The sequence below is a fragment of the Enterovibrio nigricans DSM 22720 genome (genome assembly GCF_900167155.1).
GTDB lineage: Bacteria > Pseudomonadota > Gammaproteobacteria > Enterobacterales > Vibrionaceae > Enterovibrio > Enterovibrio nigricans.
Genome location: NZ_FUXU01000022.1, coordinates 1 through 57,671, shown reverse-complemented (window position 1 = coordinate 57,671; position 57,671 = coordinate 1). Strand labels below are relative to the sequence as shown.

The 57,671-nt window shown below is 47.6% G+C and carries 59 protein-coding genes (1 of these 59 running past the window's edge); 29 read left to right on the top strand and 30 right to left on the bottom strand.

Annotated elements, in window-relative coordinates:
- A protein-coding gene (gene ptsI / locus B5D35_RS10280) for a phosphoenolpyruvate-protein phosphotransferase PtsI (RefSeq protein WP_078752495.1) crosses the window boundary here: on the top strand, positions 1-1,419 show its 3' portion. It extends 309 nt beyond the left edge of the window; the window shows 1,419 of its 1,728 coding nt (coding positions 310-1,728); its start codon lies off the left edge, out of view; its stop codon occupies positions 1,417-1,419.
- A gap of 42 nt (positions 1,420-1,461) precedes the next feature.
- A complete protein-coding gene (crr, locus tag B5D35_RS10275) occupies positions 1,462-1,971 on the top strand; it encodes a PTS glucose transporter subunit IIA (protein WP_078752494.1) in 510 nt (169 codons plus the stop codon).
- A 97-nt stretch (positions 1,972-2,068) separates the two neighbouring features.
- Here the strand turns inward: crr and B5D35_RS10270 are convergent, their stop codons facing one another.
- Entirely contained in the window at positions 2,069-2,890 is an 822-nt protein-coding gene (locus B5D35_RS10270) for a helix-turn-helix transcriptional regulator (protein WP_078752493.1), read from the bottom strand.
- 233 nt (positions 2,891-3,123) lie between these two features.
- Between B5D35_RS10270 and B5D35_RS10265 the strand changes: the two genes are divergently transcribed.
- From B5D35_RS10265 to B5D35_RS10250, 4 genes are all read left to right on the top strand, one after another.
- Positions 3,124-4,650, top strand: coding sequence for a PTS fructose transporter subunit IIC (locus B5D35_RS10265; RefSeq protein WP_078752492.1), 1,527 nt, complete (start codon positions 3,124-3,126; stop codon positions 4,648-4,650).
- Positions 4,651-4,655: 5 nt separating this feature from the next.
- Entirely contained in the window at positions 4,656-5,102 is a 447-nt protein-coding gene (locus tag B5D35_RS10260) for a PTS sugar transporter subunit IIA (RefSeq protein WP_078752491.1), read from the top strand.
- An 18-nt stretch (positions 5,103-5,120) separates the two neighbouring features.
- A complete protein-coding gene (locus B5D35_RS10255) occupies positions 5,121-7,775 on the top strand; it encodes a glycoside hydrolase family 38 N-terminal domain-containing protein (RefSeq protein WP_078752490.1) in 2,655 nt (884 codons plus the stop codon).
- Positions 7,776-7,933: 158 nt separating this feature from the next.
- On the top strand, positions 7,934-8,728 hold the full coding sequence (locus B5D35_RS10250) for a MurR/RpiR family transcriptional regulator (RefSeq protein WP_244556554.1): 795 nt from the start codon (positions 7,934-7,936) through the stop codon (positions 8,726-8,728).
- 87 nt (positions 8,729-8,815) lie between these two features.
- Here B5D35_RS10250 and B5D35_RS10245 read toward each other — a convergent pair whose 3' ends face one another.
- From B5D35_RS10245 to B5D35_RS10185, 13 genes are all read right to left on the bottom strand, one after another.
- On the bottom strand, positions 8,816-9,742 hold the full coding sequence (locus B5D35_RS10245; protein WP_078752488.1) for a glycosylasparaginase: 927 nt from the start codon (positions 9,740-9,742) through the stop codon (positions 8,816-8,818).
- 18 nt (positions 9,743-9,760) lie between these two features.
- Positions 9,761-11,143, bottom strand: coding sequence for a M17 family metallopeptidase (locus B5D35_RS10240; protein WP_078752487.1), 1,383 nt, complete (start codon positions 11,141-11,143; stop codon positions 9,761-9,763).
- Between the two features lie 17 nt (positions 11,144-11,160).
- Positions 11,161-12,156 carry an ABC transporter ATP-binding protein gene (locus tag B5D35_RS10235; protein ID WP_078752486.1) on the bottom strand — a complete coding sequence of 332 codons (996 nt, stop codon included), beginning with the start codon at positions 12,154-12,156 and terminating at the stop codon, positions 11,161-11,163.
- A gap of 10 nt (positions 12,157-12,166) precedes the next feature.
- Positions 12,167-13,147, bottom strand: coding sequence for an ABC transporter ATP-binding protein (locus B5D35_RS10230; protein WP_078752485.1), 981 nt, complete (start codon positions 13,145-13,147; stop codon positions 12,167-12,169).
- On the bottom strand, positions 13,144-14,163 hold the full coding sequence (locus B5D35_RS10225; protein ID WP_078752502.1) for an ABC transporter permease: 1,020 nt from the start codon (positions 14,161-14,163) through the stop codon (positions 13,144-13,146). The genes B5D35_RS10230 and B5D35_RS10225 overlap by 4 nt, the downstream gene beginning before the upstream one ends.
- Positions 14,164-14,165: 2 nt before the next feature.
- Positions 14,166-15,152 carry an ABC transporter permease gene (locus B5D35_RS10220; protein WP_078752484.1) on the bottom strand — a complete coding sequence of 329 codons (987 nt, stop codon included), beginning with the start codon at positions 15,150-15,152 and terminating at the stop codon, positions 14,166-14,168.
- A gap of 127 nt (positions 15,153-15,279) precedes the next feature.
- On the bottom strand, positions 15,280-16,938 hold the full coding sequence (locus B5D35_RS10215; RefSeq protein ID WP_078752483.1) for an ABC transporter substrate-binding protein: 1,659 nt from the start codon (positions 16,936-16,938) through the stop codon (positions 15,280-15,282).
- 174 nt (positions 16,939-17,112) lie between these two features.
- Positions 17,113-19,569, bottom strand: a complete 2,457-nt coding sequence (locus B5D35_RS10210) for a beta-mannosidase (protein ID WP_078752482.1) — start codon at positions 19,567-19,569, stop codon at positions 17,113-17,115.
- A 2-nt stretch (positions 19,570-19,571) separates the two neighbouring features.
- Positions 19,572-19,871 (bottom strand): PTS fructose transporter subunit IIB, encoded by a 300-nt coding sequence (locus tag B5D35_RS10205; protein WP_078752481.1) that lies wholly within the window; start codon positions 19,869-19,871, stop codon positions 19,572-19,574.
- 245 nt (positions 19,872-20,116) lie between these two features.
- Entirely contained in the window at positions 20,117-21,016 is a 900-nt protein-coding gene (locus B5D35_RS10200) for a Dyp-type peroxidase (protein WP_078752480.1), read from the bottom strand.
- A 209-nt stretch (positions 21,017-21,225) separates the two neighbouring features.
- Positions 21,226-21,624: a hypothetical protein gene (locus tag B5D35_RS10195; protein WP_078752479.1), complete on the bottom strand. Its 399-nt coding sequence runs from the start codon at positions 21,622-21,624 to the stop codon at positions 21,226-21,228.
- A complete protein-coding gene (locus B5D35_RS10190; protein ID WP_078752478.1) occupies positions 21,621-22,097 on the bottom strand; it encodes a DUF2919 domain-containing protein in 477 nt (158 codons plus the stop codon). Before B5D35_RS10190 ends, B5D35_RS10195 begins: the two co-directional genes overlap by 4 nt.
- 153 nt (positions 22,098-22,250) lie before the next feature.
- Positions 22,251-22,568, bottom strand: coding sequence for a heavy metal-binding domain-containing protein (locus B5D35_RS10185; protein WP_078752477.1), 318 nt, complete (start codon positions 22,566-22,568; stop codon positions 22,251-22,253).
- A gap of 138 nt (positions 22,569-22,706) precedes the next feature.
- Between B5D35_RS10185 and B5D35_RS10180 the strand changes: the two genes are divergently transcribed.
- From B5D35_RS10180 to B5D35_RS10170, 3 genes are read left to right on the top strand one after another with little or no spacing between them, the layout of a single operon-like run.
- Positions 22,707-23,057 carry a DUF2956 domain-containing protein gene (locus B5D35_RS10180; RefSeq protein WP_078752476.1) on the top strand — a complete coding sequence of 117 codons (351 nt, stop codon included), beginning with the start codon at positions 22,707-22,709 and terminating at the stop codon, positions 23,055-23,057.
- 25 nt (positions 23,058-23,082) lie between these two features.
- Positions 23,083-23,523 carry a DUF1499 domain-containing protein gene (locus B5D35_RS10175; RefSeq protein ID WP_078752475.1) on the top strand — a complete coding sequence of 147 codons (441 nt, stop codon included), beginning with the start codon at positions 23,083-23,085 and terminating at the stop codon, positions 23,521-23,523.
- Positions 23,523-23,864 (top strand): MmcQ/YjbR family DNA-binding protein, encoded by a 342-nt coding sequence (locus B5D35_RS10170; RefSeq protein WP_078752474.1) that lies wholly within the window; start codon positions 23,523-23,525, stop codon positions 23,862-23,864. The genes B5D35_RS10175 and B5D35_RS10170 overlap by 1 nt, the downstream gene beginning before the upstream one ends.
- Positions 23,865-23,922: 58 nt before the next feature.
- Here B5D35_RS10170 and B5D35_RS10165 read toward each other — a convergent pair whose 3' ends face one another.
- Both B5D35_RS10165 and B5D35_RS10160 read right to left on the bottom strand, forming a co-directional pair.
- Positions 23,923-24,204 (bottom strand): winged helix-turn-helix domain-containing protein, encoded by a 282-nt coding sequence (locus B5D35_RS10165; RefSeq protein WP_078752473.1) that lies wholly within the window; start codon positions 24,202-24,204, stop codon positions 23,923-23,925.
- Positions 24,205-24,358: 154 nt separating this feature from the next.
- Entirely contained in the window at positions 24,359-24,673 is a 315-nt protein-coding gene (locus B5D35_RS10160) for an ArsR/SmtB family transcription factor (RefSeq protein WP_078752472.1), read from the bottom strand.
- Between the two features lie 202 nt (positions 24,674-24,875).
- Between B5D35_RS10160 and B5D35_RS10155 the strand changes: the two genes are divergently transcribed.
- The 5 genes from B5D35_RS10155 to B5D35_RS10135 all read left to right on the top strand — a co-directional run bounded on the left by B5D35_RS10155 (position 24,876) and on the right by B5D35_RS10135 (position 28,580).
- Positions 24,876-25,226 carry an ArsC family reductase gene (locus B5D35_RS10155; protein WP_078752471.1) on the top strand — a complete coding sequence of 117 codons (351 nt, stop codon included), beginning with the start codon at positions 24,876-24,878 and terminating at the stop codon, positions 25,224-25,226.
- Between the two features lie 34 nt (positions 25,227-25,260).
- Complete coding sequence (gene dapE, locus B5D35_RS10150; protein ID WP_078752470.1) at positions 25,261-26,397, top strand: succinyl-diaminopimelate desuccinylase; 1,137 nt, start codon at positions 25,261-25,263, stop codon at positions 26,395-26,397.
- Positions 26,394-27,065, top strand: a complete 672-nt coding sequence (locus B5D35_RS10145; protein WP_078752469.1) for a M15 family metallopeptidase — start codon at positions 26,394-26,396, stop codon at positions 27,063-27,065. The genes dapE and B5D35_RS10145 overlap by 4 nt, the downstream gene beginning before the upstream one ends.
- Positions 27,066-27,067: 2 nt before the next feature.
- Positions 27,068-27,271: a DUF2897 family protein gene (locus B5D35_RS10140; protein ID WP_078752468.1), complete on the top strand. Its 204-nt coding sequence runs from the start codon at positions 27,068-27,070 to the stop codon at positions 27,269-27,271.
- A gap of 205 nt (positions 27,272-27,476) precedes the next feature.
- Positions 27,477-28,580: a phosphoribosylaminoimidazolesuccinocarboxamide synthase gene (locus B5D35_RS10135; protein WP_078752467.1), complete on the top strand. Its 1,104-nt coding sequence runs from the start codon at positions 27,477-27,479 to the stop codon at positions 28,578-28,580.
- 77 nt (positions 28,581-28,657) lie between these two features.
- Here the strand turns inward: B5D35_RS10135 and bamC are convergent, their stop codons facing one another.
- Positions 28,658-29,683 carry an outer membrane protein assembly factor BamC gene (bamC, locus tag B5D35_RS10130; protein ID WP_078752466.1) on the bottom strand — a complete coding sequence of 342 codons (1,026 nt, stop codon included), beginning with the start codon at positions 29,681-29,683 and terminating at the stop codon, positions 28,658-28,660.
- 19 nt (positions 29,684-29,702) lie between these two features.
- On the bottom strand, positions 29,703-30,581 hold the full coding sequence (dapA, locus tag B5D35_RS10125; protein WP_078752501.1) for a 4-hydroxy-tetrahydrodipicolinate synthase: 879 nt from the start codon (positions 30,579-30,581) through the stop codon (positions 29,703-29,705).
- A 348-nt stretch (positions 30,582-30,929) separates the two neighbouring features.
- Between dapA and bcp the strand changes: the two genes are divergently transcribed.
- Complete coding sequence (gene bcp / locus B5D35_RS10120) at positions 30,930-31,400, top strand: thioredoxin-dependent thiol peroxidase (RefSeq protein WP_078752465.1); 471 nt, start codon at positions 30,930-30,932, stop codon at positions 31,398-31,400.
- Positions 31,401-31,444: 44 nt separating this feature from the next.
- Here bcp and B5D35_RS10115 read toward each other — a convergent pair whose 3' ends face one another.
- From B5D35_RS10115 to B5D35_RS10105, 3 genes are all read right to left on the bottom strand, one after another.
- Positions 31,445-32,893, bottom strand: coding sequence for an FAD-dependent oxidoreductase (locus B5D35_RS10115; RefSeq protein ID WP_078752464.1), 1,449 nt, complete (start codon positions 32,891-32,893; stop codon positions 31,445-31,447).
- 100 nt (positions 32,894-32,993) lie between these two features.
- Positions 32,994-34,076 carry an AI-2E family transporter gene (locus B5D35_RS10110; protein WP_078752463.1) on the bottom strand — a complete coding sequence of 361 codons (1,083 nt, stop codon included), beginning with the start codon at positions 34,074-34,076 and terminating at the stop codon, positions 32,994-32,996.
- 12 nt (positions 34,077-34,088) lie between these two features.
- Complete coding sequence (locus B5D35_RS10105; RefSeq protein ID WP_078752462.1) at positions 34,089-34,310, bottom strand: sulfurtransferase TusA family protein; 222 nt, start codon at positions 34,308-34,310, stop codon at positions 34,089-34,091.
- Between the two features lie 218 nt (positions 34,311-34,528).
- On the opposite strand from B5D35_RS10105, the gene bepA reads away from it, so the two are divergent.
- From bepA to B5D35_RS10085, 4 genes are read left to right on the top strand one after another with little or no spacing between them, the layout of a single operon-like run.
- Positions 34,529-35,986, top strand: coding sequence for a beta-barrel assembly-enhancing protease (bepA, locus tag B5D35_RS10100; RefSeq protein ID WP_078752461.1), 1,458 nt, complete (start codon positions 34,529-34,531; stop codon positions 35,984-35,986).
- 57 nt (positions 35,987-36,043) lie between these two features.
- A complete protein-coding gene (arsC, locus tag B5D35_RS10095) occupies positions 36,044-36,388 on the top strand; it encodes an arsenate reductase (glutaredoxin) (protein WP_078752460.1) in 345 nt (114 codons plus the stop codon).
- Positions 36,388-36,972: an NAD(P)H:quinone oxidoreductase gene (gene wrbA / locus B5D35_RS10090; RefSeq protein WP_078752459.1), complete on the top strand. Its 585-nt coding sequence runs from the start codon at positions 36,388-36,390 to the stop codon at positions 36,970-36,972. Before arsC ends, wrbA begins: the two co-directional genes overlap by 1 nt.
- A gap of 12 nt (positions 36,973-36,984) precedes the next feature.
- Positions 36,985-37,398 carry a DUF2069 domain-containing protein gene (locus B5D35_RS10085; RefSeq protein WP_078752458.1) on the top strand — a complete coding sequence of 138 codons (414 nt, stop codon included), beginning with the start codon at positions 36,985-36,987 and terminating at the stop codon, positions 37,396-37,398.
- A gap of 57 nt (positions 37,399-37,455) precedes the next feature.
- On the opposite strand, the gene B5D35_RS10080 is transcribed toward B5D35_RS10085, so the two are convergent.
- Positions 37,456-38,661, bottom strand: a complete 1,206-nt coding sequence (locus B5D35_RS10080) for a DUF2066 domain-containing protein (RefSeq protein ID WP_078752457.1) — start codon at positions 38,659-38,661, stop codon at positions 37,456-37,458.
- Between the two features lie 294 nt (positions 38,662-38,955).
- Here B5D35_RS10080 and B5D35_RS10075 point away from each other — a divergent pair, with 294 nt between their 5' ends.
- Positions 38,956-40,197, top strand: coding sequence for a uracil-xanthine permease family protein (locus tag B5D35_RS10075; RefSeq protein WP_078752456.1), 1,242 nt, complete (start codon positions 38,956-38,958; stop codon positions 40,195-40,197).
- 64 nt (positions 40,198-40,261) lie between these two features.
- On the opposite strand, the gene upp is transcribed toward B5D35_RS10075, so the two are convergent.
- Entirely contained in the window at positions 40,262-40,888 is a 627-nt protein-coding gene (gene upp / locus B5D35_RS10070) for a uracil phosphoribosyltransferase (RefSeq protein WP_078752455.1), read from the bottom strand.
- A gap of 179 nt (positions 40,889-41,067) precedes the next feature.
- On the opposite strand from upp, the gene purM reads away from it, so the two are divergent.
- Both purM and purN read left to right on the top strand, forming a co-directional pair.
- Positions 41,068-42,111 carry a phosphoribosylformylglycinamidine cyclo-ligase gene (gene purM, locus B5D35_RS10065; RefSeq protein ID WP_078752454.1) on the top strand — a complete coding sequence of 348 codons (1,044 nt, stop codon included), beginning with the start codon at positions 41,068-41,070 and terminating at the stop codon, positions 42,109-42,111.
- A gap of 2 nt (positions 42,112-42,113) precedes the next feature.
- On the top strand, positions 42,114-42,749 hold the full coding sequence (gene purN, locus B5D35_RS10060) for a phosphoribosylglycinamide formyltransferase (protein WP_078752453.1): 636 nt from the start codon (positions 42,114-42,116) through the stop codon (positions 42,747-42,749).
- Between the two features lie 80 nt (positions 42,750-42,829).
- Here purN and B5D35_RS10055 read toward each other — a convergent pair whose 3' ends face one another.
- Both B5D35_RS10055 and lpcA read right to left on the bottom strand, forming a co-directional pair.
- On the bottom strand, positions 42,830-43,630 hold the full coding sequence (locus B5D35_RS10055; RefSeq protein WP_078752452.1) for a class II glutamine amidotransferase: 801 nt from the start codon (positions 43,628-43,630) through the stop codon (positions 42,830-42,832).
- A 26-nt stretch (positions 43,631-43,656) separates the two neighbouring features.
- Positions 43,657-44,235: a D-sedoheptulose 7-phosphate isomerase gene (gene lpcA / locus B5D35_RS10050; RefSeq protein ID WP_078752451.1), complete on the bottom strand. Its 579-nt coding sequence runs from the start codon at positions 44,233-44,235 to the stop codon at positions 43,657-43,659.
- Positions 44,236-44,520: 285 nt separating this feature from the next.
- Between lpcA and fadE the strand changes: the two genes are divergently transcribed.
- Positions 44,521-46,971, top strand: a complete 2,451-nt coding sequence (gene fadE / locus B5D35_RS10045) for an acyl-CoA dehydrogenase FadE (RefSeq protein ID WP_078752450.1) — start codon at positions 44,521-44,523, stop codon at positions 46,969-46,971.
- Between the two features lie 68 nt (positions 46,972-47,039).
- Here the strand turns inward: fadE and B5D35_RS10040 are convergent, their stop codons facing one another.
- Both B5D35_RS10040 and dnaQ read right to left on the bottom strand, forming a co-directional pair.
- Positions 47,040-48,323: a TIGR03503 family protein gene (locus tag B5D35_RS10040; protein WP_078752449.1), complete on the bottom strand. Its 1,284-nt coding sequence runs from the start codon at positions 48,321-48,323 to the stop codon at positions 47,040-47,042.
- Positions 48,320-49,063, bottom strand: a complete 744-nt coding sequence (gene dnaQ, locus B5D35_RS10035) for a DNA polymerase III subunit epsilon (RefSeq protein WP_078752448.1) — start codon at positions 49,061-49,063, stop codon at positions 48,320-48,322. The genes B5D35_RS10040 and dnaQ overlap by 4 nt, the downstream gene beginning before the upstream one ends.
- A 51-nt stretch (positions 49,064-49,114) precedes the next feature.
- Between dnaQ and rnhA the strand changes: the two genes are divergently transcribed.
- Complete coding sequence (gene rnhA / locus B5D35_RS10030; RefSeq protein ID WP_078752447.1) at positions 49,115-49,582, top strand: ribonuclease HI; 468 nt, start codon at positions 49,115-49,117, stop codon at positions 49,580-49,582.
- A 5-nt stretch (positions 49,583-49,587) separates the two neighbouring features.
- On the opposite strand, the gene B5D35_RS10025 is transcribed toward rnhA, so the two are convergent.
- Entirely contained in the window at positions 49,588-50,313 is a 726-nt protein-coding gene (locus tag B5D35_RS10025; protein WP_170915165.1) for a methyltransferase domain-containing protein, read from the bottom strand.
- A 31-nt stretch (positions 50,314-50,344) separates the two neighbouring features.
- Here B5D35_RS10025 and gloB point away from each other — a divergent pair, with 31 nt between their 5' ends.
- Together gloB and B5D35_RS10015 are read left to right on the top strand one after the other, a co-directional pair.
- Positions 50,345-51,103: a hydroxyacylglutathione hydrolase gene (gene gloB / locus B5D35_RS10020; protein WP_078752446.1), complete on the top strand. Its 759-nt coding sequence runs from the start codon at positions 50,345-50,347 to the stop codon at positions 51,101-51,103.
- 71 nt (positions 51,104-51,174) lie between these two features.
- Positions 51,175-52,743 carry a LysM peptidoglycan-binding domain-containing protein gene (locus B5D35_RS10015; RefSeq protein ID WP_170915164.1) on the top strand — a complete coding sequence of 523 codons (1,569 nt, stop codon included), beginning with the start codon at positions 51,175-51,177 and terminating at the stop codon, positions 52,741-52,743.
- 67 nt (positions 52,744-52,810) lie between these two features.
- Here B5D35_RS10015 and B5D35_RS10010 read toward each other — a convergent pair whose 3' ends face one another.
- Positions 52,811-53,716, bottom strand: coding sequence for a LysR substrate-binding domain-containing protein (locus tag B5D35_RS10010; RefSeq protein WP_078752445.1), 906 nt, complete (start codon positions 53,714-53,716; stop codon positions 52,811-52,813).
- Between the two features lie 218 nt (positions 53,717-53,934).
- Between B5D35_RS10010 and focA the strand changes: the two genes are divergently transcribed.
- Positions 53,935-55,392 carry a formate transporter FocA gene (focA, locus tag B5D35_RS10005; RefSeq protein WP_078752444.1) on the top strand — a complete coding sequence of 486 codons (1,458 nt, stop codon included), beginning with the start codon at positions 53,935-53,937 and terminating at the stop codon, positions 55,390-55,392.
- 44 nt (positions 55,393-55,436) lie between these two features.
- Here the strand turns inward: focA and B5D35_RS10000 are convergent, their stop codons facing one another.
- The gene (locus B5D35_RS10000; RefSeq protein WP_078752443.1) at positions 55,437-56,273 is read right to left on the bottom strand and encodes an endonuclease/exonuclease/phosphatase family protein; all 837 of its coding nucleotides are present in this window, start codon (positions 56,271-56,273) and stop codon (positions 55,437-55,439) included.
- Positions 56,274-56,456: 183 nt separating this feature from the next.
- On the opposite strand from B5D35_RS10000, the gene B5D35_RS09995 reads away from it, so the two are divergent.
- Positions 56,457-56,984 (top strand): HPP family protein, encoded by a 528-nt coding sequence (locus B5D35_RS09995; protein ID WP_078752442.1) that lies wholly within the window; start codon positions 56,457-56,459, stop codon positions 56,982-56,984.
- Positions 56,985-56,986: 2 nt separating this feature from the next.
- Positions 56,987-57,403, top strand: a complete 417-nt coding sequence (locus B5D35_RS09990; RefSeq protein ID WP_078752441.1) for a universal stress protein — start codon at positions 56,987-56,989, stop codon at positions 57,401-57,403.
- The last annotated feature ends 268 nt before the right edge of the window (positions 57,404-57,671 follow it).

The window sequence follows — 57,671 nt, the reverse complement described above, 5'->3', positions numbered from 1 at the left end:
ATCTACAGCGTAATCGAAGAGCAAGCCGTTACTCTTGAATCATTGGACGACGAGTACCTAAAAGAACGTGCTACTGATATTCGTGACATCGGCTCACGCTTCATCAAGAACACGCTGGGTATCACCATCGTATCTTTGAGCGCAATTAACGAAGAAGTTATTTTGGTTGCAAACGACCTGACGCCTTCTGAAACTGCGCAAATCAACCTGGACTACGTTCTGGGCTTCATCACCGACATCGGTGGTCGTACTTCTCACACTTCTATCATGGCGCGTTCTCTTGAACTGCCAGCGATCGTGGGCACTAACGACATCACCAAGCGTGTGAGCAATGGCGACATGCTGGTTCTTGATGCAATCAACAACAAGATTGTTATCAACCCAAGCGAAGAAGAACTGACCAAATTCAAAGCGATCCGTGACGAGTTCATCGCAGAGAAAGAAGAGCTAGCAAAACTGAAAGACTTGCCTGCTGTGACTCTGGATGGCCACCAAGTGGAAGTGTGCGGCAACATCGGTACAGTAAAAGACTGTGACGGCGTTAACCGTAATGGCGGTGAAGGCGTTGGCTTGTACCGTACAGAATTCCTGTTCATGGATCGTGATTCGCTACCTACTGAAGAAGTTCAGTACAAAGCGTACAAAGAAGTTGCAGAAGCAATGCATGGCCACCCAGTGATCATCCGTACTATGGATATCGGTGGTGACAAAGATCTGCCATACATGGATCTGCCAAAAGAAATGAACCCATTCCTGGGTTGGCGTGCAGTTCGCATCAGCTTGGACCGTCGTGAAATCCTTCGCGACCAGTTGCGTGCAATCTTGCGTGCATCAGCGCACGGTAAACTACGCGTGATGTTCCCAATGATCATCTCTGTAGAAGAAATCCGTGAGCTTAAAAAAGCAATCGAAGAATACAAAGCGGAACTGCGTACTGAAGGTCTGGCGTTTGACGAAAACATCGAAATCGGTGCGATGGTTGAAACACCAGCTGCAGCAGCGATTGCGCACCACCTGGCAAAAGAAGTTGAATTCTTTAGCATTGGTACAAACGACTTAACCCAGTATACTCTGGCGGTTGACCGTGGTAATGAGTTGATCTCACACCTGTACAACCCACTGTCTCCAGCAGTACTAACCGTTATCAAGCAAGTTATTGACGCTTCTCACAAAGAAGGGAAATGGACTGGCATGTGTGGTGAGCTAGCTGGTGACGAGCGTGCAACCCTGCTTCTAATGGGTATGGGCTTGGATGAGTTCAGCATGAGTGCTATCTCTATCCCACGCATCAAGAAAATTATCCGTAATGCAAACTTTGCTGATGTTAAAGCAATGGCGGAAGAAGCACTAGCAATGCCTACAGCAGCAGAAATCGCTGAACACGTAGAAAAATTCATTGCTGAGAAAACTGTCTGCTAGAATACGGCAGCAAAGTACTGTTAACGCTTAGGAGCAAACACTATGGGTCTGTTTGACAAACTGAAGAAGCTGGTTTCTGACGACAGCAGCGACGCTGGCACAATTGAAATCATCGCACCGCTGTCTGGTGAAATCGTAAATATCGAAGACGTGCCAGACGTTGTTTTCGCTGAGAAAATCGTTGGTGACGGCATCGCGATCAAACCAGCTGGCGACAAAATGGTTGCACCAGTAAACGGTACCATTGGTAAGATTTTCGAAACCAATCACGCGTTCTCTATCGAATCTGAAGACGGCATCGAGCTGTTCGTTCACTTCGGTATTGACACCGTTGAACTGAAAGGTGAAGGCTTCAAGCGTATCGCTGAGGAAGGTCAAACTGTTAAAGTTGGCGATCCAATCATCGAATTCGATCTGGCGATGCTGGAAGAGAAAGCGAAGTCTACTCTGACTCCTGTAGTTATTTCTAACATGGACGAAATCAAAGAGCTGAACAAGCTTTCTGGTGCTGTTACTGTTGGTGAAACTCCAGTACTGCGCATCAAGAAGTAATTCTTAGATGCGAAAAAAGCGCAGCTTCGGCTGCGCTTTTTTGTATTCGCTAAACACCTCTGTGGTTTAAATCACCAAGGTTTAGATTCGCTTGGGTTTAAAACAATAAAGATTCGTGTCTGGTTCGATACTGACTCGGCGTCATGCCCGCCAACCGCTTAAACATTCTGCAAAAATAATCCGCATCGACGAAACCACTCTCCAGCGCCACTTGTTTAACCCGCAGCCCTTTTTCTAACAGCAAATGTCTCGCATGCGCAAACCGTTCACGATTAACGTATTCGTTGAAGCCAACCTCACCATATGTTTTAAAAAGATGAGAAAGATAACTTGGTGATATGCAAAACTCACGCGCAACCGAATCCCGGCAGATTTGCTCATTAAAATGGCAGCGAAGGTAGGTCAATATTTGCTGAAAGAGCACTTTTTGTTTAGAAACCGTCATTGCCTGCGCTTTGAGCGACGACGCAATATACGCCAACAGTCCATCAATTTCGCCCTTCCCTGCCGTTTGCAACATCGTTGGAACTTCAACCACCCACTTTGCCAAGCTGATGCAGCGACCATCTTGCCAGTGATTGTAACTCAGACCCAGTTTCCCGCCTTTAAAGCAAATGCTGAGCGTATTCGCCACCTGCGCATACGGTAAATTCCAGCCACAGGGAGACACAACCAACACATCGCCCGATTTCATCTGCTCAGACGCGCGTATGCCTGCCTCTTCACTGAATAGCATCTCAACGTTTCCATCTACCACTATCTCCAGTCGCTGGGTCGGTACACGCCAAGCCAAAAGAGGAGCGTCATCACATGGCACTGCCCACAAACAACGGCGATTTTGAACATGTTGAATACGCTGCACTAACTCGGCGATCACGAGGAAAGATAAGGGTTCAGCTTGAAATGAAACGTTTGGCATCGGGTTATTCACTCACCAATGGACGAAAATAAATTCACAAAACTCAATATTCGAACGCTTTACGGTGAAAAAATTTACAGTATTTGACCGTTTTTTCCATGAAATGGCGCACCATTTACTGTAAAAATTTACAATTTAATGGCTATTTTGCGCGGTGTCACAGTTCAAAACTGGAAAAATTTTCATTATCCCTCCGCCCTATACCCTCTATTCGGTCGTAGAAGGAGAACCTCATGACCAATAACGTTGTTGCGATAACAGCCTGTGCCGCAGGCATCGCGCATACCTACATGGCAGCAGAAGCCCTAGAGCAAGCTGGTAAAGAACATAATTTTTCAGTCAAAGTAGAAACACAAGGCTCCATAGGAGCTGAAAACATCCTGACTGAACAAGACATTGATAAAGCAGATTTGGTGATCATCGCTTCTGACATTGAAATTGATTTATCACGCTTTGCGGGTAAACGTGTTTATAAAACCCGTCCGAAAGCAGCGATCCGCGATGCGATGGCGTTGATTAAAGAAGCGGATGACAATGCGACCGTTTTTGGTGGCAAAGGTACGAAAGTTGGTAACGTCACCCTTGGTAAAACCACTGAGAACGGTTTTGTTCAACACATTATGAGTGGTATTTCCTACATGGTGCCCATGGTTATCGCGGCGGGTCTGTTGCTCGCGATTGCCAACATCTTTGCGTTCCAGAAAGACGACCTTGGTCGTATGGTCGCGTGGGGCTTTGATCAAGAAGATCCGCTCGGCTACTTTATGTTCCACCTGTTCAAAGTGGGTCAGATTGGTTTCACTCTGATGATCCCGCTATTTGCTGGCTTTGTCGCAAACTCCATTGCAGACCGCCCAGCTATCGCGCCAGCGATGCTAGGTGCATACATGGCAAATGATCCAAGCTTCCTCGGCACCAACGCTGGTGGTGGCTTCCTGTCCGCTATTCTGGTTGCCTTCCTCGTCGGTTATTTCGTGAAATACCTGAAAAAGGTCAAGTGGCCGAAAATTATCCAGCCTATCGTGCCAATCATGGTGATCCCGCTGATTGCGACGTTCTTCATCACTGTGGTCGTGCTTTACCTGATTGGACAACCGATTGCAGGTGCGATGAGCGCACTGTATGACGGCCTGAATTGGATGACGACCAACTATGCCTCTTCGACCTTCATCATCGGTGCGCTTATCGGTGCGATGATCGGCTTCGACTTCGGCGGCCCAGTAAACAAAACAGCTCTGATTTTCGGTACCGCGGTATGGACAGATACGGTCGCGAAATACGGTATTGAAGGCGCGAACTTTGTGCCGGGTACCGCAGCGCAAGCGGCAATCTCTGTTGCACCACTGGGTATCTTCCTCGCGTCAAAACTGTTTGCTAAACGCTTTAGTGCCACCGAGAAAATATCTGCGAACTCTGCGTTTGGTATGGGTATCGTGGGCGTAACGGAAGGCGCCATCCCATTTGCAGCGGCTAACCCAGTGCAAATTATCACAGCAAGTGTGGCAGGCTCTGCACTGGCAGGCGGTTTGGTTGGCTATCTAGATGTGAAATTCTACGGTGGTATCGGCTCTCCGCTTGGCACCTTTGTCGGTTACATCGAGCAGCCAATTCCGTTTGTGACCTGGATTGCTTGTACGTTTGCAGGCATTGCTACCACCGCGATGATCATTGGCTTCTGGCGTCGCCCTAAAGCAGTCGCTGCCGCTGAACCTACACCCGTGGAAACGGTCACGACTGAAACAGCAACAACCAACGGATAAGCAAGATGAACACAGTATTTTCACTTGAACATATTTTGACGGATACCCAATCAAACTCTCAGCAAGAAGCGTTTCGCTTCATCGCTGAAAATGCTTACCGTTTGGGCTTTGTTGACAGTATTGAGGGTTTTAAAGCGGGCTTGAAGGCGCGCGAAGACCACGACAGTACAGGTTTTATGGGTGGCATTGCCGTCCCTCACTGTAAATCTGAACATGTCACCAAGCCGGGTATTTTCGTGGTTCGTTTTACGCATCCGATTGAATGGGAAACCATGGATGACGCCCCTGTCACGACTGTCGTGTCTCTGGCGATCCCAGCGTCAGGTGCTGATGAAAGTCTGGTGATGTTAACCAAGCTTTCTCGCGCCATGATGAAACCTGACATTCGAAGCACCTTGCAAAGTGAAGACGCGCAAGCAGTGCTGGATACTATCCATCAAGTGATTGCGTAAAACTAAGCGGGCAGTGCTATGACGAAACAACTTCATGTGATTTCCCACACGCATTGGGATTTTGAGTGGTATTTCTCTACCCATGAGTCGCTCATCCAGCTTATCTACCATATGGAAGAAGTGATGGATGCCCTTGAGAAAGGGGACGTCGACAATTACTACCTGGATGGGCAATTGAGCATCGTTGAAGACTATCTCAATGCCTGCCCGCATCAAAAGCACCGTTTATCTGCCTTAGTAGAAAGCGGGAAGCTAAAAATTGGTCCTTGGTATACCCAAACCGACCAACTCATCATTGCGGGTGAATCTATCATCCGCAACCTACAACTTGGTATCAATCTCGGCAAAGCGTTAGGCGGTGTTGAGATGTTAGGTTATGTGCCAGACTCGTTCGGTCAGAGCATGGACATGCCGAAAATTTACCGTGGCGTTGGCATTGATAAAACCGTGTTCTGGCGTGGACTCTCGACCGATGTTTACCCCTATCGCGAAGGTCGCTGGCAAAGTGAAGATGGCAGTGACGTCATCTTCTACAACATCTGTGACGGCTACTACGTCGGCGGACAACTGATTTACAGCGAGGACGCTGCCTCTCTCGTCAATCAGGTTGGAAAAGGCTGCCTGAGCGAGGACATCGCCTTGCCACTCGGTGGCGACCAGCGCTATGTCGATCGCAATGTGAAATCTCGCATTGAGCTATTCAACCAACAGTTGGCGGAAGCCAATATCGACAGCCACCTTGTAGAAAGCAGTTATGAGGAATTGTTCGCTCGCCTAAAAGCACAAGATCTTCCAATGGACGTACTTAGCGGAGAGATGATCGACGGACAGGTGTCAAAGATCCACCGCTCTATCTACTCTTCTCGCGCCGATCACAAGCGTTTGAACGATATGCTTGAGCGTCGTATCACCCTTGAGCTCGAACCTTTGATGGTGCTGGCAACACGCTTCGGCCTCGGATATCAAAAAGAGCTTATCAATAACCTCTGGCGTATCATGACGCGAAATCACGCCCATGACAGCGCGGGGGGTTGCAATACAGACAAGACCAATAAGATCATTGTTGAGCGTTTTGAGCAGGTTGATCAGATGTCTTCTGCTGCACGAGACTACTTAGTACGTAAAGTCTCGGAATCACAACCTGCTTTGGAAAACGGTGCAAGATTGACTTTGTTCAATACACTGCCGTTTGCTCGTGAACACACGCAAACACTCACACTTTCAACCAAATCAGCAGGATTTACGCTCTCAACAGTGAGTGGTGAGCCCGTCGCGTTTGACGTGATTGCACAAAGCCAACATTACAACGGCAGCATCCAGCGCGACCCAAAAGACAACGATCCGAACGGTTACTACTACCAAACCGAGATTGCGCTTCGTCATAGCATACCTGCGCTAGGCTTTACATCGTTAGTGATTGAAGAAACTCGTGATGCACTAACACCGATTGAAGAAAAGGCCACTTACCACATCGAGAACAGCCGCTACCGCATCGAATACACCGGTGGCGGGCTGCACTTGATTGATAAACACTACGAGCGTCGTTGGGATTATTTCCTGACCGCACGCGATGGCGGTGATGATGGCGATACTTATGATTATTCGCCACCCGTACAAGACTGGGTTATTGACTTGTCGTTTAACCACGCAGAATGCACGACACAGAACGGCACCCTGCAACAGATCTTGAGGCTGAAAGGCCAATGGATGCTACCAGAGAACTTGGAAGCTCGCGCCCAACGTTTCGCTGATACTCAGTGTGACTATGTGCTGACATTGACCCTTCAAGACGGCTTGCCGCTCTCAATGGAATTCGATATCAACAACCACGTAGATGATCATCGTTTACAGTTGGTCGTAAACAGTCCGATTGAGACGAAAGAAAGCGTTGCGGATACACCGTTTGGTTTCGTCCGTCGACCGCATTATCAGCTACAAATGGCTGACTGGCGTGAGCGCGGCTGGAAAGAAGAGCCTTGTGGCATCTATCCAATGATCAACTTTGTCAATGTAAGTGATACCACGACGAGCTTGTCCATTTTGGCGCAAGGCATCAAAGAATACGAAGTGTTGCTTGAGTCGCCATCTCAACCAAGTGGCAAGGTAGCGCTTACCGTATTCCGAAGTGTGGGCTGGTTGGGCAAGCCAGATCTTATTCGTCGTCCGGGTATCGCATCAGGCCAGCAGTATAAGTACATTCCGACACCTGATAGCCAGATGAAAGGCCATCAAACCGCCAAGCTTGCATTGCTATTGGATGAGAAGTTTGATGCTGCCTCTGTCAACCACGCCTCCCAGCGCTGGAGCATAGAACAGCCTTACTACCAGGCGCAAACCTTGAATCAATTCACCAATACTCTGAAGTATTTTGTGATGCACCCGCTTTCAAATGCCATTGCCGAAGAGACATCGCTTTTTACGATTGACGCACCATCATTGGTTTGTAGCAGCATTCAATACGAGAACGACGCCGTGTTTGTGCGTGTGTACAACCCGTCAGAATATGCGATTGAAAACGCTGGCACCCTTCAATTTGCGCAAGATATTCAAGATGCATGGGAAACCAATCTACTGAACCAACCGCTGCATCTGTTAACCATCAGCCAAAATGCTATTCATTTCGGCAAGTTCCGCGCGAAACAAATTCGCACTTTCAAAATCGCGCTTGAATAAGAGGAGTGTTTCGCCTTCCCCTTTTGCTGAATGCGTGTAAGTGATGCTCTCCCCAGTACATAGACTGTGTGACTGGGGAGATAAAACGCTTGCGTTTAAGCTGCAACTTCCAGTGATGTGGGTATAGTAAGGCAAACTGACAATGGCCTATGGTACTGATGAACAAAGATATCGGACTGCTTTTTGAATATGCTCGGAGCAAATTCACGTCTACCGACAGCAAGATAGCGGAATACTTTCTTGCCCGAAAGCCAGTCAAAACCATTGAAGAACTTGCGGTAGACATCGGTGTTTCCACTGCGTCTATAACCCGCTTTTGTCAAAAGCTCGGGCTCAACAATTTCAAAGAATTTTTGTTTCTATACCAAGAGCAATTAGACAGCACCAAACCACCAGCAACCCGTGAACACGTTGGATTACACCAAGATTATTTTAATGTACTGCAGCAGTTGGATAATTGCATCGAAACAGAAGTCGTCGAACTTATTACGGCTGCTATCTCTCAACATAAGATCATTCACATTTTCGGCACAGGGTTCAGTGCACTGGCCGGTGGCGATTTCAAATTCCGCTTTGGCCGTTTAGGTAAGTTTGTTGAAGTGGTGCAGGACACCAACTCCATGGTGATGTACCAAGATATTTTAACCACAGAAAACTTAGTGATCGTATTGAGCCTCAATGGCCTGAACGAAGACATGGCGAAGGTTGTTAAAAACCTCACTTCACGCGGTATTTCGACGTTTTTGATTACCTCAAACCCTAAGTCCAAACTGGCTAAAAATGCCACGGCGACCTTGTTAACGGCCTCGTTACATGGCGAAGAACGCACGGGGATGATCACCGCACAACTCCCCATGCTGATGGCTATCGACCATTTGTATTACCACTACGTTTCGACCAACCGAGATACCATCAAAAACTGGGTCTCCACTGAAGCGCCGTTCGGACAATAACACTTTCTGCTTTACCTCTTTAGGTATAACAGACACAAGAAAGCCGCTTTGAAAAGCGGCTTTTGTTTTGTGGTCGGAATGTTGCCCTTATCGCGTGAAGATCACTTCTGCTTTGCGCTCTTCCGGCTTGTCCATACCCGTCTGCCAGAACCAGTACGTTATGTTCCCTGGACAGTTCAGGCTCACCACTTTGTGATTTCCATGACTGTCGATCGCATGGATGGTAACGCCTTCGGTGTACCCGTCTTTGAGGTAATCCAAGTCTTTAATGGCTTCATACACCGCTTCATCTAGGCTCATACCCATTTTCATGTAAAGCACAACTGCATGAGAGGTTGAACAACGAATAGCCATTTCACCCGTGTGCGTACAGGCACACGCGCCATAACGACTGTCTGCATACGAGCCAGCACCAATGATCGGGCTGTCACCTAAACGACCCGGATATTTCCATGCCCAGCCTGATGTCGACGTCGCAACACTGATTTTTTTGTTGATGTCACTGCTCAAAAAGACGGTGGTATCACGCACACGCTCTGGGTCTGTTGCATTGTTAGATAGCTGCGCAAGCGGTACATTAGGAAATGCAGCTTGCTCTTCCGGGGTCATAGCTTGCTCAAGCTTTTCCCACCAAACTTGCTTAGAATCTTCAATCAGGTTGTTGCCTGCCACCGCGCCAATTTCTTTGGCAAAAATCGCAGCCCCCTCACCCACTAGAATCTCGTGATTTAGATCCGTCATCACTCGGTGTGCAACATCCACAGGGTGCATGTAGCCTTTCAGGGCTCCAACAGCTCCCGTGCGCAGGTTGTCACCGTCCATCACCGAGCCATCAAGCTCCATTTCACCGAGCACATTCGGCCAGCCACCGTAGCCAACAGTACGCACACGTGGGTCGAGTTCGACCAATTTTATTCCTTCAACCAAAGCGCGAAGCCCTTCCTCTCCCGCTTGCAGGCGGCGGGCTGATTCTTCAATACCTGGGTAGGCTTCTGAGTTGGCGAGCAAAATCATGGTATTTCCTTATTTCTCTTAATGCGTTTTATTAGCAATGTGTTGGCAAAGCGCAGTCAGCAAAAACGTGCCGTAGCCCGACGCTGCTTTTGGATAAATTTTGCGGTGCGTCATGCCCAAAGACATGGCCGCTGAATCGATGTGGATCCACTTCTGTTCCGGCGACACAAAATGATTGAGGAAGGTCGCGGCAACACTGGCGTTACCGTCGCCATCTTCAGCGCCGTGACGAACATCGGCAAAATCACTTTTCAGTGACGCTTCGTAAAGGTCCGCACCAATCGGCATTTCCCACAAAGATTCTGAACAGCTATCTCCCGCGGCCTTCACCAGCGTTTTCAGCTCATCACTGTTGCCCATCAAAGAGGCAAATGCTTTTCCGAGCGAAACGCCCGTCGCACCCGTCAGTGTCGCGATATCAATCAGGTAATCAGGTTGATAGGTTTGCTGCGCATAATGCATAACATCAGCCAGCACCATGCGACCTTCGGCGTCGGTCGAAATGATCTCAACACTTTTGCCCGATAACATGGTCACCACATCGCCTGGCTTGATCGCGCCGCCTGATGGCATGTTTTCTACCAAGCCACACAAACCGATAACGCGCACTGGCAAGTGAAGCTGTGCAATGGCATTCAATGCGCCAACCACGGCTGCCGCACCGCCCATGTCCACTTTCATGGTACTCATGCGATGTTGACCTTTAATACTGATGCCGCCGGTATCAAACGTGACACCTTTACCGACAAGAGCGATCGTGGTTTGTGCGCCTTCTGGGTGGTAATCCAAACACAGCATACGCCCATCACGATCACTGCCTTGGGAAATCCCGACCAAACCACCGAAGCCCTGCTCGCGCATTTCAGATTCGGTTAAAAACGACAGCACGGTGTTTTCCATTGGCAGCTCTTGAACCGCACTGACAAACGATTCTGGGTAAATCACGTTGCCCGGTTTGTTCACTAATTCACGCGCTATCAGTTGGCTTTGCGCCAAAACTTGTCCTTCAAAGAAGGCCGCAGACAATGTGTCGTCGTCTGATTTAAACTCAAACGCATTGATGTTCGGCTCCAGATGGAAACTGTCTCGGTGCTTGTAATCGTAAGACGATAACGCCAACCCCAAAGACAGCCACTTCACCCACACGGCAGGCGCATGCTGTGCATACACATCGTCATCAATGTGGACGTCTAGGTGTTGCGCACGCTTAAAGGTTGAAGCAAGCAGAAAGCCGATGTCTTGCAGATCTGCGACTGTAAATGCCGCTTTCTTGATTTCACTGTTGAACCCATCAACATCCTGATTCAGATCCAGTGATTTACCGTCACCCTTGACCAGATGAAGGGTTCTTGTCGCGTGACACTCAGTGTCCTTAACGCGAATAAATGCTAATTGAAACATCCTGATTTCCTCTCTTGTTATCCTTCAAAGAGATAACAACGAACAAAGTGGTTTTCTGATAATTCGGTTACGGGTGGCAGTGCTTCCTGACACTTAGGCGTGGCGTGTAAACAACGCCCTGCAAACGGACAACCGACACTCTCTGGCGTCCAGAGCGGGATTTCGCCACGGTTACCTTTCAACTTTTCGTGAATTGACTTGCTCGGATCAGGCACTGCCGACACCAACAATTGGGTGTAAGGGTGCTGTGGATCGTGGATAATTTGCTCCACATCGCCCCACTCGACCATATGGCCGACATACATCACAGCAAGGTCCTCCGCGATATAACGGGCAGTGGCAATGTCATGGGTGATATAAAGCAGCGCCATTTCACGCTCAAACTTCATTTCTTCCATCAAGTTCAAGACACCTGCACGGATTGAAACATCGAGCATGGAGGTCGGTTCGTCCGCAAGCACCACTTCCGCGCCCACTGCAATGTTTCGAGCAAGGTTCACGCGCTGCCGTTGGCCCCCCGATAGCTGGTGAGGGTATTTCGCTGCGGTTTCTTTTGGTGGCGTCAGGCCGACCTGCATGAGAAGGTCGTAGATCATCTCTTCCAACGCTTTCTTGTCATGGCTGTCCACTTTGTTGTGGATCAGAAGTGGACGTGCGATGTGATGGAAAATCGTGTGTGTTGGGTTTAAGGAGCCGAACGGATCCTGCCAAACCATCTGCACACCTTGGCGGTACAACATCAGGTCATCACGCTGGGTGATGGACTGAATATCTCGACCGAAGTACTCAATGCTGCCGCCGGTTGGCGGGTACATTTTGGCGATCATTTTCGCAGTGGTGGACTTACCGGAGCCCGACTCCCCCACAACAGCCAATCCACGCCCTTTATACATTTTGAAAGACACGTCGTTAATCGCGCGCATCTTCGACTTCTGTAACGTGTTGCTGTTAACGGCGAAATCTTCAACGAGGTTTTTACCCTCAATAATGAGTTTTCCTGTTGGCTTGCTCATCGCTTTCCCCTTAACCCTTTACGTTCTGTGCAGTAAACAGATGGCAGTTAGAAAAACGGCCCGGTTCAATTAACTGAAGCTCTGTCTGCTGGGTATAGCAGGTTGGCTGCGTCTTCCCGCAACGAGCCTGAAAACGGCAACCGTTGGGAATATCAAACAGGTTAAGAGGGCTACCCGGTATGCCTTGTAGCTTGGTTTTTGGCCCCGTAAGCGGCGGGAAGGAACTGCCCAATCCTTCGGTGTAAGGATGGAACGGCGTTGTCAGGATCTGCTTTGACGGAGCGACTTCAATGAGCTCACCCGCATACATAATGCCGATACGGTCTGAGAACTCGACCATCAGAGAAAGATCGTGCGTGATGAACAAAATCGAGAAGCCAAACTCTTCTTTCAGCGCATAGATTTTTTGCAAAATCTCACGCTGAACCACCACATCCAGTGCGGTCGTCGGCTCGTCCATAATGATCATTTTCGGGTTCAGCGCGAGTGCTATCGCGATCACCAATCGCTGACGCATACCACCAGAAAACTGGTGCGGGAAATCACGTAAGCGACTTGGATGAATATCCACAATCTCCAGCAAACCTTCTGCACGGCGTACCGCCTGCTCACGGGTGAAGTCCGTATGACGCATGATCACATCGCAGAACTGCTCTTCCATCGTCAACACGGGGTTCAGTGCATTCATTGCACTTTGGAACACCATGGAAACCTCTTTCCAACGAAAGCGCGACATGGCTTCATCAGACTTTTTCAAAAGGTCGCCATGCCCGTCAAAAAAGACCTCGCCATGCGAGATATACGCTGGCGGCTTATGAAGGCGCATCAGTGAAAAGGCAACGGTAGACTTACCGCAACCTGATTCACCTGCCAGACCAAACACTTCGCCTTTACCTATATCAAAACTTACGTTATTTACCGCACGGATATCGCCCGCGTCAGTAATGTAATCTACGCATAAGTTACGAATGGAAATTTGCGGATCTGTCATGACTGCTGTCCTTTTTCAAACACAGGGCGTTTCACTTTGTCAGACGATTTGTCCCACTTGTTACGCATTTTCCACAGGCGCAGACCTTTGTGTGAGCGCAGTTGGGGGTTCGCAATTTCATCAACAGCAAAGTTAAGCAACGACAGCCCGACGGCAATCAAGGTCAAGGCAAAACAAGGGGCCAGAATTTCCCACCACGCGCCAATCAGCATGGATGATGAGGTTTGTACGTTGTAGAGCATGATGCCCCAACTAATGGCATTCGGATCGCCCAACCCAAGGAAAGACAAGCTCGCTTCTGTCATGATTGCCAACAGTACACAGCCAATAAAGCTGGCACCCAGAATCGACATCAGGTTAGGAAGAATTTCAACAGCAATGATGCGCCACGTTTTTTCGCCCAGCACTTCAGCCGCACGAACAAACTCCTTCTCACGCACCGACAAGGTTTGTGCACGGACTACCCTTGCACCCCACGCCCATGAGGTGATGGCTATCACCACAGCGATCGTAGCCGGGCCGGCCTGACCAATGAACGCAGCAATGATAAAGAGCAGGGGTAACTGTGGCACCACCAGCATGATGTTCATGGCCGCCGATAAATAATCATCAATTTTACCGCCGAAATAACCTGCCGTTACCCCGATAGCGGTCGCCAAGAAACACACCAGCACACCAGCGCCAAGACCGACAGCTAAAGATGTTCTCGCGCCATAAATCAACTGCGACCAGATATCGCGTCCCATACGTGACGTACCAAGAACATGATCAGCCCCTTCAGATATCATCAATCGTCTTGGGTTATCGGCGAGGTTTTTCGCAATCCAGCCGTCTGGGTTTTCCTGCGCGGCTTTCACTACAAAAGCCGGGTATTCATGCGGGTTACCTGTACCTACATCGGGTGCATGTTTGGTTAGAAGTGGCGCAAAAATTGCCGCCAATGCAAACAGGGAAAGAATGATTAAACCCACCAGAGATTTCTTATTCCCGATAAGAAGTTTCATTACGCCTTTCATGATCATTTACCTCCCTTGCGCAGGCGAGGGTCGAGATACACGATCATCAAATCTGCGAGGAAATTGAAGAACAACATAAACATGGTCATTAGCAGAAGCTGCCCTTGCAGCACTTGGTAGTCACGTGCATGGATAGCGTTAAGTAGCACGGTGCCAAGGCCCGGGTAGTTAAAAATCATTTCCACAATAAGCTGACCACTGATGGCCGAGCCCAATGCCATCGAAAGTGCGGTCACACTTGGCAACATGGAGTTACGGGCGGCGTAATTGAACACAACACGGTTTTCGCTCAACCCCTTGGCTTTCGCCATGGTGATAAAGTCTTCGTTGAGCAAGTTAATCATGTTGTTACGCATGCTGATGAGGAAGCCACCAATCTGACCGATAGTGGCACAGAACAGAGGTAGCACGGCGTGGTAAGCAACGTCTTTGTAGAATGCCCAACTGCCCCAATCCGGTTGCGTTCCGACGGTATATGCATTGCCCGATGGGAACCATTCAAGGCCAATGGCGAAGGTGTAGAGCACCAACATGGCGACAACCACCGAAGGAATGGACTGCACCACCAACATACTGGGTGAGATAAACGAGTCGTAGTGACTTCCGCGACGCCAGGCAGCAAAGATGCCAAGCACCGAGCCGATACAAAACGCCAGAATGATCGCCGAGCCTGTCAAAAATAATGACCAGCCGACTGCACTACCTAAAAGCTCATTAACCGTAATGGGGTAGTACTTAATGGATAAGCCCCAATTTCCGGTGAAAATATTGCCCAAATAAGAAAAATATTGCTGGTACAACGGCGCATCAACAAATCCAAGAAGCTTTTTCATGGACTCGATACGCTCAGGCGTAACCTCCGCTGTTGCATTCGCAAACATCATGGTAACGGGGTCGCCCGGCATTGCACGCGGCAAAATAAAATTCAACGTGGCGGCAAATAATAACGCCATTAAATAAAATGAAAGCCGTCGAAGAAAAAAGGCCATACCTTATCCTCAGATACAGTTAACCCAGCGCATATAAAAACAGGCATGCCTATTTTGATTACGCTTAGCGGTATGAATTAACGAGAAAATAGGGAGCGCACGTTAAACATGCGCTCCAAAAACAACGTTAGGCTTTAGGTTTTAAATCCAGAACATGCAGCAAACGCTCTGGCACACCCGCCCACGACATTGGGCGACCTTTTGGATTTTCTTCGTTCCACCAGCCAGTAAAGCGGCTTTCATTGAACTGATAGACATCCACACCTGACATCACTGGCACAGTGACTTGGTTCTCTGCGATGATCTTTTGAATCTTATGCGCAATTTGCATCTGCTCTTCTTGCTTGTCTGTTTTATAGAAACTGTCTAACAGGGCATCGAGCTCGTCATTTTTAAAGAAATGCATCGCATAGCGTGGTGCGTTCGCCCCTTCCTGATAACGGGAATGGAATGCACGGTTCCAGTAGCGATGCGGGTCTGCACCAATCACATAGTTGGTGTAAGCCACATCATACGTACCAGAGAGCATGGCCTGGTTGTAAACCGCAAAGTCTGCGGTACGCGCTTTGGCTTTAATACCCACTTTCTGGAGCTGCTCTACGCCCAATTGAACGGCGTTGTTAAAGTCAGTCCAGCCTGTCGGTGATTGCAGTTCCAGCGCAATTGGCTTACCTGTAGGGGTTTCGACAAAACCATCACCGTCAATGTCGACGAAACCTGCCTCTTTGAGCAATGCCTTGGCATTGTCCACACTGAATGTGTTGTAGCTTTTGTATTGGTTATATGTGTCTTTGTTTGCCCAGAAGTCGAAAACTTTACCTAAGCCAGACGCATAGTCATTCACCACACCGTTACCATAAAACGCGATGTTGATGATTTTTTGACGGTCAATCGACATAGAAAACGCGCGGCGGAAATCAATATTGTTGATCGCTTCATTGTTACCAGGGTGTGGCGATTTGAAGTTCAACATAAAGGATTGTGGACCCGCTGCAGGGTACCAGTATTTGTGGTAAGGGCTTCTTGCCGCATAAACCATGTCGACATCAGGAATAAAATGCCCGCTCCAATCCAATTCGGACTTGATGACCTTGCTCAACAACTGATCATTGTTGGCGATTTGCGGCACACGTAAACAATCAACATCTAGGTTGTCATTATCCCAATAGTGGGGATTTCGACATTGAACATATAGCTGAGGCGTAAACGTATCGATTTCGGTAAACGGTCCCGAGCCGATGGGGTTGTCATTAGTGAACAACTCAGGCTCTTGGATGTCTTTCCAAATGTGCTTTGGCACGATAGGAATGGTAGATATCTCGTAAGGGACATTGGTGTTCACCTCTGTCAGATCGAAGATAACCTTGTTCCCATCTTGTCTGACAGACTTGACCCAGTTATCCATACCTTTAGGGTCAAGCTCCGGTTTTTCTTTGATTAGCGCAAACGAATAGACAACGTCTTCCGCGGTAAATGGGGTACCATCTGACCATTTTACGCCCTCACGGATTTCAAATGTCACCTGCATCAAATCTTCTGAAAGATAGTAATCTTTCGCCAAACGCATCACCGGTTTATTACCGTGCATCTGATTGAAAATCACCAGAGGTTCGTAGATAAAATCCGTTGTCGTACGTAATGTTGTCGACAGGAAAGGGTTGAAGTTTCTGATCATAGTTGGATAAAAATCCGAAACGATGGTCAGCTCGTGTCTGTCTGCTGCAATCGCAGTTGGCGCGGTTAACGCGGCAAGCACAATGGCGGCAAGTTTCGTTTTGCTAAGCATTGGGTGTCCTTACTTCAAATTACGTTGTTGCTAATTCCCTGCTACACGAAAAGCGGATGGACGTGCGTTGCGTTAACGTCAAAGAACGAATTATTCGCAAAATGCCGTTATACAAATGTACGTTGTCGGACTATTGGCGATACGCATCGCCAATAGTCTTCAACATCCAGAGCTTTAGTGAATAGGGGTATAGCTTTTCGCTAAGTGATAAATCGAAAGTTTTGAACTGATTTCTTCTGCCGACGCATCGCCTGTATAAATTAAACTCACAGGGCTGCATGGCATCAGGGTAAAACTTGAATCGTTAAAACGCCCTTCCCCTTCAAACTCAGGGTGAACAAAGAACGCCGGTTTATCGGTGGTTAACGTCACGGTAATCGTGCCATCTTTATCCACGACGTGAGCCTCAACGTTGGCTTTTGGCAGCGGTAAACGCTTATACACATCGTCAAACCAAGTATTGGAAATCGTTTGACCATCGCACACCATGTCCACATGGAAGAAGCCTTCGTGTTTGTGCTCTACGATGACATTGCGGTCGCATTGCCAGAGAACTTGATTCCCGTCTTCATCCAGTGTTGCTTCAACTGGCCAGGTATCAATCACTTCGCCTTGCCAGTCGTACCATGTCACTTGTCCCTTCGCGTCCACCTTACGGTGTTCATCATTGATGACATTCAGCTTCAGTGTTTCGCCATCATCGATAAAGACAGCCAGTTGCGGAGCGAAGAAGCGTTTCGCGTGATAATGAAGCTGTTTCCATCGCCCTGTGTATTCGATGCTTGACCAAGAACTCACTGGCCAGCAGTCGTTCAATTGCCAGTAAAGAATTCCGCGGCAAAGCGGTTTATTTGCACGCCAGTATTCACTCGCGGTTTTAATCGCCAACGCCTGCTGAACCTGACTGAGATAAAGCATTTGCGCGAAATCGACCGGGAATCGGAAATAGCGGGTAAACATCTCTGTGATGATGCTGTTACCGCGACCATTTTTCTGGTGCTGCTCAAAAGTCGGCGACGTCACGTTCCAGTCGTCCTTTTCAGCAAAGGTTTTGACGGTTGGTAGCGAAGGCCAAGATTGGTAACCAAATTCACTGCAAAAACGTGGTTTTATGCTGTGATAAGCGTCAAACGATTTGCCGGAGTGCCACACATCCCAAAAGTGCATGTCGCCTTTGTTGTCGTCATGCCATGCATCGCCAAAATCTAATTCACCGTTGCATGGAGAGCTTGCCCAGAAGCGACGGCTTGGATCTTCCGTTTCAACCACTTCCTGTAGAACGCGGTTGAGTCTGTCGTAGTTCACCACGTATTTTTCACGGTTGATTTTCGACTCTGGATACCAGCCAATGGCACCGATTACTTCGTTGTCACCGCACCACAGTGCCAGAGATGGATGATCGCTCAGGCGGCGTACTTGTTCGGTGATCTCTTGGCGAACATCATCAATAAACTCAGGGGTTGAAGGATATAAAGCACAAGAGAACATCAAGTCTTGCCAAACCAGCAGGCCGAGTTCGTCACACAAACGGTAGAACACGTCACGCTCGTACATGCCACCGCCCCAAACGCGGATCATGTTCATATTCGCGGCTTTTGCATCTTCCAACAGGCGGCGGTAGCACTCTGGTGTTTGCTTGCCCGGCATGGCATCCAGTGGGATCCAGTTCGCCCCTTTCGCCATAACCGCTTTACCGTTCACCACAAACGTCATTGCTGCACCAGCGTCGTCTTCTGATGTATCAACCGTTAGCTCGCGCAGGCCAAGTTGCTTCTCAATCACTTGGCCATCTAAAGAAACGTTCAAGCGATACAATGGTTGGTCACCGTAGCCCGCGGGCCACCAACGCTGTGGGTTCTGTACGATAAAACTCACGTTGGTCGTACCGCTGTTCACTTCCGCTGTCATCGATTTGCGTTCACCGTCAGGCGATACCAGTTCGATTGCGGCGGCTTGTGGCAACGCTGAATCAAGCAATTCCGCATGGATAGACGCAACAATCGTACATTGCTCATCTCCATGCCACTCTTGGCGAGTGCGCACTTCATGTAATCGTGCATTTGAAACTGGCTGAATGCGAATGCTGTCGTAAATGCCACTTACCAGTAAACAAATGCCCCAGTCCCAACCTGAATGGCATTGGGTTTTTCGCAAGGTATTCATATGTGGAATTTGGTTGTTTCCCACAGCCCACGGCACAGGAAATGGCAGGCGTTCTGCGCGTGCCTTGGCTTCTATATCCGCACGGTTCAGTGTCACACGAATATGGTTTTCGCCCTCTCGAAGTAGCGGGCGGATATCACGGCGATAATGGCGGAACATATTGCTACAGTGAAGTGCCGTCACTCCATTCACGTCAATCTTCGCCATGGTGTCGACCATGCTCAGGATAAGATCAATCTGTTCTGCTTCCAGCAAAGCAGCATCGACATTGAATGAGCGTGTCATTTGCCAATCATGTTCACCGACCCACTGCACTTGGTTTTCGTTACAACCAAGGTACGGATCAGGAATAATGTCTGCGGCTAAAAGTGCGGAATGAACATCGCCAGGCAAGGTGATTGGCGCGGTAATGCTTGGATTGGTTAGCGATGAAAGTTGCCATACGCCATCAAGATTGAATTGACTCATGATCAGGCCTCCACGGCATCCAGTGCTTCTGACGGATTCACCACTAAACGTTTCACCGTGCTCTGAATAACTTTCTTTCCTTCAAAGCGTTCAATGCCATTGAGTTCAATGTCCGTGGTCAGGATCACGGCATCAGCGCGGGCAACATCGTCAACAGAAATTTCGTTCTCTGCCCCCAAGGCCCCTTGGGTTTCTACTTTGATGGTCCAGCCTCTAGCAATTGCAGCTTGTTCAAGTGACTCCGCGGCCATGTAAGTGTGGGCAACGCCAGAAGGGCAAGCGGTAATCGCAACTATGTTCATGTTTAACTCCAGCACGTCTTTTTATTTCCCTTTGATTGAGCCAGCAAGTCGTTGGCCCAACCGGGTTTTGATGGCGAAATCATCGCATAGCTGAAAAAAGGGTCGAGCGGGATTTACTGGATAATTTTACTCCCTGTTACAAAAGCGAAGACTGATCATGTTTCATAGGCATAGAAAGACGCTCAAAACCGCAGGCATAAAAAAAGCACTCACGAGGAGTGCTTTAGAGGGAGCGATAATCTGGCTTATGCCATCACAGAAAGTGCTTCCATTGACGGTGCGAAGAAGTACGCGCCAGTCACAGGCTGAGTGAAACGTAACATCATGTCCGTTTTGCCATCACGTTCACCAAACATGCTTTCCAGCATGGTACGGTGCACATATTGGGTATGACAGTAAGCAATAAACAGCAAACCGTGATCACCCGATACTGAGCCGTAAGGCAGACTATGGCGAACCATCTTCAGACCCTTGCCATTTTCTTTGATATCAACGCGACCCACGTGTGATGTTGCTGGAACATCTTCCAACTCGATGGAGTCAGGCTTGGTACGCCCAATCACTTTTTCTTGTTGTTTGATAGACAAAGGCTCCCAAGCTTCCAAACGGTGAATATAGCGCTGAAGCATCACCATGCTGCCACCCGCACATTCCCCGTCAGCGATGATTGCCACGTCGCGACGTGCCTCTTCGCCCTCTGGATTTTCCGTCCCGTCGATAAAGCCTGTCATGTCACGAGAATCCATATAACGGTAACCGTAGGTCTCATCAACGATAGACACGTCTGACGCGATATCAGATACAAATTTACGCAGCAAGAAGAAGTTAAGATCGTGGCGCGTTGAATGCACATGAACAAGAAAATCACAATCTGTGACAGGCGCTTGGGTATCACCTTCCCCTAGCAAACGGAAAGACTGGAAGTCTTCTGGTGTTGCAATACCATTTTCCTTGCAAAACAAGGGGGAAAACGACACAGCCGCTTTCATCTCTGCGCCAGGTTGGGTGGCATTGATGTCTTCAACAAGCTGGTGCAATGCACCGCAACGAGATTTTACTGCGGCTGCAGAACCGGCCACTTTGAACAATACGTAAAGCGCAAATGGCCCAGCTTCGGCCACAATGGCTGGTTGAGAAATTGCCATGGTATCCTCCAGATAATAACGCGTTATCAGCTTCTTATGTCTGATAATTAAATGTTATTTGGAGAGCCGTATGGCGAGATAATGACGCGCTCTTTCCGCAGGGAAGGGTAAGAGAGTAAAGTCATCGGCGACGCGGCATCTCCAAAATATGGGGAAAGCATAATGCCGCGGTTGTGCCGATACTTTGTTTCAGATCGTTAAAGAATTGATTAAACGGACGTAATTTCAACTTCCAGTGACGCAAATTCGTCCAATTGTTCATTGCTTGTATTGATAGAAGCCGGGCAGTTCAAGCCGGCACTGACAACCGGTGACATAATCGTTCGCCATGCACCATCGTCACACTGTTCTTGCACCACCAGAGAAATCTTCACTTCATCGGCGGTGACTTCCAACAACTCAGCCTTACCAACCAGTGAGCCACTCATGGTGCCATTATCGAACAATACGGTTTCTTCACCGGGAACCAGTGATACTGAACTTTGCGCGCTGTGATGCTTACCTGCACGGTCCATTTTGAAATTGACATCAACTTGCCAATCCGCCATCGCCAAAGGGCTTAGCATGGCACTAAATAGCACCAGTCCTTTTTTCCACTCATTCTTCATTTTTCTTCTCGTGTAATAGGAGCGTCAAATAAAAATTGAATACGGCGGCTTCTGAAAAGGTATGACACCAGCCAAATCGCAATCAGTAACGTTAATGCACCACTCCAGTGAAACGCCCACTGTTGTGCAATCAAGTGCTTGATTTGCAGTATCAAGTCACAGACAAACGCCCCAACGAGAATGCTCTTGCCTTTCCGCCAGATAATCTCAAGAAATGAGGGATAGCGATGAATGTTTCCAGCCAACAGCATCAAAACCACAGCAGGAAAACCAATGCCCAAACCTATATAGAGTGCATCATGGTGCGGGTAAAACAGTGAAAGCAGTGTTTGTCCCTGCTCTCTGCTGACGCCAGCGATGACGAACACCAACCATGATTTTGCCAAGTAAAAACAACTGAGCCAAAACATCAAATTGGGTTTTGCATTGCCGTGTTTATCGTAATAGTCAGGAGATTGGTAAAGCGTTTTCATATCACTATCTGTTTGCCGGCTGCTCATTAATAAAACAATGTTCACAACCTAAAGTTACTGTCTCAATATTTATGGGGGCGGCAAAGCGTCAACTCAATTTTTTGCGGGTTGACGCAGCCTGTTTCAAGAAAACTTTCTATCTAGGTCACACTATTACAACGTCACCGCGGTTCCGCTGACACTCACCATTAACATTCCGCCATTTGGTCCAACAACTTCGTAGTCCAAATCAATGCCTACAACGGCATTACCGCCCGCTTCACGCGCACGCTCTTTCAGTTCAGCAAAGGCGATCTCACGCGCCTTTGCCAGCTCTTGTTCATAGGCTGCAGACCGTCCACCGACAATGTCGCGAATACTTGCAAAAATATCCTTAAACAGGTTGGCCCCCAAAATGGCCTCACCAACTACAACACCATGGTAATCTTTGATATCACGGCCCTGTACAGTGGGTGTTGTTGTTAAGATCATTTAAAGCACTCCTTTCTCCGTTACTGGAACCATTTTTCCATTGCTGGAACTTTGACACGATTTGCGTTTTTAGGTTTCATGCCCGTCAACTAACAGCGTTATACTCCCTCGAAAGCAGATTGATAAAAAGATAAAACAATGACGAATGCGACACCTTCACCAGAAACCCAGCAAGAGGCAATGAAAATTGCCAAAGCAACACAAAAGCAAGGACAAACCAAAGAGCAAACCAAACTCATTGCGCTAGGTATTGAGAAAGGTATTGAGCAATATAAGAAGCAGCAAAAAGTTAAAGCACGTGAACGTGACAAGGACAGAAAGAAACAAGTCAAAGCAAAGCAGGTCACTCAGCAGGACAGCGATATTCAGCACGACGTTACTGCAGAAAATCAGAAAACTGCGTCGTTATCCAAGCTGCCATGGATTTTACTTGTTCTGAGTTGGGTAGGATTTGGCGCTTTCCTCGCACTGTCTCACTCCGCTCTCTAACGTGCTCAAATGCAAGGACGATAACGTGAAAAAGACCATTCAGTGTTTATTTAGCGGCGTAGCATTATTGCTTGTTTTTGGTTGTGCACAGGGAGATGAAACCGTGACCGATAAATCGATGCAAATCTGTGGAGACAAACCTAACTGTGTCTCCACACTTGATATTCGAGAAGCCCACTACATTCCTCCTTTCACGGTTACCTCAAGCACAGTTTCAATGAACGACATTGTTGAGGTTGCCATGACTTTGCCCGGCGCACGCATCGGTGAACAAAACGCGGAGTATGCCCGCATCGAGTGTGTCAGTCGCATAATGCGTTTTGTCGATGATCTAGAGCTTCGTAAAGACGGTGATACGCTGATTGTACGTTCAGAATCTCGCGTGGGGTATTCTGACTTTGGCGTTAACCGTAAGCGTATTGAGTCACTGCGTGAGGCACTCAAGCAAGCCGGGCTCATTCAGTAATGGATATTCCCGCGCTTAAATCACACTGCGAGGCGCTACTCGGCATAAGGCATGACGTTAAATGGGGCGGCGTGGAGGTTTATAGTGTCCACCAAACAAAAATGGTCTGCATTTTCTATGACGGCAATAAAATGGCCTGCAAGGTACCCGATGACCTGTTCATTATGATGGCAGAGATCCCAGACTGTCGTCCTGCGCCACATTTGGCCAGAGCGGGTTGGATCGAATTTGGCGAGGCATGCCCACTGCCAACCAGTGAATTACAAAACATCATTTCGCAGTCGTGGCAGTTGGTCGTTGATAAATTGCCTAAGTACGTGCAAAAGGCGTTGCAGCCCTAGGAGTAATAAAACACTCAGGCATAAAAAACGCAGCCTATTCGCTGCGTTTCTAATTCTTTCAGTTAACGAGGTTGCCCACGATGTCCTGTCGACGCTCCTCCACCCACTCACGTTTAAATGGGCCCCAATCCGTTAGACGGTAATACCCATCGTTGTGGCGACGTCCATCCTGAATGAATGACAACTCGATACCTAAACCTGCAAGCGACTTAATCACGTCTTGGATTGTACGACGTGGCCAGCCAGTTACTTCGATCAAACGAGGAACGTTTGGGCGTTCCATTTCTTCAACTAAGAAAGCGAGATACAGTCTTCTAGCAAAAACCGGATTCAGTTCCATTGAGACCTCCTAATATGCACTGCGTACCATTATTCAACGAATTGCAATTCAGGCATTGCGCTTGATCAATATGAGTACGTATTCAATGAGGTACAAAAATGCGCAACGATAACTAGATCTCGACGTGGAACAAAAATCATCAAAAAAAGAAGGGTCAGTAAGGCTCTGCGTTTGAATCGGTTTCACACCATGCGCATTGAATAGCGTTAATCAATCGCTCAATTTTCGCATCGGCAATACGATAATACACCGTTTGGGAGACTTTACGTGTGGCGACCAATCTTGACTGGCGCAATACGGTCAGATGCTGGGAAAACGCTGATTGACTCAGGGAACTATTCTCCAACAAGGCAGACACATTGCGTTCGCCATCTCGCAATTGGCAAAGCACAAGAAGACGTTCTGGGTGAGAAAGAACTCGCAGAACATCCGCGGCAGATTTTGCATCATTGAAGTGATCTGTGCTCATGCTTATTTACCAAAAACTCAATAAATTAGTATTAACTAATTTAGCACAATCACTTCTTCTTACCTACCCATGCTCTTCATCTTCAAACCTCCGTGCGACACAATGTGAATATTCTGTAAACGGATGATTTCAAGTGCCTTGCTTTCAACCTTATGCAATGTCAATCTATCCCCCCAACGTATCGCGAAAGAGGACGCCGTCAATGACCACTGTGGTTTACGGAATAAAGAATTGTGACACCATTAAGAAAGCCGTGAAGTGGCTGGAGCAGGAAGGTAAAACGTTCACTTTTCATGACTACCGTAAGGATGGTATTGATCAGGATATGCTCAAACAGTTCGTTGACGCACTAGGCTGGGAGGCGCTGGTGAATAAGCGAGGTACCACCTTCCGTGCATTGTCCGACGAGCAAAAAAACAACCTCGACGAAACCAACGCTATCGCACTGATGCTGGTTCAGCCAGCCATGATTAAACGCCCTTTGTTGGCGCACAGCGGTAACTACTACCTCGGCTTCAAACCCGTCGAATACGAATCTATTTTTAGCGAATAAACGAACAACAAACACACTAAGGACATTTCCACCAATGACAGACAGCGCAGTATTGTCTCTGGCCAAGGATTTAATCGGCCGCCCTTCCGTAACCCCACTTGATGAAGGCTGCCAGGAGTTGATGATTCGACGCCTAGAAGCGCTGGGATTTACTATCGAACGCATGGTGTTTGAAGACACCACCAACTTGTGGGCACGACGCGGATCAGACGCACCGCTGTTTGCATTCGCTGGTCACACCGATGTCGTACCCGCAGGCCCATTGGAACAGTGGCATACCGCGCCGTTTGAACCAACAGTCATTGACGGTTACCTTCACGGACGCGGAGCCGCTGACATGAAGGGGTCACTGGCGGCGATGTTAGTGGCGGTCGAACGTTTTATCGCTGCATACCCAGACCACAAAGGATCGATCGCGTTTCTGATCACGTCTGACGAAGAAGGCCCGTTTATTAATGGTACGACACGCGTTGTTGACACCTTAATCGCACGCGATGAAATCATCGATATGTGCATTGTTGGCGAGCCATCAAGTACCCATACAGTGGGTGATGTAGTGAAAAATGGTCGCCGTGGTTCCATTACGGGCGATATCACGGTTAAAGGCATTCAAGGCCACGTCGCTTACCCTCAATTGGCGCGTAACCCTGTCCACCAGGCACTGCCAGCGATTACTGAACTTTCCGCGATTGAGTGGGATAAAGGGAATGAGTTCTTCCCACCAACCAGTTTCCAAATTCCAAATCTGTCCGCTGGCACAGGCGCGAGCAATGTGATCCCGGGTGAGTTTAACGTCCAGTTCAACCTGCGCTTTAGCACAGAAGTCACTGCAGATGATATCAAAGCACGCGTTCACTCCGTGTTGGATGCACACGGTCTGGATTACGACATCAAGTGGACGTTCAGCGGCCACCCATTTTTGACCGATACAGGCTCCTTACTTGACGCCGTGGTCAGTGCTGTTGAAGCAGTGAATCACCAGCAACCGCAATTGCTGACAACCGGTGGCACCTCCGATGGTCGCTTTATCGCACAAATGGGCAGTCAGGTGATTGAGCTCGGCCCCGTTAACGCGACCATCCACAAAGTGAATGAGTGCGTAAAAATTGCTGACCTTGAAAAGCTGACCGACATGTATGAGAAAGTATTGGAGAATCTGTTCGCGAAATGAACGTGACTACTGAGCAACTTACGGGGCAATCACAGGATCATCTGGTCAATCTGGATGATCGGCTGCTTCATCGTGATATCAAAGACGACTTTCTAAACATGCAGACGGCGGCAAAAGCTGCCGGATTCGATTTAACCATCGCCAGCAGTTTTCGTGACTTTGACCGTCAATCGCTCATCTGGAACAACAAGTTCAATGGTACTCGGCCAGTATTAGATGATAAGGGTAACGCCCTCGACGTTACCCTTTTGTCTGACGAAGAGAAAGTCAAAGCGATATTGCGCTGGTCAGCCCTACCCGGGGCTAGCCGTCACCACTGGGGGACAGACATGGACGTATATGCCTCTAATCTGCTCCCAACGAATGTCGAGTTGCAACTGGAACCTTGGGAGTACCTTTCAGGGCACCAAGCTCCGTTTTACCAATGGCTCGTCGCTAACATGTGTGAGTTTGGTTTTTATCTACCTTACCAAGAAGATAAGGGCGGAGTAGCAGTCGAACCTTGGCATATCAGCCACGTGGCAACAGCAACCGATTTACTCAAGGCGTTGAGTCCCCAACAGCTAAAGACGGCGATCGCATTCAGTGACATTGCTGGGCGTGAAACTGTCCTTGCTATGCTTGATTGGATATATTCACAATACGTCTCTAACGTTTGCGAGGCTTAAATATGGATTTCCTGACAAATCCCTATGTCATCATATTCATCGTTGTTGCTGTGGTTGTCAGTAACATCATGGCGTTGAAATACACAGCCAATGCCAAATTCGGTATGAAGCAAAAGCCCAAGCCAAAAGACAACGACAACAAAGACACATCGCCTGAGAAAAAGCCCTACGACGACGATGAAGACGACAAATCCTCTTTTTGGTAATCATTTTCTAAAGGTGTCCACTGCTGCCTTTTTCATTTTCTCTTTCTAATTCAACCCGAAAAAACTTTTCAGGCAAACGTTTGCTTTTTTCACTGTGCCAAGAAAAAGTTCTGGTATGATGCCTGTGAATTTGGTGGTGTAAGCAATAAAGTTCTGCCTTGCACCATTCTCTGTGTGCCGTTCAACTACAGATAGGAATGTCTCAATGAGCCTCGCGGATCAAGTGCTTGCCGTTAACGATGATCTCCCCATTCGTACTCACCAACCCGTTCATAGCGGTAAAGTTCGCTCAGTCTATTGGCTAACAGAAGCGGATAGCCAGCGCCTAATTAAAGAAAAAGGATACAACGTCGCGCCGGATGCGCCGTTAGCCATCATGGTGATCAGTGATCGTATCTCTGCGTTTGACTGCATCTGGCATGGTGAAGGTGGCCTTAAAGGTGTACCGGGCAAAGGTGCCGCTTTAAATGCTATTTCTAATCATTGGTTCAAGCTTTTTAAAGACAATGGTCTGGCAGACAGTCACATTCTGGATATCCCCCATCCTTTCGTGTGGATTGTACAGAAAGCCAAGCCTGTAATGATTGAAGCAATTTGCCGCAAGTACATCACTGGCTCTATGTGGCGTGCTTACTCAAAAGGTGAACGTGAGTTCTGTGGCATAGCGTTACCCGACGGTCTGGATAAAGACAAGCAGCTTCCAGAACTGCTAATCACACCGTCAACCAAAGGTATTCTGACGGGGATCCCGGGCGTACCTGAAGCCGATGACGTGAACATTACACGTCAGAACATCGAAAACAATTTCGCCGCTTTTAACTTCTCATCTGCTGATGATATTGAACGTTACGAAACCCTGCTGAAAGAGGGCTTTGGCGTGATCAGTGACGCATTAGCGGCGGTAGGGCAAACGTTTGTTGATACGAAGTTTGAGTTTGGTTATGTCAGCGATGCTGACGGACAAGAAAAACTGATTTACATGGATGAGGTCGGGACGCCTGACTCGTCGCGCATTTGGGATACGGCAGAATACGATACAGGTAATATCGTCGAAAACTCGAAGGAAGGGTTCCGTCAGTTCTTGCTAAATTACTTCCCCGAGCCTGATATTTTACTCAACAAAGACCGTATGCCTGAACGCGCAGCGTTAGCTCGTGAGAATGCGTTGCCTGTTGAATCACTGATGGATATATCAAAAACATATATCGGCATCGCAGAGAAAATTACGGGGCAGCCCATTCATCTCAGTGATAACCCGAAACAAGAAATCATCGCCATTCTTAAAGAAAAGTATGATTTGATTGATTAGCGCAAGTTGCCATCAAGACAATAATCGACAAAGAACAAAAAAGGACGCAAATGCGTCCTTTTTCTTATCAATCACAGTTACTTGGTATTCATGTAATCAATGACCGCCGCCAACACATCACTCAATTGTGCCAGTGTTTCTTCTTTCACTGGTTTACCGTTTTTATCGGTGAAGTTTATCGACGTTCGGTTACCCAGATCGCCCAGTTGGATATTATAAGTGCGTTGTGCCAAGTCCAGACGCTCAGTGCCAATTTTGTCCCACAGCATCTCATCCGGATTATTATAGTCAACTTCAAGCGTACCCTGTGAGCGGTTACGATCTTCAACTTTAAAACCAAGCTCGGTCAAAATCGATGGTAGTCGCTCCCAGAAAACATCATAGGGTGCACGCGCAACGATCACAGGCAAACCACTGCGGTCTTTACCCAGACTGATTGGAATATTCTTAACCAGCTCTTGAGCGCGAATGCGTGCTTCTTCACGAATTTCAGCATCATAGCTTGTCGCTATCAGATTCGTCATCTGAGTCGCGTAACGCTGGCCAGCCACTTCAGGCAAAACAGTCCCCGTGTCACTACGACGCGCTTCAAGCAAGGTGATACGTAAACCATGCCGGCCACGTGACTCAGTCGGCGTCAGTAAATAACGGCTTTCAATGGCATCATCATCTTCATTGATAACCCAATCAACCCAACCCGTTTCGATACCCTCAGCAGAAGATGTCTTCACTGGGAAAGCACCCTCTTTTGCCATGCCTTGGACAGTATCCCAAACGCGCTGCAATTGCTCTGCACGCGGCACCCAAATCGTCACCGTTGATCCCACATGCTCGTAGCGCGCACCTGGAATTAATTCGAGAATTTGTTGAGGTGGTCGAATATCAACATTTGAGCCGACGGCACCCTCAAAGTTGCTTTGCGGTATCGCATAAGCACCCGTGAATTCGGGCTTTTGACCAGGAAGCGTATTCCACTCCGATGGTGAAGGCGCGTTTAAATACTCAAAATCGTCAGACGCTTGTCGACGTGTTTCAGCACCCGAACAGGCCGCCAAGGTGGCGACCATCACAGCACTCAGGCCAAATTTAACAACAGATTTCATTTATTCTCCAATGATGCGATTACATCACACCCGCATCAAGCAACGCTTGTTTAACCTTTGGTTGCAATGCTTGGTTAAGCGTTGTCAGCGGCAGGCGCAGCGTACCATCAGCAATCATGCCCATTTGATGCATCGCCCATTTCACTGGAATTGGGTTTGCTTCAACGAACAAGTCCTTGTGCAGCGGCATCAGACTTTCATTGATTGAGCGAGCTTCTTCAATCTCACCCGCCAATGCCAGCTTGACCATTTTAGCCATTTGCGCAGCTGCGATATTGTTGGTAACCGAAATAAAGCCATGACCACCCAGTTCGATAAATTCCAGGCTCGTTAAATCATCACCGCTTAGTAAGATAAAGTCTTCGCCACAAAGTTCACGGTGAAGTTTTACTCTTGAGAGATCACCGGTCGCATCTTTGATGCCAACGATGTTTTCGAATTCAGACAAACGCGCCACGGTCTCAGGCAACATGTCAGTAATGGTGCGTCCCGGTACGTTGTATAGGATCAGAGGAAGCTCTGACGATTCAGAAATTGCTTTGAAATGCTGAAACAGGCCTTCTTGAGAAGGTTTGTTGTAGTACGGCACCACGCTCAGGCAGCCCGCAATTCCAGAGCCTGCAAACATCTTGCTGAATGTAATTGCCTCGTGAGTTGCATTTCCACCGGTGCCCGCAATAACTGGGATACGTCCGTCTGCAAACTCCAGTGTTTTCAGTACAATCTTGATGTGCTCTTCGACAGTGACTGTTGCAGATTCGCCCGTTGTTCCCACAGAAACGATGGCATCAGTGCCCGCGCTAACATGAAAATCAACAAGGTTTTTCAAACTGGCGTAGTCAACTTCACCAGAGCTATCCATCGGCGTGACAAGTGCCACGATACTTCCTGAAAACATTTCCTTCTCCAAAAATGCGGTTTCGTCCATGGTACTTTTGGCGCTTAGCAAAAACAAGCTCACTGGAAGCACCAAATCCTTGTGTTTGGGCGGTTGATCACCGAGAAAATGAACGATATTGTCATTCCATGCGTAAAGCTAACTCAGCCTGAATTCCCTACAGCTGGAAAGAGCTGTTCAATTCCGCACCTTTCCTGCTCACCAAAGCGGAAAGTCGCCCTTAACATAGGTTAACATTTACACGTTTTGTGGGGAGCGAAGCAAGGGAAAACACAGATTTATTACCCATAAAGCCCCTTTTTGATTATCAATATCGAGACGGTGAGCAAAATAAATGAAGGAAGATACATGCAAATGCTGACAGCAGGGGCAACAGCACCTGATTTTTCACTGCAAGACCAAAATGGAAACACAGTGACACTTAGCCAATACAAAGGCAAAAACAACGTGCTGGTGTACTTTTACCCAAAAGCGATGACACCGGGTTGTATAACTCAAGCTTGCTCACTGCGTGACAGCAAAAGCGAACTGGATGCATTGAACACAGTGGTGTTGGGCATTAGCCCGGACCCTGTAAAACGTCTGAAAAATTTTGAACAGAAAAAAGAACTGAATTTCACGCTGTTAAGTGATGAAGACCATGCCATTGCAGACGCATTTGGTGTGTGGGGACCGAAGAAGTTCATGGGGCGCGAGTTTGACGGCATTCACCGTATTAGCTTCTTGGTAGGAACAGACGGCAACATCAAACACGTGTTCAACAAGTTTAAAACTAAAGACCACCACGATGTAGTCGTGAACTACCTAAAAGGCGAGTAAGCCATCCTTTATAAATAAGAAAAAAGTCGGCAACGCCGACTTTTTTACGGGTATGGACGAGCCAGTGCCTCGGGGTATTCACGTGCTTTGGCTAATCCTTTCGCCTTCTCAACAACATCCGTTTGTGTCAATGCCGCAGTCAACGGCAGTGTTGGATTCTGCCAATTGTTCGGCAAAGCAACCCAACCTTTATTCTGGCAATGAGCCAAAATTCGGTCAATGGCTTGTAATGCAGATGAGGCTTTCACCAGCTCAATTCGCGCATATCGCTCCCCTTCAAACGTCGCATCTGCTGCGCGAAGAGTTGGATCACTTCCCGGAATCTGCTGCGCACCACCAAGTGGCTTCGCCCCCATTTCGGCGTCTGAAAACGCGGGCAACCATTGAGCAAAATGGGTAATCGCTCGCGCTGTTCTTTCGCGAATCTCATCCCATTCCCACGCCCCTTCGGCCTTTTCAAACAGACTCGCTGGTAGCTCAGGTTGCGCGTTGTCCTGATGACTTTTCATCAATCCGTTATCAAACAAAGTGATGTTTTGTGTCATACCATGTAGTTGAATAAAGCCGTCAGGATACGGGGTGAGTTGCCCCATCCCCTGTGGCGTACCGCGCTCACCATGAACAATCACTTCCGGCCACATACCCGCTTTAGACGTCCAATGTGCCACATATGCAGCTTTGTATTCGACCCAGCGCTCTCGAGAGTGTTGGAGCATATTGTCGATGGTACCCGTTTTATAGCCCCCCGCATTGATAAGGAAGCTAACGGCTTGAACGTGTTTAGAGCCATCTTTGGCCGTGCTCAGAATCTCCCAACCGTGCTCAGTTTTATCAATGGCAGTGACGTCGTGTTGGTAATGAATTTGGCATTCTGGCGCACTTTCTAGTCCCAATGCCGCAGTTGCAGCCAGACGAAACACACTTAACCCATACTCTTGTACAACAACAATGGGGTATTTAAAGGCGTCATGTGGCATATATTTCGCCACCGGCACCATCCAGTCTTCCGCAGTCACAGGCACTTCTGGCAACGCTTTTTCAGCCAGCATTGCCATGTCCTTTTTTGAGAACAGTGTAAAATAGTCGTCTGCATTACCCATCACTTGATTGCCTTCGTCCTCGGCAATCATTTGGCGATAGTGTTCGGTTAACACAGAAAGACGATTCAGAATAGCTTCTGGCTCGCCGGGATCGGTTTGAGGAATAGCGACCACTGTTGGACGGTAATTGACGCTATGAGGGTAAGCGCGAAGCGTGGCTATCGATTGCTCAAGAAGCATGATGCACTGCTTCTCTGAGATTTCTCGATACAGGTTACCACCAGCATGCAGGTGACAAATTGGAGGGCCGCTAACAAGGCTTTCATTTTTTTCGAAAAGATGGGTTCTCACACCCAAACCGGCTAACTTCAGTGCCGCTGTAGCACCGGCAACGCCACCCCCAACAATCCCTACAGTGAATTCTGTTGGGGGGGTATGTTCAATACCTTTCACTTTTCAAATTACTCTTTTACTGCTTTTTCACCTTGTAGAATACTAACAAGGTTATCAGTTTAGCCCCGTTTTTTCCCCTTAATATTCACATTTAAGTCACTTAATTTGATGACTCCGATAGGGCACCCTCTTCCGTTTCATGAGACGGCAAGGCATTCCACACAGCCTTGACCAAGGTAGCTAAAGGAATCGCAAAGAACACGCCCCAGAAACCCCATAGCCCACCAAATACCAGCACAGCCACAATAATCGCAACGGGATGAAGGTTCACCGCTTCTGAGAACAAGACAGGGACCAAAACATTGCCGTCTAACGCTTGAATAATGCCGTATGCCAACATGAGATAACCAAGTTCTGGACTAATGCCCCACTGAAACAATGCCACCATGAATATTGGCAGAGTGACCGCCGCCGCGCCTATGTACGGAATGAGCACTGACAACCCCGTTGCGACACTTAGCAACGCGGCATATCGCAAATCAAGCAAGGCAAAAGTGATATAGCTGGCAATACCGACAATGATGATTTCCGTGACTTTGCCGCGAATGTAATTGGAGATCTGCTCATTCATCTCATGGCCCACTTTATTGGTCAGCTTTCGATTGCGCGGCAACATGGCCTGAAACATCGAGAGCATTTCGTCTTTGTCTTTTAAGAGAAAGAAAACAAGTAACGGAACCAAAATCAGGTAAACCGCAAGCGCAGCCAGGCTGACCAGCGACGATAACGAACCCTTCACCACACTCTCCCCAATCCCAAGAACACGGCTTTGTAGCGTGTCGATGAAGGTATTGACCATATGGGGTTGAATGATTTCCGGGTATTCGTCAGGCAGGTGAGAGACAAAAATCTGCACCTTGTTAAACATGGTGGGAATATCTGCAATTAGGTTAATTATCTGGGTCCAGATGGTTGGCATTAAGCCAAAGCTTGCCAGTAGCATCAACCCGACAAAAAGCGTCAGTACCATTATCACAGAAACAACGCGCGGTATGCCGGCAGACACCAACTTCGCGACAGGCCATTCCAGAAGATATGCGAGTACAATCGCCACCAATAGTGGTGCAATCAAGTTGCCAAAGAAATAGATAACGATAAAGCCTGCAACGATGATTGCGACAAGACTCACGGCGTGTGGATCTGAAAACCGTCTTTGATACCAACGGTTAAGCATATTTAGCATGTAAATTCCCGTTTAAAGTTTGGTGACGTTTAGCACCATTGTTCCTTCCAATTCTTGATGCTCTACAAGATAACCGTGTTGTAGAAGATAGCGGGGAATATCCCGCAATGCACCGGCGTCTGTTACATATAGCGCTATTCGCTGTCCTTGTTCCAACGACGCACAGGCTCTTTTGGCCAATAACAACGCCATGGGACAACGTTGCTCGCGTAAATCAAGGGATTGAATTTCCATTCTTTCTCACTGACCGCTATTATCTTCGGCATTGTATACCTAAACGGCCTGACGAAGCTCGACTTCTGAGGGTATCAATGCGTTCAATTGAAGGCAAACCCCTGTAGACATAGTCTTTCTATTTCAAGGGAATTAACGAAGAACCTCTTGGTTTCTTTGCGGTCTACTAGATAATACTGCTCCATTATTATCGCGTGCTGGAGGCACCGACGTCAGTTATGCAGCTATTCAAAAAAGCCACGACAAGCGTTCTCATCGCATCGCTCGCACTGTCTTCACCGGCGCTGGCAACGACGTATAGCGATCTACCTGAGATTGGCACAGCCGCTGCTGGTACCCTCACCGTTGAAAAAGAAATTGAATACGGCGATGCTTACATGCGTATGCTGCGCAGCAGTCAACCCATTGTTAATGACCCCTTGCTGTCAGAATATGTTACGGCTTTAGGTAACACACTCGTTGCCAACGCCAATGACGTTAAAACACCGTTTGAATTTTTTCTGATCCGTAATCGCGACATTAATGCTTTCGCCTTCTTTGGCGGGCACGTCGCTTTGCACACCGGTCTGTTTTTACATGCAAATACAGAAAGTGAACTCGCCTCTGTGGTTGCGCACGAAATTGCACACCTCACCCAACGTCACCTTGCCAGAGCAATGGAAGAACAAGCTCGTCAGACACCGCTGACTATCGCAGCGATGGTAGGCTCGCTGATGTTAGCGATTGCCGCGCCTCAAGCGGGTATTGCTGCCGTTCAAGCCACGACAGCCGCATCGATTCAAAGCCGAATCAATTATACCCGCAGTAACGAAAAAGAAGCGGACAGGATAGGGATTGAAACTCTCTCACGCTCAGGTTTCGATGTTACGGCCATGCCGCGATTTTTCACGCGTTTGTCCGATCAATATCGCTATGCATCGAAACCACCGTCGTTTTTACTGACTCACCCTCTTCCTGACGACCGCATTACAGACACGCGTTCGCGGGCTGAGCAATATCCAAAACTGTCAGTCCCAATGTCACCTACCTACCAACTGGCCAGAGCGCGCGTGATCGCTCGATTTGCGGGTATCGATAGTAACGCGTCACTGGATTGGTTTAATCGCGCATTGAAAAAAGCATCACCGGCTGAAGCATTATCTCTCAATTACGGCAAGGCGCTGGTCTACATTGACACCAGACAGTTCGACAAGGCTGCCGAGTTGCTCAATCCCCTTTTTACGGCACAGCCTAATAACCGCTTTTTTCTGGATGCCATGACAGACTTGGATGTTGCCCAAAAAAATTTCACCCCCGCATTAAAGCGCCTGAATAAAGCCCTCGATGCGCAACCAAACAATTCAGTGCTTTTGCTGAACCGGGATTATGTTCTGGTTAAGGGAGAGAGATACAAAGAAGCCATTGGTGGGTTGGAAAAATATACCCATCGCCATCCAAGTGATATTAATGGTTGGTCAATGCTGCAGGAAGCCTATGAAAACAGCGGCAATCAAGCTGGCGGACTCGCCTCACAAGGCGAGATTTTTGCGTTACAGGCTCGTTGGCACAAAGCTATTTCAAATTACACCCAAGCCAGCCAGTTAGTGGATCTTGGCAGCTTAGACCAAGCTCGTTACGACGCACGTATTGATCAACTGAGAGTGGAAGAGGCGCGTTTCTCAGCCCTTCAGCGATAAAAATTCTAACAACTAAGATAACAACATTGCGTTACGAAACGCGTAAAAGGAGTGCTCATGTCAGTCACCATCTACCACAACAACCGTTGCTCAAAGAGCCGTCAAACTTTGGCTTTACTAACAGAACGTGGCATTGAGCCAGAGGTCGTGGCCTACCTCGACACACCTCCGTCAGCTGAAACTATTAACACCTTGCTTGCACTACTGGGTTACGACTCACCGCGTAAGATGATGCGAACCAAAGAAGATATCTATAAAGAGCTGAAATTGGCAGACGCGACTGACGCTGAGCTGATTCAAGCAATGGTTGAGAATCCAAAACTGATTGAACGCCCTATCGTTGTTGCAAACGGTAAAGCGGCTATGGGTCGTCCACCAGAAGCCGTTCTCGATATCCTGTAATGGCTGACATTTTAATCCTTTACTATAGCCGTCATGGCGGAACCCGAAAGATGGCCCGCCTGATCGCTAGAGGGGTTGAAAGCACAGGCGCAGTGGCAACGTTGCGCACCGTACCTGAACTTGCATTCGCTGGAGAGAGTATTCAACCACAACCCGCAGACGACCCGTTTGTTACCCTCGATGACTTGAAACGTTGTGATGGTTTGGCATTTGGCAGCCCTGTTCGTTTTGGCAATATGGCAGCACCGCTTAAGCACTTTATTGACAGCACGAGCAAGGAGTGGCTTGCTGGCACCTTGATTGGTAAACCCGCATTAGTATTTACATCAGGCTCCATGCTTCATGGCGGTCAAGAGACCATGCTTCAATCTATGATGCTACCGCTTTTACACCACGGTATGGTCATTGTGGGATTGCCACATAGTGAGCCAGCACTGCATACTACCTCTGGCGGCGGCTCTCCCTATGGCCCGTCTCATGTTACGTCAGAAGACCACAGACAACCTGACAACAACGAAAAAGATCTGGCTATTGCTGGAGGAAAGCGGTTGGCAATGATTGCCTCTCAATTACAGACAAGATAAAGGAGTTATCTGTTGTTTTCTTCTCTCTCCCAACGACGTGTTACCGTACTGGTTTCGTACCTTGCACTCATTGTTTGGGTGTTGATTTGGCATAGTTTTTTATCGCCACACCCACACATTAACCCTTATGGTGTTACCGTCGCATGGCTTATCCCGTTACTGTTCCCACTGAAAGGGATATTGACAGGAAAACCCTACACGCACGCATGGGCTAATTTCATTCTGATGTTCTACTTCCTGCATGGGTTAACACTGTTGATTGTTGATGAAGGTGAACGACTGCTGGCCGCGATAGAAATCGTGATTACGTCTATATCCTTTATCAGTAATGTTTTGTATGCCAAACACAAAGGGAAAGCACTTGGGCTTGGCTTAAAAAAGCTGTCACAGGTAGAAAAAGAAGAGAAAGCGCGGTTCGAGCAATAACGACCTTGCTGAAGCAGCCCATTAAAAAAGCAGGCCTTGGCCTGCTTTTTCATTTTTTTAGCCTACCCACTTGTAGCGGATAACATGCGGAGTGGGTACCGTTGGCATTGCTTCTGTTGGCGACGTAACCAAAGGCGGCTCAACAATCGGCGAGGTCTCTGTTGTGACACTGCCCGTTGTTACCGTTCCTGTCGCAATCGTGCCTGACGTGGTATCTACGGAGCTTTCAGTTACATTGATGGGCGCATCAATAACAGGTGGCGTTTCGATTTCAGGCGATTGCGCTTCCAAGCGTTGCAGTCGACGATCAGCCATCATCTCATTGTGGAAAATATCTTCTGATGCCAACAAGCTCAATTTAAATGTCGCTTTGTCATCAATAATAGAATCAAGGCGCAGTGCTGCCACAGAGTTCAGAGCTTTAAGCGAACGTTCAACCACAAAGAAGTCTTCAGCATCGTTTAAATCCGAGATTTCCAATGACAATGCATCACCATTTACCACACCCAGATTTACCGCCAAACGCTGCGCATAGTAATCGGCAATCGCATCAATCATTTGAGGAAATGCTTGTGCTGGAGCGCCACTTACACGGCCTTCAACCGGCGTATCATTGTTGATTGCCGCGGCATTCGGGAACATTTGCCACGTCAGGCCTCTGTCGTTAACTTTTACAACCACGATGCCTGTCGGGTTGTAACGCGCACTGGCCTTGGCAATAGGCTCGGCAAACCCACCCCAGAGGTCTGGCACAGATACTGCCACCACATCGTCAAAATCGCCGACGGGCATCAACACTGGCAAACCTCGACGTTCACCTTCTGCTTTTAATTCACCAATCAACGGTGAACCCGATTGCTCCCAAATAACATTACGCTGCGTTGGTGTGTCTTCTATGACCCAAAACAAAACTTCAGGACGAGGCTCACCCCAGTAAGTTGCTTGTGCTTGGGTCAGCAATGTCCGAATTTTTGCATCATCAAACCCCAAAACCAACGTACGTTGACCATCCTGTGCGCCATAGCCTAGTTGCGTGATGTATTGCCCAACCGTAGGCAGAGCCTTTTGGATTACCTGGTTCTCACCAACCGTTGATTGACCCGATGCACGAACAAGAACATCGACAAACGCTTTTTCTTTTGCCGCCTGTTCGGTCGCGGAATCACTGTCATCCAGCACCACTTCAGAACTGAACATTGACGCTGCAAATGCACTGGTTTGTCCCAGCAGCATCGCGAGCACGAAAAATAAGATTCGTAACATATTTATGCCAGATAACTCGAAATTTAAACGCTGATCATAAAAGGAAGCCTTACACACAGCAACGGTAAAGCGTCGAAATTGCGTAATATAACCACGCGACTTCGTGCTCCATGCATCTATCAGTATGACATCTGACCCGAAAATACGGAAAACGTGCCTTGTTATCGGTCGAAAACCCCAGCTTTAAGCGGGATTAGCAAAGGTCTTTGTCTGACAAATAGATTTAGGTCAGGGTTCTGACATTTTAAATTGTGATAGTATCCCGCGATTTTTTTAGATTTAGGAAGGTTCGTCATGATGCAAGCTCTACAAGGGGCACAAATGCTATTTGTTGCCTTTGGCGCGTTGGTATTAGTGCCGCTTTTAACGGGATTAGACCCTAACGTTGCTCTCTTCGGTGCCGGTATTGGTACCCTAATCTTTCAAGTCATTACTAAACGCTCCGTCCCCATTTTCCTCGCTTCTTCTTTCGCGTTTATCGCGCCAATCATGTTCGGTGTTCAACAATGGGGCATCGCTGCAACCATGGGTGGCCTGATGGCTGCTGGCCTTGTTTACGTCATCATGGGCGGAATCATCAAGGTACGTGGCGTAGGCTTTATTCACCGTCTGCTTCCACCCGTGGTTGTAGGTCCTGTGATCATGGTTATCGGCTTAGGTCTAGCACCATCGGCGGTAAACATGGCGCTAGGTAAATCAGGTGACGGCGCAGTACAACTGGTGGACGGTTCTGCCGCAATTTGGATTTCTGCTATTTCGCTGATTGTGACCATTGGCATTTCTGTTTACGCCAAAGGCTTCTTTAAGCTTGTGCCAATCCTTGCTGGTATCGTGTCAGGTTATGTTGTATCGCTATTTTTTGGCGTTGTCGATTTCTCGCCAGTGATCAACGCAGCATGGCTGGCCATGCCAAACTTCACCGCACCGGAATTCCACATTGGCGCCATTCTGTTTATGATCCCTGTGGCGATCGCTCCTGCCGTTGAGCACGTGGGCGACATGCTGGCGATTTCAAGTGTGACGGGTAAGGACTACCTGAAAAAACCGGGTCTACACCGCACCATGGCGGGTGACGGCGTGGCAACCATGGTAGCATCGCTATTCGGTGCTCCGCCTAACACGACCTACAGTGAAGTGACTGGCGCAGTCATGTTGACCCGAGCATTTAATCCGGCAATCATGACTTGGGGCGCAATCACCGCACTGGTGTTGGCGTTTGTTGGCAAGCTAGGAGCAATCTTGCAAACCATTCCCGTTCCTGTGATGGGCGGTATCATGATTTTGCTGTTCGGCTCAATCGCTACCGTTGGTCTAAATACCCTTATCAAAAACCAAGTCGACCTTCACAAGGCACGTAACTTGGCGATCGTTGCGGTAACACTGGTATTTGGTATTGGCGGCATGGCATTCGGTATTGGCGACTTCAGCCTACAAGGCATCAGCCTTTGCGGTATCGTCGCTATCGCATTGAACCTTATCCTGCCAAAAGACATGGGCGAGAGCCACGTTGTCGACAATGCGCAGATGGAAGACTAATTCCTAACATAAAAACAAAAAAGGCTTCCAATCGGAAGCCTTTTTATTGAATACGATTATCTGGTTACTTCGTACCGAAAATCTTATCACCTGCATCGCCCAGACCTGGAACGATGTAGCCTTTATCATTTAGCTTCTCATCAATAGCAGCAGTATAAAGCTCAACATCTGGGTGGGCTTTTTCTAGTGCTTCAATGCCCTCAGGGGCAGCAACTAATACTAAGACTTTGAACTGTTTACAACCACGTTCTTTTAACAGGTCCAGTGTCGCAATCATTGAGCCACCGGTGGCTAGCATTGGGTCTACTACCAACGCAATACGCTCATCAATATTTGACGCTAGCTTGTTAAAGTAAGGTACTGGCTCTAGTGTTTCTTCGTCACGGTAAATACCAACAACGCTGATACGTGCACTTGGTACATGCTCAAGTACACCATCCATCATGCCCAAACCTGCACGCAGGATAGGAACAACAGTGACCTTTTTACCCTTGATCTGGTCAATTTCAACCGGACCATTCCAGCCTTCAATTGTGACTTTTTCTGTCTCAAAATCTGAGGTTGCTTCGTACGTTAGCAGGCTACCCACTTCCGTTGCTAACTCACGAAAACGCTTGGTGCTGATGTCACCTTCACGCATCAGACCAATTTTGTGTTTAACCAGCGGGTGCTTGACCTCAACAACTTTCATGACAGACTCCTGCAAAAAACAAATTCAACGAATTATACACGAGAAAAATAGAGGCGATAGCCACATGCATCCAGTTGCTTCTTTTTAGCGCAAAAGCGTTGACGCAAACGTTTTCCTTTTTGAAAAGTGGCTGTTAAAATGGCGCCGCTTTTCACTCCACAACTCGGTAAGGATCCCCAGTGAGCGATAATAAGTCTTCTCTTAGCTACAAAGATGCAGGTGTAGATATTGATGCAGGCAATGCCTTGGTCGACAGAATCAAAGGCGTAGTGAAGCGCACTCGTCGCCCTGAAGTGATGGGTGGCATAGGCGGCTTCGGCGCTCTGTGTGAACTGCCTACCAAATATAAACATCCAGTACTGGTTTCGGGTACTGATGGTGTAGGCACCAAACTCCGCCTGGCCATGGATCTGAAAAAACACGACACCATTGGTATCGACCTCGTGGCCATGTGTGTGAACGATTTGATTGTTCAAGGTGCAGAGCCCCTGTTCTTCCTTGATTATTATGCAACAGGTAAGCTGGATGTAGACACTGCAGCAGACGTTGTAACAGGTATCGGCGAAGGTTGTATGCAATCAGGCTGTGCTCTGATTGGTGGCGAAACCGCAGAAATGCCAGGTATGTACCACGGTGAAGATTATGATGTCGCAGGCTTCTGTGTCGGCGTTGTGGAAAAAGAAGACATCATCGATGGCTCAAAAGTGGCAGAAGGCAATGCACTGATCGCTGTGGCATCTTCAGGTCCACACTCAAACGGATTCAGCCTTATCCGTAAAATCATCGAAGTATCAGGCGCAGACATCAGTGCAGAGCTGGAAGGCAAAACACTGAGCGAACACCTGCTGGAACCAACCCGTATTTATGTTAAGCCGGTCCTTAAAATGCTGGAAAGCTGTGACGTACACGCTATCTCGCACATCACCGGTGGCGGCTTCTGGGAAAACATCCCTCGTGTACTACCAAAAGGCACCAAAGCGGTGGTTGATGGTAATAGCTGGGAATGGCCTGCTATCTTCAGCTGGCTACAAGAAAAAGGCAATGTCACCGAACACGAGATGTACCGTACCTTTAACTGTGGCGTTGGCCTTGTTATCGCCTTACCTGACACTCAAGCACAGCAAGCTATCGATATTCTGAACCAAGAAGGTGAGAATGCATGGCTGCTAGGTCGTATCGAAAACGCGGCTGATGGCGAAGAGCAGGTAGAAATTAAGGGGTAATAATGAAAAAGCTGGTTGTTCTGGTTTCAGGAAACGGATCCAACTTGCAGGCCATCATTGATCGTTGTCACAACCAAAACGGTATGACAATACGTGCTGTGATGACCAACAAGGCGGATGTTTATGGACTGACACGAGCAAAAGATGCGGGCATTGATGCGGTTGTCGTGCCAAGCAAGGGCATTACTGATCGTGGCCAATACGACAGCCAGCTAATGGCAACCATCGATGAGTTCGCGCCAGATCTTATTGTTCTGGCCGGATTCATGCGTATTTTGACACCAGAATTTGTGCGCCATTACCACGGCAAGATGCTTAATATTCACCCGTCACTCTTGCCCAAATACCCAGGACTAAACACCCACCAGCGCGCGATGGATGCGGGTGACAATGAGCACGGCACATCAGTGCACTTTGTAACGGAAGAGTTGGATGGAGGTCCTGTGATTTTGCAGGCACGCGTTCCTATCTTTGAAGACGACACTGTCGACACCGTGTTTTCCCGTGTTCAGGAACAAGAACACCGTATCTACCCACTCGTTGTTGAGTGGTTCTGCCAAGGTCGCCTCACGATGGAAGATGGCAAAGCAAAACTTGATGCAGAAACCCTCGGTCCATTGGGGTACGCAGCAGATTAAGGCTAGTTCGGTTAGCCAGATAAAAGTGACAACCAATAAAAACGCGCCTTTGGGCGCGTTTTTTCGATTAAGCAATCAGACTAAGCCTCTGACGTTTCCAACTCGACTCGATTGCAGGTATACACTTCGCCAAGATGGAAGACACAATATTCACCCGGCTGCATTTTGTGCCACGTTTCATTATTGGTCAGAGGTTGCGTCGCAATGACAGTCACCACATCGTTCGGCGTGGTTTCTTCTTGAAAATCCACGGTCACTTCTTCATCAATCAGGCTGGCTTGGCCAAACGGCGCACGTCGCGTGATCCAATGAAGGTTGTTGGTGCAATACGTCATAACATAGTCACCATCACTGAAAAGCATGTTAAACACACCCAACGCTCTCAATCTATCGCATCGACTGGCGATAAAATGAAAGACTTCTGTCATGTCATCAGGCTTATCTGGATAGTGCTGCTCAATTTCGTGTAGCAACCAACAGAACGCTTTTTCACTGTCTGTTTCGCCTACTGGCTTAAAGTGCCCGGTTGGCAGATCTTCATACCCTGCCAGCTGTCCGTTATGTGCATACGTCCAATAACGTCCCCAGATTTCCCGCGTAAATGGGTGGGTATTTACCAGACTGACTTCACCTCGGTTTGCCTGACGAATATGACTGATCACGGCACAACTTTTTATCGGGTAATTTTGCACTAACTCAGCCACTTTTGAGTCACAACTTGGGTTCGGATCTTTGAAGGTTCGGACACCCTTCCCTTCATAAAACACGATTCCCCAGCCATCACGGTGAGGGCCAGTATTGCCCCCTCGCTGAATCAAGCCAGTAAAACTGAAGCAAATATCTGTTGGTACATTGGCACTCATGCCAAGGAGTTCACACATAATCCTTTACGCTGCCTTTGCTCGACTTACTTTTCCATCTCTTTTTCGACAAGCTGGATCAAGATGTGAATAATTTTGATATGCACTTCTTGAATACGATCAGCATAACCGAAATGCGGTACACGGATTTCGACATCTGCCAGACCAGCCATTTTGCCACCGTCTTTGCCTGTCAGCATAATGCTCTTCATGCCTTTCGCTTTTGCAGCATCAATCGCTTTCAGTACATTACCAGAGTTGCCAGACGTAGATAGACCAAATAACACATCGCCTTTGCTGCCAACCGCTTCTACATAGCGAGAAAACACATATTCATAACCAAAGTCATTACTCACACATGACAGATGGCTTGGATCAGAGATAGCAATCGCAGGGTAACCCGGACGGTTTTCGCGGTAGCGACCTGTCAGCTCTTCTGCAAAATGCATCGCATCACAATGTGATCCACCGTTGCCACAAGACAACACTTTACCGCCAGCTTTAAAAGAATCAGCCAACAGCTTTGCTGCAGCTTCGATATCAGCAATGTTTTTGTCATCGCTTAAAAACGCGTTCAGCACTTGAGCCGCTTCATTCAGCTCTGAGCGAATGAGATCTTGGTACATGGGCAATTCTCTTTTTATCGTTAACATGATGGGGCAAGCCGCCCAAATCGTTACCTAGCAGTGTACCCACAAATGGCAGATCCTGTCGATAATCCCGCTCCCTTTATGAATAGTCAGTAAAAACAATTGCCTGAATTTTGAACTCCCCCCTTTCATCTGTACATGTAAAATATTGAGCACATTTTTACCAGTCATCGTTTTACATTCTCTTAAAAACCTGCTTACAATTAAGTGGTATGACCTCTTGTCAATATTGTTTGCATTGCTGGAAAAGGAGACCCCATCATGGCAACAACCCTGTACCTACTCACATTTTTGATTGTATTTGCCGTACTGGCTTACCACCGTACAGGGTTAAAACTCTTTACAGGTGCCACCGCCGCGTTGTTAATTTTCGGATCCTCTATCGGTATTATCGGCCAAGTGTCTTGGTTGATTTTCTTTGCGATTGCAATTCCTATCAATGTGCGTTCTTTTCGTGAAAATTGGCTCAGTAAACCTGCGCTAAAACTGTTTAAAGGCGTGATGCCTGAAATGTCTCAAACAGAAAAAGAAGCGATCGATGCCGGTACGGTATGGTGGGAAGCAGAGCTATTTCGTGGCGCACCTGATTGGAACAAGCTTCATGACGTGCCAGCACCTCGGCTCAGCGCTGAAGAAAAAGCCTTTTTGGACGGCCCGGTAAATGAAGTCTGTCGCATGGTGAATGACTATCAGGTAACCCACGAACTTGCAGACCTTCCTAACGAGGTATGGCAATTCCTCAAGGACCACAAATTTTTCGCCATGATCATCAAGAAAAAGTACGGCGGACTTGAATTCTCCGCTTACGCGCAATCTCTGGTACTACAGAAACTGACTGGAGTATCGGGCGTTCTTTCTTCTACTGTGGGCGTACCAAATAGCTTAGGGCCGGGTGAGTTGTTGCAGCACTATGGCACCAATGATCAAAAAGATTACTACCTGCCTCGTCTTGCCACGGGGTTAGAAATTCCCTGTTTTGCACTGACCAGCCCAGAAGCAGGTTCGGATGCAGGTGCGATTCCGGATGAAGGTATTGTCACAAAAGGTGTGTGGCAGGGTGAAGAAGTGCTTGGCATGTCTATCACGTGGAACAAGCGTTACATCACGTTAGCACCGGTCGCGACCGTATTGGGTTTGGCATTCAAGCTCAAAGATCCTGATGGCCTTCTCGGTGACAAAAAAGACATTGGTATCACCTGTGCGCTAATACCAACAGACATTGAGGGCGTCGAGATAGGACGTCGTCATTTCCCATTAAATGTGCCTTTCCAAAACGGTCCAACACAAGGTGAAAATATTTTCGTTCCTCTCGATTTCATCATCGGCGGAGCACCGATGGCTGGGCAAGGCTGGCGTATGCTGGTTGAGTGCCTGTCTGTCGGCCGCGGAATTACGTTGCCTTCTAATGCCACAGGTGGTCTGAAAACGGCCGCACTCGCTACTGGGGCGTACGCGCGTATTCGTCGTCAATTCAAACTGCCCATCGGTAAGATGGAAGGGATTGAAGAACCACTGGCTCGTATTGGTGGTAATGCCTATGTCCTAGATGCGGCCAGCACATTCACGGTTGCGGGGATTGACTTGGGCGAAAAGCCATCAGTTATTTCAGCTATCGTGAAATATCATTGCACACACAGAGGCCAGCAAGGCGTCATAGATGCCATGGATATTACGGGCGGTAAAGGCATTTGCCTCGGCCCCAAAAACTTCCTTGCTCGCGGTTACCAAAGCGCCCCGATAGCCATCACCGTTGAAGGTGCGAACATCCTTACGCGCTCGATGATCATTTTCGGTCAAGGTGCAATTCGCTGTCATCCCTTCGTACTTGCCGAGATGGAAGCTGCTTATCTAGAGAATGAGAAAGAAGCCATTGCAGGTTTTGATCAAGCTCTTTTTGGACATATTGGATTTGTCATTAGCAACCTCGTCCGCTCGTTTTGGCTTGGTTTAACGGATGGCCGTACATCGAAGGTCCCAAATAAAGACATCACCGCACGCTATTACCAGCAAATGAACCGCTACTCAGCCAACCTTGCCTTGATTGCCGATGTATCAATGGCTGTATTAGGCGGGGATCTTAAACGAAAAGAGCGCTTATCCGCGCGCTTAGGGGACGTACTTAGTCAGTTGTATCTGGCCTCTGCTACGTTGAAGCGATATGCCGATGAGGGCTTTAAAAAGGACGATTTACCACTGGTACATTGGGGAGTACAAGACGCCTTATATCAAGCAGAGCAGGCAATGATAGATTTTCTAGCGAACTTTCCGAACCGTTGGGTTGCCGTGCCTCTCCGAATGCTGCTTCTCCCATTTGGCTCACGCCGCAATAAACCAAGCGACAAGTTAGACGGAAAAGTCGCACGTATTCTTCAAACACCTGGCGAAACACGTTCCCGCATTGGTCGCGGTCAGTTCTTTGAAGCGTCAGAGCACAATACCGTAGGGAAAATTGAAAAAGCACTGCTGGATATCTTGGCTGCAGAGCCAATTTACAAAAAGGTGTGTGAGAAGACTGAGCAAAAACTGCCATTCATGTTTCTCGATAAGGTGGCAGATATCGGGTTGAAAGCTGGCATTATCTCGGAGAAAGAAGCCGAGCTGCTGTGTATCGCTGAAGCAGGAAGAATGGAAACCATCAGTGTTGATGACTTTGATCCTAACGAGCTTGCTGCAGCGAAATCCGCCCTAGATGCAGTGGTACACGCTGCTTAAGCGCACGCGAGAAGAAAAATACAGACACGCACAAAAAAAGGAGAAGCGAGCTTCTCCTTTCCTTTTTATTACGCAGCCTTATCAGGCTCCTCGGGAGGTGGAGCTTCAAGCTCTTCTTCCGTTTCAGCCGCCAATCTCTTCGCTTTAATCTTACGGAAAACGACCCATCCACTAATGGCTAATACCAGCAGTAAGATATTGCCTCCTATGATGGTGATCATGGCCATTTTTCTATCAGCAGCCCGTTGTTCTGCCGCCAACTTTTCATCTTCAATTCGTTGACGCTCGGCTTCTCGCTCTTCACGTTCAATTTTGGCTTGTTCAATGGCAGCATAATCAGCGACAGCAAACGTCTGCTCTGGCAATTTAAAAACCAAAGGACGACCCGACAACTTATCCGTACCATAAAGCCAGCCAAACCAACGATGGCGACCTGGCTGATCAAAGTTGTCGATATCCAGATTCATTGCTGTATAGCCTTCCGTTGCAGTACCTTGATAGACACTGACCTTACCGTTTGAATCGATAAACTCAGAATGAACAGCAATGGTACCTTCTTCAACACTTGCTACATCGGACTCCACCAGCAAATGGTGAGGAAGGGCTTTTTTACGGCTTTGTTTAAAAGTCGCCATCAGTGGTGTCGGGTAGACAAGGACTTCTTGCTCAAGTGTGCGGAAAAAGACACCATTGCCAGATGTGACCCGCGCCCAGTACTTACCCGGTGCAACATTAATGGCTAACTCAACGGTGAAAACACCATCCCCTGCCACTTCATCTAGTCCAGCGCCATCATCGGCAAACTTCCCCAGAGACATCGCCTGAGGCCGTTGATCTTCGGGAATGCCGTCCACATTTTCGAGATACTCGGTAAATGTAACTGTGAGCTCAACCCGATCCAGAAAATCTCTGAGATTTAGAGGATTATTTGCTTGCATCAGGCGCGCTGTAAATTTGAGAGTCTCGCTCTGATACAATCGCGCAGGGAAAGTATCCACTTTCATGTTCAAGTCAGAAAGAATACGGATTCGATTATCTGGAGACACTTTTCCTATCGCCTGCCAAGGGCCAGCCATCGGGTTCAAAACAGACACGATGTCCATATCCGATTCTTGGTGCCAAGAGACATTGTCAGGGTGACGCCATGCATACAATTTCGTGCCATCGGGTTGAACCAATACGACAGGCTTACTGGGGTTTTCCCGATAAATGACAAACGCGACTTGAGTGATGGTGGAATCGATACGAAAACGGTTATTCAGCAACCGAATATCACTGTCAGATGTTTGCTCTGCTGAAACGTTGAACGCCATCAGCAGAGCGAGCAGCAATCCAGCCCACCCATTCTTCATACACTCTCCTGTTGCCTCCACAAACAACGGCCGTTTTTCTCAATCACGTCCAGTTGCCCTTCATGTTCTTTTAGTTCATCGGCAGAAGCTTGAATGATCTTTAGTTTTTTCGTACCGGCCTCAACACGTCTTATGAACTCTCCCCCACTTTCCTGATCGCTAGACTCGCTGCCATTAAACTTCAACGTTGTCTGGCCACCTGTCATCAACAGGTAAACGTCAGCCAAGATCTCGGCATCGAGCAATGCGCCGTGGAGAGTTCGGTGAGAGTTATCTATGCCATAACGATCACAGAGCACATCAAGGTTATTTCGCTTGCCCGGGAAGATTCTCTTCGCCATGGCAAGGGTATCGGTAACCTTACAGAAATCCTCGGTTTTCCCGACATTCAGACCCAGCTTTTGGAATTCGTAATCCATAAAGCCGACGTCGAAGGGTGCGTTATGTGCAACCAGCTCCGCGCCTTTAATGAAGTTTAGAAACTCTTCATGGATCTCTTTGTACTCGGGTTTATCTACCAGAAATTCACCGGTAATACCGTGGACGGAAATCGCCTCAGGATCGATTTCGCGATCTGGCTTAATGTAGACGTGGAAATGTCGTCCCGTTAATTTACGGTTTACAATTTCAACGGCACCAATTTCAATGATCTTGTGGCCTTCATAGTGAGGTCCACCTTCACGGTTCATACCCGTGGTTTCGGTATCGAGAACGATTATCCGGTCGTAACTGGCTTTCATAGCGTCACTTGTGTCAGACTTGGTGATTAAATTGAATAGATACTAACAAATATGGTCAAGCAGGTAGAAATTTTCACGGACGGTTCTTGTCTTGGAAACCCCGGTCCGGGCGGATATGGCGTTGTTTTACGCTACAAACAGCATGAAAAAGAGCTGAGTGAAGGCTTTACGCTTACCACAAACAATCGCATGGAACTGCTCGCTGCCATCGTTGGCTTAGCAAGTTTAAAGGAATCTTGCTCCATTGTACTTACCACTGACAGCCAATATGTTCGCCAAGGCATTACTCAGTGGATCCACAACTGGAAAAAACGCGGCTGGAAAACCGCTGATAAAAAACCGGTTAAGAATGCTGATCTGTGGCAGCGACTGGACACCGAAACGCAACGCCACGAGGTTGACTGGCAATGGGTTAAAGGCCATGCAGGTCATCCTGAAAATGAACGTTGTGATGAGTTGGCTAGAACGGCAGCAGAAAACCCAACCGGCCCTGATACTGGTTATAAGCCGTCCGAATAATAATGCTATCCGCCGGTGCGGTAGTTCACACTCACCGGCGACAACTGTTTCTTTAGTTTCCACTTCGGCTTGATCGGTTTTAACGGATACGTGCGCTTTCTTGCCACAATAAAATACAAAGATCCAATTGCCGGTAATAGCCCAGAACACGCATTTTCAAACCAAACACCACACGTTCTGTGCTTGGTAGCGGGAATCAAACCAAAGCAAGATATTTCCATAATTTCGTAATTTAAGACACCCAGCCAATCTCTCACACGCAATGGCGTGAACATTCGCCCATTCCATGGCAACTGATTTTTTCGCCAAGGGATCACGCGTCCAATGCCCATTAAACTGCTCGGATTCACTCCCGACAAGATCAAGTATCCATCATCAATCATTATCCGGTCTATTTCACGAAGCAGGCGGTGGGGATCATCGGTATAGTCAAGTTGGTTGGCCAAGATACAGACATCGAAAGCCTTATCAATGAACGGTAGATCGTAGCTTTCCGCTTCCACATTTTTCAACGGGTTTAACTTATCAATGCAGACTTGGTGGTGAATGTTACAATGTCCACTAACTAACTCGCAGCTTAAGCCGCCGAGTTTGAGCATGTGATACCCAAACAGACGAGGCAACCACTCATCTAGCCGCGTTTGTATATGCATGCACGCCCAGTCGCCATGCGCAAATTGATCCCATGTATAAGGGTATTCTAATGGACGTTGACTGCGTGCTGGTTTCATAGTCTATCTGAGTTATAGCTGGAGAGTTTTTGTGCTATCTGTATCAAGCATACCCGCATTCAATGATAATTACATCTGGCTGCTAAAAAATGATGACAATCATTGCGTTGTTGTCGATCCTGGCGATGCCACGCCAGTGATAAAAACGCTGACAGAACAAGGCCTGACACTGGATGCCATCTTTATCACGCATCACCACAATGATCATATTGGCGGCGTCGACAAACTGCGTTCGTTGTTCCCAACTATCGCAGTATATGGCCCAAACACTGTGCGGTTCGCGCAAGTGACGCACCCCGTTGCAAATAACGATACCTTTACACTGTTTGGCGAAAATTTTACGGTGTTCCAAGTTCCAGGACATACGTTGGACCACATCGCTTATTACGCTGAAGGTATGTTGTTCTGTGGGGACACGCTTTTTTCTGGAGGATGTGGTCGCTTGTTTGAAGGGACAGCTGCGCAGATGCATCACTCTCTCACCGTCCTGTCCTCCCTTCCAGAAGCCACCAACGTCTATTGCGCACACGAATACACACAATCAAATCTCAATTTTGCTCTCGCTGTAGAACCAAACAATGATGCTCTGGCCAGATATGCCTATGATGTAAAAGCACTTAGAGAGAAGAGCCAAAGTACGTTACCAACAACAATCGCAGTTGAAAAAGACATAAACCCGTTTTTACGTGCGCATGTCGACACAGTGAAAGCAGCTGTAACAAACCATGCAGAAGGCGTGTCAGACGTTGAAATTTTTGCCGCCCTTCGCCGTTGGAAAGACGATTTTTGACATTAGTCACTTGTAAGCAATACTACTGGCCGATTATTATCATCGACCATTTTTTGAAAGGTTAACCAGAAATGAAGTTCCGTTTTGTGTTAGTGGGATCGATGTTTCTCGCAGGATGTCAACTTACCGGGCAAGAAAACGTCGCATCAACGACTAATACGCCAGAGGTTCCCGAGGAAACGCTGACTCAAATTGCGATTGCAGAACCTCAACAACCTGCCATCGAGGATGTTGTTGTCCCTGTTATTACACCGCAAACCCAAGAGGATGTCTGGAAACGGATCGCCATGCAGCTGGAGATGCCAATCCCTGAAAACAAGCGTCTTAACTACTATCGAAATTGGTACCTCAAGCACCCGCAACACCTCGAAACCGTATCAAAGCGCGCAGAACCTTTTCTCTATTTGATCACGAAAAAAGTCGAAGAGAGAGGCATTCCGCTGGAAATTGCCCTTCTTCCTGTCGTTGAAAGCTCTTTCGACCAATTTGCATATTCCCATGGACGCGCTGCTGGATTGTGGCAGTTTGTCCCCGACACTGGCCGTCGTTTCGGCTTAGAGCAAAATTGGTGGTATGACGGACGTCGTGATGTTGTAGCCTCCACCGATGCTGCTCTGGATTTATTAGAATACCTTCACAAGAAGTTCGACGGTGACTGGCTGCATGCTCTCGCCGCATACAATACCGGTGAAGGCCGTGTATTCCGAGCTATCAGAAACAACAAAGCAAAAGGCTTACCGACTGATTTTTGGCACCTGTCATTGCCAAAAGAGACCAGTGGCTATGTACCCAAACTGCTTGCTGTCGCTGATGTTATCAAGAACCAAGAAAAATACGGGTTGTCGCTACCAGAGATTGCGAATAAGCCCGTCGTCGAACAGATAGACCCTAATGTTCAGATGGATTTGGCTCTTGCAGCAAATTATGCAGGACTATCGCTTTCAGAGTTACAAAGTCTAAATCCAGCATACAATCACTGGGCGACATCGCCGGATGGCCCCAACCATCTTCTGTTGCCAAAAGATAACGTCACGCAGTTTAAGATAAAGCTGGCCGAGAACGATAACCAAGGCATCAAGGTAACGCGGTACAAAGTGAAAAATGGTGATTCACTCGGCATGATCGCTCAACGCTACAATACAACAGTAAAAGTGATTCAACGCGCCAACAGTATCAACGGAACCAATATACGTGCCGGCCAACACCTGCTCATCCCTGTTTCATTGAAAGACGAAAGCCAATACTCGCTGAGCGCCCCGCAACGACTGGCAAAACTGACCAGTAAAAAACGCGGTGACTACAAGGTGACGTATGACGTTCAAAAAGGCGACAGCTTTTGGACCATAGCCCGTAAACACGACGTATCTGTGAGCGCTTTGGCTCGCTGGAACGGCATGAGTCCGAAAGATCCGCTTCGTATTGGCCAAGATCTGGTGATTTGGAAGAAAGCTGCGGATGGCGCAAGAATTCGCACTATCGTTTATCAAATCCGAGAAGGCGACTCGTTAAGTGGCATCGCTGCACGTTATAAAGTATCTGTATCTGACTTGATAAAATGGAATTCGCTGAAAAAAAGCGCATACATTAAACCAGGACAAAAACTGAAACTGTATATCGACGTTACTAAAGTCAGCGCATAATTAATAAAATACAGTAAAAATGCATAACCCGTGGGTTATGCCTTTTTACTGTATTTGACTGAAAGCGCTACATCACCATCGGATGCCGTTTCATCATCCGGATCCCTTCACGCTTAATACAATCTACCAGCGGGTTTTCCGCCATATCCGCACGCCATACAAAAGAGAGTGAGCGGGCGATATTGAGTTCGGGCACATTTAAGGCCACAAGCTTTCCAGCTTCAATATAACGCTCGACATCAAGGTAGGGTAGGCAAGTCAGATAAGGCCCATTAGCGACCATTCGACGGATAACGGGGATGTGTTCATATTCACGCCATACGTCTAAATCCGCAATATGGTCGTAAATCGCACTCTCAAAGGCAGTTCGCGTTCCGGAACCGTGTTCACGCAACACCCACTTCGCCTGCTCTAATTGCGCCATACTGACACGCTCTCGCTTAGCAAAAGGATGATGAGCAGAAGAGACAATCATTAAGTGGTCCGTACACCATGGTTCTTGATGAAGGCGATTGTCATCCACTCTTCCTTCAATCACACCAAGGTCATACCGATAATCAAGTACACCGGAAATCACTGAGCTGGTACTTTGAACGCCTAAAGAGATTCGAATTTCTGGAAAGTCATTATCAATAATACTGATAAGGTCCGGAATTAGGTGCTCGGCGGGCGTTTGGCTGGCTCCCAGTCGTATTTCTCCACTTAATAGGTGTTGATCGTAGAAGCCCGTTTCTATCTGCTTGGCATCCCTAAGTAAACGTTTTGCCTTGGGTCTGAGCCAAGATCCCCAATGCGTAAGAATAAGACGCTTACCCTTACGTTCAAACAAAGGCCTCCCTAACATTTTCTCCAGTTGTGACAATGACATACTGGTAGCTGACTGGGTTAAAGACAGCATTTCAGCCGCCTGACTGACACTGCCGCTGTCTGCGACCGCATCAAATACGGCGAGTTGTTTTAGTGAATAACGCATAGTTGCAACCTCTCCTGATTGCTGGCGAACTAAGCCACAAATATCCTATGGGTATATTCTACCTATGCGTTAGAAATCATCAATTTATCTGAATTGAATTTCGAAAAATATCAATTGTACTTCCCCTCCTCTGTCCACTTAGTCTGAAAGGGTAGCAAGGCACGTCGCCCTGCTTAGGTACAAGGAGAACACAATGAGTACGTTGGGGAGGGGAAGTAATGACAACTGCATATTCCGATCATGATTTCGTCTCAGTAAAAGGTTTTTCTGCGTCAGAAATGATGGCAGAAGCAGAGCGATATGCTCTGAAAAAAATCAGCAAACGTAGCGGTGCAACGATCAGTCTTGCCATTTTAGCGGGCGCATTTATCGGTCTCGCTTTTCTGTTCTATACCACAGTTACGACCGGGAATGATGGTACAAGCTGGGGCTTAAACCGCCTAGCGGGTGGCCTCGCCTTCAGTATGGGATTGATTCTGATTGTTATCTTTGAAGGAGAGTTGTTTACCAGCACCGTGCTTTCGAGCATTTCATGGGCTAACAACCAAGTGGGTATCGGCAAGCTACTTTCTACGTGGGGAAAAGTTTACTTCGGTAACTTTTTAGGTGCCATGTTGGTTGTTTTACTCGTCTCCACGGCAGGTATGTATCAGCTAGATGGTGGCCAATGGGGACTAAATGCGCTCAATGTTGCGCAGCACAAGCTGCATCACACGTGGCTGGAAGCATTCACATTGGGAGTGTTGTGTAACATTTTGGTCTGTACTGCTATTTGGCTGACTTTCTGTTCTGCTAATCCAATAGTGAAAGCAGCCATGACCATGCTTCCTGTTGCCATGTTTGTCTCTAGCGGTTTCGAGCACAGCATTGCCAATATGTTCATGGTACCGCTTGGCATTGTCATCGCTAACTTTTCACCAGATAGCTTTTGGGCTGGTGTTGGGGTGAATGCTAGTCAATATGCAGACCTCACCATTAACCACTTTTTAGTAAATAACCTCGTCCCTGTCACCCTTGGAAACATTCTAGGTGGCGCTGTTTTGGTAGGCCTTGCCAACTGGGGCATCTACAGAAAACAACTGCTTCAAACAGAGGTGCTGAGCATCAATGTACCTGTAACCATCAATAAAGCTAGTAAGGACTCTACTATGATGAACAATTTGAAAGTTAAAGATTTAATGAACAAAAACCCTATCGTCCTGAAAGCAAGCGACCGCACCTCAGACGCGATTGATATCCTACTCGCACACAATTTAACAGGCGCACCAGTCTGTGACAGTCAGCAGTTTGTAGTGGGTTTCTTTTCTGTTCATGATGCAATGGTAAATCTTTGGTGCGAAGACTATCTTCCAGATGCAAAGCAATGCATTGGTGAACTGATGCGTGATGATGTGACCGCATTAAACTCTGAAGAAAACGTTATTGATGTCGCTGAGTTTTTAGTGATGGATAAAGAAAAAGTTTTCCCTGTCAGTCCAATGGGCATTGCGACAACCTTCTCTACCTTGTCATTGAAAGACCGAGTCAAAGAAGCCAAAATCAGCAAACCGCACATTCTGCCAGTATTGGAACACGGGAAACTGGTTGGCGTCATCTCGCGCTCTGACGTACTACAAGCACTGAGACCACTTTACGACAATGCCGTAGAAGAGCCTCACCTTGCCCAAGTAATGTAAACGAAAACAGGCCGGTTAGTCCGGCCTGTTTCTAACTTTCATCGTTATTTGGAAAAGGTGAACGAAGCATCTAACCACGCATGATCAGAGGCGCTGGTCTCTTTCGAATTCGACTGCTCTAAAATTAACCCTCGATAAAACAAATGGTCAAGTGGATGGCCAAATACTTTTAATCTCTCGTCTGAGAGGAAATTTGTCTCTTTTATACCCACCTGGCTGAGAGCACCTCTAACAGCCTCTAACCGCTCCTCACTCCAAGTATTAAAGTCACCCGCAATGATCAACGGCCCTTTCACCTTTCGTACAGCATCAACCAACGCATCCAATTGCTCACGATATTCCACAATACCAAACGTAAAATTAATGCTGTGAATATTGATCACCGAGAGCGTGTCTCCATTTGACATTGGAAATGCGCTGTAAAGGGCGCTTTTCGGTAATCTTAAATACGGCTCAGTTTTAGTGTAGGCACAAACTTCTTTTGGCATGACCTCAGAGAGTGTCATAACACCTGCGATCTCACCATTTATAGCAAACGCATAGGCTTGATTACTGTGCCATCCCTTTTCCTCGATATAGTGAAGCAGTTGAGGCTTAGATTGCGCCTCTTGAAGTAAAATCAAAGAATGTGTTTTTGACAGCCCATCAAGCTCTTGTTCCCACCCGTCATTCTGCTGCTTGTATATATTCCAGACAGCGACATTAAGAGGTTCTTGCATGTTGATAACTGAATCACCAGAGTAATCTCGGCAACGAACAGTTCCGTCTCCAGATGCCAACCTTGGACTGTCAGGCACATCTACCATCACATACACCATGCTGATGGCGATAATCAGGGCTAAGGTTCCTAATACAACCCAGCGCCCTTTTAATTGCTTCATTCGCTTTCGTTACCGTCTAATAAATTAACACTGCTTCTAGCGTCCTCTTCTCTAGCTTGCAGTGCGTAGCTATCCACGAAAAACACACAAACGTTTCAATCACGCGAATAGCCCCAGAATCAACTCCTTTTGACCAGATGACCACCTATACTCGGCGCATCCTAATGCTAGTGAGGTTCGACTATGTCAGATGAATCTAAAGGAATCTACTTTCGCATTCTTCGACCCGCTCAACAACCTTGGATGATAGCACTGGTCGCCGCCATTGGCGCATCTCTCTGTATTGGCATGCTCGCCTTCATAGATCAAACCACAAAAGGGGATTATGCCCTCATCGCGCCATTTGGTGCGACAATGGTTCTAGTATTCGGGCTACCACAAAGCCCTCTTGCTCAGCCTCCCAATGTGGTTTTTGGACATTTAACCACGGCCATAGTCGGCATATGCTTTGCTAATATCTTCCCGCCGGAATATTGGGCCTTGGGCATCGCTGTCGGCACTGGCATATTCTTCATGATCATTCTTAAGGTCACTCACCCACCGGCTGGTGGCAACCCAATTTTGATAATGCTTGGCGGGCACACCAGTTTTACTTTCGCGCTATATCCGGTTCTTTTAGGTAGCTGTCTGATAGTCATTATCGCTTTGGTTTATCACGGTTTCATTTCCCGAGCTGAATATGCTTGGGTAAATAAAGTGAAAAAGGAATGATTATGTACAACAAAATTCTTTATGCACTGGATATTGATTCCAAGATCAATTTAAGCAAAGACATTGATATTGCCAACCAACTTAACGCCAAGCTTTATATTGGATATGCGACCTATTTGGGTGAGAGCTATGAAGATGATGAGGTGTATTTTGGAAAACTAACTGGCGATAAGATCGTCGATACGAAGAAACAAATACTGGAACAGAAAATAGTGTCGCTTATAGACGGCACTTCAATCGAGAAAGAAAACATTTACATCATTGATGGTCCAGTAGGAAAGGCCATCGATAAGCTTGCAACCTCACTCGACGCGGAGCTTGTCATCGTCGCAAAGTCACATCATCATTTTAGTTTATTGATGAAAAACGACACCTTGATTCGATTGACTACCCATTACGATTTTTTGAGTTTTAACTGAAGAAACCGATGTATTAACAACAGTGCAGGAAGGCTTGATGTTTTCAGGGGAGAGAGATGAGACTTGGCTGGGATTCCAGTTTCCAACATCACGTTGAAAAAGTGACATAAATGAAAAAGGCTCTAGCATTTCTGCTAGAGCCTTAAAGATGGCAGGGGTGGAGAGATTCGAATTCCCAACACGCGGATTTGGAATTCTACATTACCACTAGATTAAACAACCACTTAAAAATGGCTAAAAACGTTTTTCATTGTATTTTATTTCTTTT

Coding starts and splice junctions, on each gene's coding strand:
- crr (WP_078752494.1), top strand. CDS start 1,462: ATGGGTCTGTTTGACAAACTGAAGAAGCTGGTTTCTGACGACAGCAGC.
- B5D35_RS10270 (WP_078752493.1), bottom strand. CDS start 2,890: ATGCCAAACGTTTCATTTCAAGCTGAACCCTTATCTTTCCTCGTGATC.
- B5D35_RS10265 (WP_078752492.1), top strand. CDS start 3,124: ATGACCAATAACGTTGTTGCGATAACAGCCTGTGCCGCAGGCATCGCG.
- B5D35_RS10260 (WP_078752491.1), top strand. CDS start 4,656: ATGAACACAGTATTTTCACTTGAACATATTTTGACGGATACCCAATCA.
- B5D35_RS10255 (WP_078752490.1), top strand. CDS start 5,121: ATGACGAAACAACTTCATGTGATTTCCCACACGCATTGGGATTTTGAG.
- B5D35_RS10250 (WP_244556554.1), top strand. CDS start 7,934: ATGAACAAAGATATCGGACTGCTTTTTGAATATGCTCGGAGCAAATTC.
- B5D35_RS10245 (WP_078752488.1), bottom strand. CDS start 9,742: ATGATTTTGCTCGCCAACTCAGAAGCCTACCCAGGTATTGAAGAATCA.
- B5D35_RS10240 (WP_078752487.1), bottom strand. CDS start 11,143: ATGTTTCAATTAGCATTTATTCGCGTTAAGGACACTGAGTGTCACGCG.
- B5D35_RS10235 (WP_078752486.1), bottom strand. CDS start 12,156: ATGAGCAAGCCAACAGGAAAACTCATTATTGAGGGTAAAAACCTCGTT.
- B5D35_RS10230 (WP_078752485.1), bottom strand. CDS start 13,147: ATGACAGATCCGCAAATTTCCATTCGTAACTTATGCGTAGATTACATT.
- B5D35_RS10225 (WP_078752502.1), bottom strand. CDS start 14,163: ATGAAAGGCGTAATGAAACTTCTTATCGGGAATAAGAAATCTCTGGTG.
- B5D35_RS10220 (WP_078752484.1), bottom strand. CDS start 15,152: ATGGCCTTTTTTCTTCGACGGCTTTCATTTTATTTAATGGCGTTATTA.
- B5D35_RS10215 (WP_078752483.1), bottom strand. CDS start 16,938: ATGCTTAGCAAAACGAAACTTGCCGCCATTGTGCTTGCCGCGTTAACC.
- B5D35_RS10210 (WP_078752482.1), bottom strand. CDS start 19,569: ATGAGTCAATTCAATCTTGATGGCGTATGGCAACTTTCATCGCTAACC.
- B5D35_RS10205 (WP_078752481.1), bottom strand. CDS start 19,871: ATGAACATAGTTGCGATTACCGCTTGCCCTTCTGGCGTTGCCCACACT.
- B5D35_RS10200 (WP_078752480.1), bottom strand. CDS start 21,016: ATGGCAATTTCTCAACCAGCCATTGTGGCCGAAGCTGGGCCATTTGCG.
- B5D35_RS10195 (WP_078752479.1), bottom strand. CDS start 21,624: ATGAAGAATGAGTGGAAAAAAGGACTGGTGCTATTTAGTGCCATGCTA.
- B5D35_RS10190 (WP_078752478.1), bottom strand. CDS start 22,097: ATGAAAACGCTTTACCAATCTCCTGACTATTACGATAAACACGGCAAT.
- B5D35_RS10185 (WP_078752477.1), bottom strand. CDS start 22,568: ATGATCTTAACAACAACACCCACTGTACAGGGCCGTGATATCAAAGAT.
- B5D35_RS10180 (WP_078752476.1), top strand. CDS start 22,707: ATGACGAATGCGACACCTTCACCAGAAACCCAGCAAGAGGCAATGAAA.
- B5D35_RS10170 (WP_078752474.1), top strand. CDS start 23,523: ATGGATATTCCCGCGCTTAAATCACACTGCGAGGCGCTACTCGGCATA.
- B5D35_RS10165 (WP_078752473.1), bottom strand. CDS start 24,204: ATGGAACTGAATCCGGTTTTTGCTAGAAGACTGTATCTCGCTTTCTTA.
- B5D35_RS10160 (WP_078752472.1), bottom strand. CDS start 24,673: ATGAGCACAGATCACTTCAATGATGCAAAATCTGCCGCGGATGTTCTG.
- B5D35_RS10155 (WP_078752471.1), top strand. CDS start 24,876: ATGACCACTGTGGTTTACGGAATAAAGAATTGTGACACCATTAAGAAA.
- dapE (WP_078752470.1), top strand. CDS start 25,261: ATGACAGACAGCGCAGTATTGTCTCTGGCCAAGGATTTAATCGGCCGC.
- B5D35_RS10145 (WP_078752469.1), top strand. CDS start 26,394: ATGAACGTGACTACTGAGCAACTTACGGGGCAATCACAGGATCATCTG.
- B5D35_RS10140 (WP_078752468.1), top strand. CDS start 27,068: ATGGATTTCCTGACAAATCCCTATGTCATCATATTCATCGTTGTTGCT.
- B5D35_RS10135 (WP_078752467.1), top strand. CDS start 27,477: ATGAGCCTCGCGGATCAAGTGCTTGCCGTTAACGATGATCTCCCCATT.
- bamC (WP_078752466.1), bottom strand. CDS start 29,683: ATGAAATCTGTTGTTAAATTTGGCCTGAGTGCTGTGATGGTCGCCACC.
- dapA (WP_078752501.1), bottom strand. CDS start 30,581: ATGTTTTCAGGAAGTATCGTGGCACTTGTCACGCCGATGGATAGCTCT.
- bcp (WP_078752465.1), top strand. CDS start 30,930: ATGCAAATGCTGACAGCAGGGGCAACAGCACCTGATTTTTCACTGCAA.
- B5D35_RS10110 (WP_078752463.1), bottom strand. CDS start 34,076: ATGCTAAATATGCTTAACCGTTGGTATCAAAGACGGTTTTCAGATCCA.
- B5D35_RS10105 (WP_078752462.1), bottom strand. CDS start 34,310: ATGGAAATTCAATCCCTTGATTTACGCGAGCAACGTTGTCCCATGGCG.
- bepA (WP_078752461.1), top strand. CDS start 34,529: ATGCAGCTATTCAAAAAAGCCACGACAAGCGTTCTCATCGCATCGCTC.
- arsC (WP_078752460.1), top strand. CDS start 36,044: ATGTCAGTCACCATCTACCACAACAACCGTTGCTCAAAGAGCCGTCAA.
- wrbA (WP_078752459.1), top strand. CDS start 36,388: ATGGCTGACATTTTAATCCTTTACTATAGCCGTCATGGCGGAACCCGA.
- B5D35_RS10080 (WP_078752457.1), bottom strand. CDS start 38,661: ATGTTACGAATCTTATTTTTCGTGCTCGCGATGCTGCTGGGACAAACC.
- B5D35_RS10075 (WP_078752456.1), top strand. CDS start 38,956: ATGATGCAAGCTCTACAAGGGGCACAAATGCTATTTGTTGCCTTTGGC.
- upp (WP_078752455.1), bottom strand. CDS start 40,888: ATGAAAGTTGTTGAGGTCAAGCACCCGCTGGTTAAACACAAAATTGGT.
- purN (WP_078752453.1), top strand. CDS start 42,114: ATGAAAAAGCTGGTTGTTCTGGTTTCAGGAAACGGATCCAACTTGCAG.
- B5D35_RS10055 (WP_078752452.1), bottom strand. CDS start 43,630: ATGTGTGAACTCCTTGGCATGAGTGCCAATGTACCAACAGATATTTGC.
- lpcA (WP_078752451.1), bottom strand. CDS start 44,235: ATGTACCAAGATCTCATTCGCTCAGAGCTGAATGAAGCGGCTCAAGTG.
- fadE (WP_078752450.1), top strand. CDS start 44,521: ATGGCAACAACCCTGTACCTACTCACATTTTTGATTGTATTTGCCGTA.
- B5D35_RS10040 (WP_078752449.1), bottom strand. CDS start 48,323: ATGAAGAATGGGTGGGCTGGATTGCTGCTCGCTCTGCTGATGGCGTTC.
- dnaQ (WP_078752448.1), bottom strand. CDS start 49,063: ATGAAAGCCAGTTACGACCGGATAATCGTTCTCGATACCGAAACCACG.
- rnhA (WP_078752447.1), top strand. CDS start 49,115: ATGGTCAAGCAGGTAGAAATTTTCACGGACGGTTCTTGTCTTGGAAAC.
- B5D35_RS10025 (WP_170915165.1), bottom strand. CDS start 50,313: ATGAAACCAGCACGCAGTCAACGTCCATTAGAATACCCTTATACATGG.
- B5D35_RS10015 (WP_170915164.1), top strand. CDS start 51,175: ATGAAGTTCCGTTTTGTGTTAGTGGGATCGATGTTTCTCGCAGGATGT.
- B5D35_RS10010 (WP_078752445.1), bottom strand. CDS start 53,716: ATGCGTTATTCACTAAAACAACTCGCCGTATTTGATGCGGTCGCAGAC.
- focA (WP_078752444.1), top strand. CDS start 53,935: ATGACAACTGCATATTCCGATCATGATTTCGTCTCAGTAAAAGGTTTT.
- B5D35_RS10000 (WP_078752443.1), bottom strand. CDS start 56,273: ATGAAGCAATTAAAAGGGCGCTGGGTTGTATTAGGAACCTTAGCCCTG.
- B5D35_RS09995 (WP_078752442.1), top strand. CDS start 56,457: ATGTCAGATGAATCTAAAGGAATCTACTTTCGCATTCTTCGACCCGCT.
- B5D35_RS09990 (WP_078752441.1), top strand. CDS start 56,987: ATGTACAACAAAATTCTTTATGCACTGGATATTGATTCCAAGATCAAT.